The 55,706-nt window shown below is 63.4% G+C and carries 56 protein-coding genes, 1 tRNA gene and 2 pseudogenes (2 of these 59 cut by a window edge); 33 read left to right on the top strand and 26 right to left on the bottom strand.

The window, feature by feature from the left end; all coding sequences use genetic code 11:
* Both shn_RS20805 and efp read right to left on the bottom strand, forming a co-directional pair.
* A protein-coding gene (locus shn_RS20805; RefSeq protein ID WP_064332099.1) for an adenosine kinase crosses the window boundary here: on the bottom strand, positions 1–344 show its beginning. It extends 649 nt beyond the left edge of the window; 344 of the gene's 993 nt are visible here — the first part of the coding sequence; it begins with the start codon at positions 342–344; its stop codon lies off the left edge, out of view.
* Between the two features lie 175 nt (positions 345–519).
* A complete protein-coding gene (efp, locus tag shn_RS20810; RefSeq protein WP_064332100.1) occupies positions 520–1,089 on the bottom strand; it encodes an elongation factor P in 570 nt (189 codons plus the stop codon).
* A 161-nt stretch (positions 1,090–1,250) separates the two neighbouring features.
* Here efp and epmA point away from each other — a divergent pair, with 161 nt between their 5' ends.
* From epmA to shn_RS20830, 4 genes are all read left to right on the top strand, one after another.
* Positions 1,251–2,306, top strand: a complete 1,056-nt coding sequence (gene epmA / locus shn_RS20815) for an EF-P lysine aminoacylase EpmA (RefSeq protein ID WP_064332101.1) — start codon at positions 1,251–1,253, stop codon at positions 2,304–2,306.
* Positions 2,303–3,364: a lysine-2,3-aminomutase-like protein gene (locus tag shn_RS20820; RefSeq protein ID WP_064332102.1), complete on the top strand. Its 1,062-nt coding sequence runs from the start codon at positions 2,303–2,305 to the stop codon at positions 3,362–3,364. Before epmA ends, shn_RS20820 begins: the two co-directional genes overlap by 4 nt.
* A gap of 247 nt (positions 3,365–3,611) precedes the next feature.
* Entirely contained in the window at positions 3,612–4,316 is a 705-nt protein-coding gene (locus shn_RS20825; RefSeq protein WP_064332103.1) for a GntR family transcriptional regulator, read from the top strand.
* A 121-nt stretch (positions 4,317–4,437) separates the two neighbouring features.
* Positions 4,438–5,400 (top strand): dihydrodipicolinate synthase family protein, encoded by a 963-nt coding sequence (locus shn_RS20830; protein WP_064332104.1) that lies wholly within the window; start codon positions 4,438–4,440, stop codon positions 5,398–5,400.
* Positions 5,401–5,677: 277 nt separating this feature from the next.
* On the opposite strand, the gene shn_RS20835 is transcribed toward shn_RS20830, so the two are convergent.
* Positions 5,678–6,715, bottom strand: a complete 1,038-nt coding sequence (locus shn_RS20835; protein ID WP_064332105.1) for an Ldh family oxidoreductase — start codon at positions 6,713–6,715, stop codon at positions 5,678–5,680.
* Between the two features lie 149 nt (positions 6,716–6,864).
* Between shn_RS20835 and shn_RS20840 the strand changes: the two genes are divergently transcribed.
* From shn_RS20840 to shn_RS20880, 9 genes are all read left to right on the top strand, one after another.
* A complete protein-coding gene (locus tag shn_RS20840) occupies positions 6,865–8,382 on the top strand; it encodes an aldehyde dehydrogenase (NADP(+)) (protein ID WP_064332106.1) in 1,518 nt (505 codons plus the stop codon).
* Positions 8,383–8,560: 178 nt separating this feature from the next.
* The gene (locus shn_RS20845; protein ID WP_064332107.1) at positions 8,561–9,370 is read left to right on the top strand and encodes a transporter substrate-binding domain-containing protein; all 810 of its coding nucleotides are present in this window, start codon (positions 8,561–8,563) and stop codon (positions 9,368–9,370) included.
* A 65-nt stretch (positions 9,371–9,435) separates the two neighbouring features.
* Positions 9,436–10,101, top strand: a complete 666-nt coding sequence (locus tag shn_RS20850; RefSeq protein ID WP_064332108.1) for an amino acid ABC transporter permease — start codon at positions 9,436–9,438, stop codon at positions 10,099–10,101.
* A gap of 12 nt (positions 10,102–10,113) precedes the next feature.
* Positions 10,114–10,764 carry an amino acid ABC transporter permease gene (locus shn_RS20855; RefSeq protein WP_064332109.1) on the top strand — a complete coding sequence of 217 codons (651 nt, stop codon included), beginning with the start codon at positions 10,114–10,116 and terminating at the stop codon, positions 10,762–10,764.
* The gene (locus shn_RS20860) at positions 10,757–11,479 is read left to right on the top strand and encodes an amino acid ABC transporter ATP-binding protein (protein WP_064332110.1); all 723 of its coding nucleotides are present in this window, start codon (positions 10,757–10,759) and stop codon (positions 11,477–11,479) included. Before shn_RS20855 ends, shn_RS20860 begins: the two co-directional genes overlap by 8 nt.
* A 7-nt stretch (positions 11,480–11,486) precedes the next feature.
* Positions 11,487–12,737 carry an FAD-binding oxidoreductase gene (locus tag shn_RS20865; RefSeq protein ID WP_064332721.1) on the top strand — a complete coding sequence of 417 codons (1,251 nt, stop codon included), beginning with the start codon at positions 11,487–11,489 and terminating at the stop codon, positions 12,735–12,737.
* Positions 12,738–12,943: 206 nt separating this feature from the next.
* Complete coding sequence (locus shn_RS20870) at positions 12,944–14,626, top strand: aconitase X (protein WP_064332111.1); 1,683 nt, start codon at positions 12,944–12,946, stop codon at positions 14,624–14,626.
* A gap of 273 nt (positions 14,627–14,899) precedes the next feature.
* On the top strand, positions 14,900–16,108 hold the full coding sequence (locus shn_RS20875) for a site-specific integrase (protein ID WP_064332112.1): 1,209 nt from the start codon (positions 14,900–14,902) through the stop codon (positions 16,106–16,108).
* Between the two features lie 9 nt (positions 16,109–16,117).
* Positions 16,118–16,501, top strand: coding sequence for a hypothetical protein (locus shn_RS20880; RefSeq protein ID WP_064332113.1), 384 nt, complete (start codon positions 16,118–16,120; stop codon positions 16,499–16,501).
* A 153-nt stretch (positions 16,502–16,654) separates the two neighbouring features.
* Here shn_RS20880 and shn_RS37630 read toward each other — a convergent pair.
* Positions 16,655–17,142 (bottom strand): annotated as a pseudogene (locus shn_RS37630) (transposase); the annotation flags it as partial.
* Between the two features lie 311 nt (positions 17,143–17,453).
* Between shn_RS37630 and shn_RS20890 the strand changes: the two are divergent.
* From shn_RS20890 to shn_RS20900, 3 genes are all read left to right on the top strand, one after another.
* Entirely contained in the window at positions 17,454–17,714 is a 261-nt protein-coding gene (locus shn_RS20890) for a DUF6516 family protein (protein WP_064332114.1), read from the top strand.
* Positions 17,715–17,726: 12 nt separating this feature from the next.
* A complete protein-coding gene (locus shn_RS20895) occupies positions 17,727–18,629 on the top strand; it encodes a DUF4238 domain-containing protein (protein ID WP_084438210.1) in 903 nt (300 codons plus the stop codon).
* 528 nt (positions 18,630–19,157) lie between these two features.
* On the top strand, positions 19,158–20,528 hold the full coding sequence (locus shn_RS20900; RefSeq protein WP_064332116.1) for a P-loop NTPase fold protein: 1,371 nt from the start codon (positions 19,158–19,160) through the stop codon (positions 20,526–20,528).
* A gap of 122 nt (positions 20,529–20,650) precedes the next feature.
* Here the strand turns inward: shn_RS20900 and shn_RS20905 are convergent, their stop codons facing one another.
* The 3 genes from shn_RS20905 to shn_RS20915 are packed head-to-tail and all read right to left on the bottom strand — an operon-like array spanning position 20,651 to position 22,000.
* Positions 20,651–21,124, bottom strand: coding sequence for a hypothetical protein (locus tag shn_RS20905; protein ID WP_064332117.1), 474 nt, complete (start codon positions 21,122–21,124; stop codon positions 20,651–20,653).
* On the bottom strand, positions 21,121–21,597 hold the full coding sequence (locus shn_RS20910) for a helix-turn-helix domain-containing protein (RefSeq protein ID WP_064332118.1): 477 nt from the start codon (positions 21,595–21,597) through the stop codon (positions 21,121–21,123). Before shn_RS20910 ends, shn_RS20905 begins: the two co-directional genes overlap by 4 nt.
* Positions 21,598–21,625: 28 nt before the next feature.
* Complete coding sequence (locus tag shn_RS20915; protein ID WP_064332119.1) at positions 21,626–22,000, bottom strand: hypothetical protein; 375 nt, start codon at positions 21,998–22,000, stop codon at positions 21,626–21,628.
* A gap of 438 nt (positions 22,001–22,438) precedes the next feature.
* Between shn_RS20915 and shn_RS20920 the strand changes: the two genes are divergently transcribed.
* Complete coding sequence (locus tag shn_RS20920) at positions 22,439–23,437, top strand: calcium-binding protein (RefSeq protein WP_168168936.1); 999 nt, start codon at positions 22,439–22,441, stop codon at positions 23,435–23,437.
* A gap of 163 nt (positions 23,438–23,600) precedes the next feature.
* Here the strand turns inward: shn_RS20920 and shn_RS20925 are convergent, their stop codons facing one another.
* The 4 genes from shn_RS20925 to shn_RS20935 all read right to left on the bottom strand — a co-directional run bounded on the left by shn_RS20925 (position 23,601) and on the right by shn_RS20935 (position 30,499).
* A complete protein-coding gene (locus shn_RS20925; protein ID WP_145925971.1) occupies positions 23,601–26,054 on the bottom strand; it encodes a hypothetical protein in 2,454 nt (817 codons plus the stop codon).
* Positions 26,051–26,233 (bottom strand): hypothetical protein, encoded by a 183-nt coding sequence (locus shn_RS35940; RefSeq protein ID WP_145925972.1) that lies wholly within the window; start codon positions 26,231–26,233, stop codon positions 26,051–26,053. Before shn_RS35940 ends, shn_RS20925 begins: the two co-directional genes overlap by 4 nt.
* Positions 26,234–26,832: 599 nt before the next feature.
* A complete protein-coding gene (locus shn_RS20930; RefSeq protein WP_064332122.1) occupies positions 26,833–29,901 on the bottom strand; it encodes a hypothetical protein in 3,069 nt (1,022 codons plus the stop codon).
* Positions 29,902–29,974: 73 nt separating this feature from the next.
* Positions 29,975–30,499 (bottom strand): hypothetical protein, encoded by a 525-nt coding sequence (locus tag shn_RS20935; RefSeq protein ID WP_064332123.1) that lies wholly within the window; start codon positions 30,497–30,499, stop codon positions 29,975–29,977.
* Between the two features lie 362 nt (positions 30,500–30,861).
* Here shn_RS20935 and shn_RS20940 point away from each other — a divergent pair, with 362 nt between their 5' ends.
* Genes shn_RS20940 through shn_RS36485 form a run of 3 tightly spaced genes read left to right on the top strand, consistent with a single transcriptional unit; the run spans position 30,862 to position 31,903 of the window.
* Positions 30,862–31,056 (top strand): hypothetical protein, encoded by a 195-nt coding sequence (locus shn_RS20940; RefSeq protein ID WP_145925973.1) that lies wholly within the window; start codon positions 30,862–30,864, stop codon positions 31,054–31,056.
* Positions 31,057–31,065: 9 nt separating this feature from the next.
* Positions 31,066–31,707 (top strand): recombinase family protein, encoded by a 642-nt coding sequence (locus shn_RS20945; RefSeq protein WP_064332125.1) that lies wholly within the window; start codon positions 31,066–31,068, stop codon positions 31,705–31,707.
* Between the two features lie 28 nt (positions 31,708–31,735).
* Positions 31,736–31,903 carry a hypothetical protein gene (locus tag shn_RS36485; RefSeq protein WP_168168937.1) on the top strand — a complete coding sequence of 56 codons (168 nt, stop codon included), beginning with the start codon at positions 31,736–31,738 and terminating at the stop codon, positions 31,901–31,903.
* 553 nt (positions 31,904–32,456) lie between these two features.
* Here the strand turns inward: shn_RS36485 and shn_RS20955 are convergent.
* The 5 genes from shn_RS20955 to shn_RS20970 form a co-directional block, all read right to left on the bottom strand.
* Positions 32,457–32,702: a hypothetical protein gene (locus tag shn_RS20955; protein WP_206362191.1), complete on the bottom strand. Its 246-nt coding sequence runs from the start codon at positions 32,700–32,702 to the stop codon at positions 32,457–32,459.
* Between the two features lie 79 nt (positions 32,703–32,781).
* The gene (locus shn_RS35155) at positions 32,782–33,345 is read right to left on the bottom strand and encodes a hypothetical protein (RefSeq protein ID WP_084438212.1); all 564 of its coding nucleotides are present in this window, start codon (positions 33,343–33,345) and stop codon (positions 32,782–32,784) included.
* Positions 33,346–33,703: 358 nt separating this feature from the next.
* On the bottom strand, positions 33,704–36,463 hold the full coding sequence (locus shn_RS20960) for an AAA family ATPase (protein WP_168168938.1): 2,760 nt from the start codon (positions 36,461–36,463) through the stop codon (positions 33,704–33,706).
* Positions 36,464–36,509: 46 nt separating this feature from the next.
* Positions 36,510–36,743, bottom strand: a complete 234-nt coding sequence (locus shn_RS20965; protein ID WP_064332129.1) for a hypothetical protein — start codon at positions 36,741–36,743, stop codon at positions 36,510–36,512.
* Positions 36,744–36,773: 30 nt separating this feature from the next.
* The gene (locus shn_RS20970; protein WP_145925974.1) at positions 36,774–37,589 is read right to left on the bottom strand and encodes a hypothetical protein; all 816 of its coding nucleotides are present in this window, start codon (positions 37,587–37,589) and stop codon (positions 36,774–36,776) included.
* Between the two features lie 127 nt (positions 37,590–37,716).
* Here shn_RS20970 and shn_RS35945 point away from each other — a divergent pair.
* A pseudogene (locus tag shn_RS35945) lies at positions 37,717–38,474 on the top strand (IS5 family transposase).
* Here the strand turns inward: shn_RS35945 and shn_RS35160 are convergent.
* Together shn_RS35160 and shn_RS20985 are read right to left on the bottom strand one after the other, a co-directional pair.
* Complete coding sequence (locus shn_RS35160) at positions 38,461–38,682, bottom strand: helix-turn-helix domain-containing protein (RefSeq protein WP_084438216.1); 222 nt, start codon at positions 38,680–38,682, stop codon at positions 38,461–38,463. The pseudogene shn_RS35945 and the gene shn_RS35160 overlap by 14 nt on opposite strands.
* Before the next feature lie 348 nt (positions 38,683–39,030).
* Positions 39,031–39,120 (bottom strand) — tRNA-Ser (locus shn_RS20985).
* Positions 39,121–39,354: 234 nt separating this feature from the next.
* On the opposite strand from shn_RS20985, the gene shn_RS20990 reads away from it, so the two are divergent.
* The 3 genes from shn_RS20990 to shn_RS21000 all read left to right on the top strand — a co-directional run bounded on the left by shn_RS20990 (position 39,355) and on the right by shn_RS21000 (position 41,618).
* Entirely contained in the window at positions 39,355–39,675 is a 321-nt protein-coding gene (locus shn_RS20990; RefSeq protein ID WP_244770395.1) for a hypothetical protein, read from the top strand.
* A gap of 82 nt (positions 39,676–39,757) precedes the next feature.
* The gene (gene msrA / locus shn_RS20995) at positions 39,758–40,408 is read left to right on the top strand and encodes a peptide-methionine (S)-S-oxide reductase MsrA (protein ID WP_064332131.1); all 651 of its coding nucleotides are present in this window, start codon (positions 39,758–39,760) and stop codon (positions 40,406–40,408) included.
* A 217-nt stretch (positions 40,409–40,625) separates the two neighbouring features.
* Complete coding sequence (locus tag shn_RS21000; RefSeq protein ID WP_064332132.1) at positions 40,626–41,618, top strand: BMP family protein; 993 nt, start codon at positions 40,626–40,628, stop codon at positions 41,616–41,618.
* A gap of 98 nt (positions 41,619–41,716) precedes the next feature.
* On the opposite strand, the gene shn_RS21005 is transcribed toward shn_RS21000, so the two are convergent.
* Positions 41,717–41,941, bottom strand: a complete 225-nt coding sequence (locus shn_RS21005) for a SlyX family protein (RefSeq protein WP_064332723.1) — start codon at positions 41,939–41,941, stop codon at positions 41,717–41,719.
* A gap of 161 nt (positions 41,942–42,102) precedes the next feature.
* Here shn_RS21005 and shn_RS21010 point away from each other — a divergent pair, with 161 nt between their 5' ends.
* Genes shn_RS21010 through deoA form a run of 7 tightly spaced genes read left to right on the top strand, consistent with a single transcriptional unit; the run spans position 42,103 to position 49,030 of the window.
* Positions 42,103–43,638 carry an ABC transporter ATP-binding protein gene (locus tag shn_RS21010; protein ID WP_064332133.1) on the top strand — a complete coding sequence of 512 codons (1,536 nt, stop codon included), beginning with the start codon at positions 42,103–42,105 and terminating at the stop codon, positions 43,636–43,638.
* Positions 43,635–44,768, top strand: coding sequence for an ABC transporter permease (locus shn_RS21015; protein ID WP_064332134.1), 1,134 nt, complete (start codon positions 43,635–43,637; stop codon positions 44,766–44,768). The genes shn_RS21010 and shn_RS21015 overlap by 4 nt, the downstream gene beginning before the upstream one ends.
* 5 nt (positions 44,769–44,773) lie before the next feature.
* The gene (locus tag shn_RS21020; protein ID WP_064332135.1) at positions 44,774–45,745 is read left to right on the top strand and encodes an ABC transporter permease; all 972 of its coding nucleotides are present in this window, start codon (positions 44,774–44,776) and stop codon (positions 45,743–45,745) included.
* 2 nt (positions 45,746–45,747) lie between these two features.
* On the top strand, positions 45,748–46,140 hold the full coding sequence (locus shn_RS21025) for a cytidine deaminase (RefSeq protein ID WP_064332136.1): 393 nt from the start codon (positions 45,748–45,750) through the stop codon (positions 46,138–46,140).
* On the top strand, positions 46,137–46,949 hold the full coding sequence (locus tag shn_RS21030) for a purine-nucleoside phosphorylase (RefSeq protein WP_064332137.1): 813 nt from the start codon (positions 46,137–46,139) through the stop codon (positions 46,947–46,949). The genes shn_RS21025 and shn_RS21030 overlap by 4 nt, the downstream gene beginning before the upstream one ends.
* Complete coding sequence (gene deoC / locus shn_RS21035; protein ID WP_064332138.1) at positions 46,942–47,715, top strand: deoxyribose-phosphate aldolase; 774 nt, start codon at positions 46,942–46,944, stop codon at positions 47,713–47,715. Before shn_RS21030 ends, deoC begins: the two co-directional genes overlap by 8 nt.
* Before the next feature lies 1 nt (position 47,716).
* Positions 47,717–49,030 (top strand): thymidine phosphorylase, encoded by a 1,314-nt coding sequence (deoA, locus tag shn_RS21040; protein ID WP_064332139.1) that lies wholly within the window; start codon positions 47,717–47,719, stop codon positions 49,028–49,030.
* Here the strand turns inward: deoA and shn_RS21045 are convergent.
* The 7 genes from shn_RS21045 to shn_RS21075 form a co-directional block, all read right to left on the bottom strand.
* Complete coding sequence (locus shn_RS21045; RefSeq protein WP_064332140.1) at positions 49,020–49,556, bottom strand: TIGR02281 family clan AA aspartic protease; 537 nt, start codon at positions 49,554–49,556, stop codon at positions 49,020–49,022. The two genes, deoA and shn_RS21045, sit on opposite strands and share 11 nt — an antisense overlap.
* Positions 49,557–49,816: 260 nt before the next feature.
* On the bottom strand, positions 49,817–50,446 hold the full coding sequence (gene upp, locus shn_RS21050) for a uracil phosphoribosyltransferase (RefSeq protein ID WP_064332141.1): 630 nt from the start codon (positions 50,444–50,446) through the stop codon (positions 49,817–49,819).
* A 105-nt stretch (positions 50,447–50,551) separates the two neighbouring features.
* A complete protein-coding gene (locus shn_RS21055; RefSeq protein WP_371328611.1) occupies positions 50,552–51,508 on the bottom strand; it encodes an adenosine deaminase in 957 nt (318 codons plus the stop codon).
* Between the two features lie 8 nt (positions 51,509–51,516).
* The gene (locus shn_RS21060; protein WP_064332143.1) at positions 51,517–52,746 is read right to left on the bottom strand and encodes a phosphopentomutase; all 1,230 of its coding nucleotides are present in this window, start codon (positions 52,744–52,746) and stop codon (positions 51,517–51,519) included.
* A 112-nt stretch (positions 52,747–52,858) separates the two neighbouring features.
* Positions 52,859–53,470, bottom strand: coding sequence for a TadE/TadG family type IV pilus assembly protein (locus shn_RS21065; RefSeq protein WP_245337334.1), 612 nt, complete (start codon positions 53,468–53,470; stop codon positions 52,859–52,861).
* Positions 53,470–54,072, bottom strand: coding sequence for a TadE/TadG family type IV pilus assembly protein (locus shn_RS21070; protein WP_064332144.1), 603 nt, complete (start codon positions 54,070–54,072; stop codon positions 53,470–53,472). The genes shn_RS21065 and shn_RS21070 overlap by 1 nt, the downstream gene beginning before the upstream one ends.
* A gap of 124 nt (positions 54,073–54,196) precedes the next feature.
* A complete protein-coding gene (locus tag shn_RS21075) occupies positions 54,197–54,610 on the bottom strand; it encodes a pilus assembly protein N-terminal domain-containing protein (protein WP_064332145.1) in 414 nt (137 codons plus the stop codon).
* A 322-nt stretch (positions 54,611–54,932) separates the two neighbouring features.
* Between shn_RS21075 and shn_RS21080 the strand changes: the two genes are divergently transcribed.
* Together shn_RS21080 and shn_RS21085 are read left to right on the top strand one after the other, a co-directional pair.
* Positions 54,933–55,112, top strand: a complete 180-nt coding sequence (locus shn_RS21080) for a Flp family type IVb pilin (RefSeq protein WP_064332146.1) — start codon at positions 54,933–54,935, stop codon at positions 55,110–55,112.
* Between the two features lie 119 nt (positions 55,113–55,231).
* Positions 55,232–55,706: the 5' portion of a prepilin peptidase gene (locus shn_RS21085; protein ID WP_064332147.1), read on the top strand. It continues 29 nt past the right edge of the window; the window shows 475 of its 504 coding nt (coding positions 1–475); its start codon is at positions 55,232–55,234; its stop codon lies beyond the right edge, outside the window.

Genomic DNA, 55,706 nt, shown 5'->3' on the forward strand with positions numbered 1-55,706 from the left:
GAGCGGGCGGTCGGCGGCGGGCCGGCCAGCGGCGTCGTCTCGAAATGCACGCCCTGGGCGCGGATGTCGTGGATGAAGATCTCGCCGAGCTGGTCGTTCGCCACCTTGCCGAAATAGGCGGCCCTGCCGCCGAAGCTGGCGACGCCCGAGGCGGTGTTGCCGGCGCTGCCGCCGGAGGCTTCGAGCGCGGGGCCCATGCGGGAATAGAGCAGTTCCGCCCGCTCGGCATCGATGAGGTTCATCGCGCCCTTGATGATGCCGTTGTCCGTGATGAAGTTCTCGTCGCAGCGCGCGATGATGTCGACGATGGCGTTGCCGACCGTCAGCACGTCGAATTTGGTCATGCAGGGTTCCCGTCTCGGTTGGGTAAGAGCCGGAGGTTGGTCTTAACGGATTTTCCGCAAGTTGGAAGAAAAAAAGCCGCCCGGCCGTTTCCGGCGGGCGGCTTCCTATGATGCGGCGCATAACACTTTCGATCGGCATGATCGAGAGAAAGGGATTATGCGCCAATCAAAAGGATCAGTCCTTGGCGCGTTCCACGTAGGAACCGTCTTCCGTCGCGATGACGACGCGCGTGCCGGCGGTGATGTGCGGCGGCACCAGCGTGCGCACGCCGTTCGACAGGATCGCCGGCTTGTAGGAGGACGAGGCCGTCTGGCCCTTGACGACCGGTTCGGTCTCGACGATCTCCAGCGTGACGTGGCGCGGCAGGTCGATGGCGATGGCGACGCCTTCATGCACCGACAGGATGACCGTCATGCCTTCCTGGAGGTAGGCCTTCAGGTCGCCGATGTCCTCGTGGGACATGGTCAACTGGTCGTAGGTCTCCGGGTTCATGAAGTGGTAGCCGTCACCATCTTCGTAGAGGAAGTTGTGCTCGCGGTCCTCGACGAAGGCGCGCTCGACCTGTTCGGTCGTGCGGTAGCGTTCGGAAACCTTCACGCCGTCGGAGATGCGGCGCATGTCGATCTGGGTGACCGGCGTGCCCTTGCCCGGGTGGAAGTTCTGCGCCGTCAGCACGACATAGAGCTTGCCTTCGACCTCGAGGACATTGCCCTTGCGGACGGAAGAGGCGATGATCTTTACCATAAGTCTTCCTTGTAACTGGATGGATCACGGCGTAGAGGACCGCCTTGAGACGCCTTCCCCGGGTGCCGAAAATGTGTTTTCGGGGCCGCAACTACCCTATATTCCGGCAAAAGACCAGTCTGTCCGCCGGCAAGCGCGAAGAAACCTGTCACAGGAACGCCATGAGCCTGAAGCCCTCGCCCTGGTGGACGCCCGATGTCCATGCCGATCGCCGGCCGTTCCTTCTTGCGCGAAACCGCATCCAGGCGGCGCTGCGCGGCTGGTTCGCGGCGCGCGATTTCATCGAGGTCGACACCGCGACGCTGCAGGTCTCGCCCGGCAACGAGGCGCATCTGCACGCCTTCGAGACCGCCGCGATCGGCCATTCCGGCGCAAGGACGCCGCTCTACCTGCACACCTCGCCGGAATTCGCCTGCAAGAAGCTGCTGACGGCGGGGGAAAGGCGCATCGCCTGCTTCGCCCATGTCTACCGCAACCGCGAGCGCGGGCCGCTGCACCATCCGGAATTCACCATGCTGGAATGGTATCGCGCGGGCGAGGCCTATGACGTGCTGATGGAGGATTGCGCCGAAATCCTCGCGCTGGTCGCCGGGGTGGCGGGGGCCGTGATGCTCACCTATCGCGGCGCGACCTGCGATCCGGCCTTGCCGCCCGAGCGGCTGACGGTGGCGGAGGCCTTCCGGCGCCATGCCGGCATCGACCTCCTCGCCTCGATCGATCCCGACGGCGCGACGGACCGCGCGCGCCTGGCCGCTTTCCTGAAGGCAGCCGGCCTGCGCGTGGCGCAGGACGATACCTGGGCCGACCTCTTCAGTCGCGTGCTGGTGGAAAAGGTGGAGCCGCAGCTCGGTTTCGGCCGCGCCACCATCCTTTGCGAATACCCCACGGCGGAGGCAGCGCTCGCGCGGCCCGCCGCGCATGACGGGCGCGTCGCCGAGCGCTTCGAGCTCTATGCCTGCGGGGTGGAGCTGGCCAATGCCTTCGGCGAACTGACGGATGCGGGCGAGCAGCGCCGGCGCTTCGAGCTGGAAATGGCGGAAAAGGCCCGCGTCTACGACGAGACCTATCCGCTCGACGAGGATTTCCTCGCCGCGCTCGCCCATATGCCCGAGGCCAGCGGCATCGCGCTCGGCTTCGACCGGCTGGTCATGCTGGCGACGGGCGCCGCGCGCATCGACCAGGTGATCTGGGCGCCGGTGGCGGAGACCGCGCCATGACGGCGGCGCGCAGCCTGACGACGGTCGCGGAGCTGGTCGAGGCCGGCCTCGTTCCCGAGGCGCGGCGGGCGGGCGCGGCGGCGGTCGCCGCACGCTATGCCGTCGCCGTCACGCCGTCGCTCGTCGCGCTGATCGATCCGGCCGATCCGAACGATCCGGTCGCCCGCCAGTTCGTGCCCGATGCCGCAGAGCTCGTGACCCTGCCGGAGGAGCGCGCCGACCCGATCGGCGACCTCGCGCACAGCCCCGTCGAGGGCATCGTGCACCGGTATCCCGATCGCGTCCTCCTGAAGGCCGTGCATGTCTGCCCGGTCTATTGCCGCTTCTGCTTCCGCCGCGAGATGGTCGGGCCGGAAGGGCTCGGCACCCTCTCCGCCCAGGCGCTCGATGCGGCGATCGCCTATATCGCGGCCCGGCCGGCGATCTGGGAGGTGATCCTGACGGGCGGCGATCCGCTCGTGCTCTCGCCGCGCCGGCTGCAGGGCATCCTGGAACGGCTTGCCGCCATTCCTCACGTGAAGATCGTGCGGTTCCACAGCCGGGTGCCCGTCGTCGATCCGGCGCGGGTGGATGCCGCGCTGATCGCGGCGCTGAAGGCCTCCGGCAAGACGACCTATGTGGCGCTGCATGCCAACCATCCGCGCGAATTCACGGCCGAGGCCCGCGCCGCCATCGCCCGCATCGTCGATGCCGGCCTGGTGATGATCAGCCAGACGGTGCTCCTGAGGGGCGTCAACGACGATGCGGCGGTGCTGGCCGACCTGATGCGCACCTTCGTCGAGAACCGGGTCAAGCCCTATTACCTGCACCATCCCGACCTGGCGCCCGGCACCGCGCATTTCCGCCTGACGCTCGCCGAGGGCAGGGCGCTGGTCGAAAGCCTGCGCGGCCGCGTCTCCGGCCTCTGCCAGCCGGCCTATATCCTCGACATCCCCGGCGGGCACGGCAAGGTGCGGGCGGATTCGGCGGCGGTCGAAGAGGCGGACGACGGCTGTTTCCGCCTTCGCGATTTCCGCGGGGAAACGCATCTCTATCCGCCGCGGCAGGACGAGGCGTAGCGCCGGCGCGAACGACCTGCGCGGAACGGAACCGCCCTTCAGGACAAAAGAGCGGCCTGCCGGCGCCACGGCGTCTCGCCGGGCGGGGCTTTCACGCGTTTTTTTCATCTTTGTGCGCGGCAGGTGCCGGATTTCCCGAAATCCCGGCCCCCGGAGACTTGACGACAGTTTCGTCAAAATGCCCACTTTAAACGATTGATAGCGCTGCCGGACAATTGTATTTCTTTTGTCGACAAGAGGATTTTCGATGACCGATACCGATTCCAGTTCCCTGCCCGAACGCAAGCGCGGCTCCGGCGTGAAGATGGTCTATGACCTGCTGCGCGACGAGATCCTCGACCTGAAGCTCGCCCCCGGCAGCCCGATCGACGAGGTGCAGCTTGCCGAGCGGTTCAAGATGTCGCGCACGCCGATCCGCGAGGCCCTGGTGCGGCTGGCCGGCGAGGGGCTGATCGAGACCCTGCCGAACCGCTCGACCATGGTCTCGAACATCGACTTCCTCAACCTGCACACCTTCTTCGACGCGCTGGTGCTGATGTACCGGGTGACGACGCGGCTTGCGGCGCAGGCGCACCGCCCCGAGGACCTTATCGTCATCAGGGGCTTTCACGAGGACTATGCAGCGGCACTTGCGGCGCGCGACCCCCTGAAGATGATCGCCACCAATGCCGCCTTCCATGCCGCCATCGCCGAGGCCGGGCGCAATCCCTATTTCACCAGCCTGTTCCGCCGGCTGCTCGACGAGGGACGGCGCATCCTGCAGCTCTACTACCAGTCCTACGACGAACAGTTCCCCCAGCGCTTCGTGGACGAGCATGCCGCGATCATCGCCGCCATCGCAGCGCGCGACATCGAGGAGGCGGACCGGCTTGGCAAGGCCCATGCCGAGGCGATCGTCGCCCAGGTGCAGAAGCTGTTCAGCCGCAACGACAGGCTCGACATCACGCTCTGACGGAGTTTGTATTTTTATTGTCGACAAATAAAATACAAGGTGCTATACCCATCATCAGAGAGGGGGAGGCCTCGTGCATCGTGCCGGCCGCCCATCCGCCGAACCGCCAAAGGAGACCGACATGAAGGCCAAGATTTTTTCCGGTGTCATTCCCGCCCTGATGACCCCCTGCAAGGACGACCGCACGCCGGATTTCGACCAGCTGGTGCGCAAGGGCAGGGAACTCATCGAAAAGGGCATGTCGGCCGTCGTCTATTGCGGCTCGATGGGTGACTGGCCGCTCTTGACCGACGAACAGCGCATGGAAGGCGTCGAGCGCCTCGTCAAGGCGGGCATCCCGGTCATCGTCGGCACCGGCGCCGTCAACACCGCCTCGGCCGTCGCCCATGCCGCGCATGCCCAGAAGGTCGGCGCGCAGGGCCTCATGGTCATCCCGCGCGTGCTCTCCCGCGGCTCCGTCGTCGCCGCCCAGAAGAACCATTTCAAGGCGATCCTCTCGGCCGCTCCGGACCTGCCGGCCGTCATCTACAACAGCCCCTATTACGGCTTCGCCACCCGGGCCGACCTGTTCTTCGCGCTGCGCGAGGACCACAAGAACCTCGTCGGCTTCAAGGAGTTCGGCGGCGCGGCCGACATGCGCTATGCGGCCGAGAACATCACCAGCCGCGACGATGACGTCTCGCTGATGATCGGCGTCGATACCTGCGTCTTCACCGGTTTCGTCGATTGCGGCGCCGTCGGCGCGATCACCGGCATCGGCTGCGTCCTGCCCAAGGAAGTCCTCCACATGTGCAACCTCGCCCAGGCCGCCGCCAAGGGCGACCCGGACGCCCGCGCCCGCGCGCTGGAGCTGGAATCGGCGCTCGCCGTGCTCTCCTCCTTCGACGAAGGCCCGGACCTCGTCCTCTACTTCAAGCACATGATGGTGCTGAAGGGCGACAAGGAATACACGCTGCACTTCAACGAGACCGACGCGCTCTCCGACAGCCAGCGCGGCTATGTCGAGACCCAGCTGAAGCTGTTCGACACCTGGTATGCCGAATGGAGCAAGCTGCCGGGCGCCGTGCAGACCTACAAGGCATAAGGTTTGACGCCTTCTGGCAACAGGAAAGGCCCTCCGCAAGGAGGGCCTTTTGTTTTGGCGGCGATGATCGACCGCTCCTCCCGCACTCTACCCTCCGCACTCTGCCCTCTCCTTCGTCATCCTCGGGCTTGACCCGAGGATCCACCTTCCCGCTACGTCCTCGCTGTGAAATGGATCCCCGGGTCAAGCCCGAGGATGACGTCGGTGGGTGGGGCGGATATGCGCAATGCGTCAGAGTCGAGAGTCTATTCGCCGGCTAATAAAAACAACTGCGCGATCAGCCGATCGCATCCAGCCCCTTTTCCAGCAGGCGGTCGAGCTGCTCGATCTCGGCGGCGGTGAGCGTGACACCGTCCGCCTCGGATTTCCTGCGCGCCACGAAGCGGCGCTGCGAGGGCAGGCGCGCACCCTGGCCGACGATGGCCTCGAACAGCACTTCGGCGCGGGCGAAGGGATCGCCGGGCCGACCGGCGGAGAAGGCCTCCGGCGACATGGCGATGATCAGCTCGCCATGGAAGGGCGCAAGCGTCGTCGTGCCGAGATAGTCGAGCACTTCCGGGCTCGTCAGGTCGCCGATCATGATGCCGGCGAGCAGTTCGATCATCGTGCCGATGGCCGAGCCCTTGTGGCCGCCGAAGGGCAGCATGGCGCCGGCGAGCGCGGCTTCCGGATCGGTGGTCGGGTTGCCCTCGGCGTCGATCGCCCAGCCCTCGGGCAGTTGTTTGCCGGCGCGGCGGTGCAGTTCGATCTCGCCGCGGGCGGCGACCGAGGTGGCGAAGTCGAAGACATAGGGCGCATCGCCCTTGCGCGGCCAGCCGAAGGCGAAGGGATTGGTGCCGAGCAGCGGCCTGTTGCCGCCGGTGGGCGCGACGGTGGCGTAGCTCGGGCACATGACGAGGCCGGCAAGGCCTTCATTTGTCACGGCCTCCACCTCCGGCCAGAGGGCGGAGAAATGCGTGCAGTCGTTGATGACGAGCGCGGCAAGGCCGAGCGAGCGGGCGCGCGCGGCAAGAACCGGCACGCCGAGTTCGAAGGCCGGGTTGGCAAAGCCGCCGCCGGCATTGACCTTGACGATGGCCGAGCCCTCGTTGGCATCCAGCACCGGCACGGCGTCCGGCTTGACCTTTCCGGCCTTGACGGTGCGCAGCGCACCCTCGATCCGGTAGATGCCGTGCGACTTGCAGGCGTCGCGCTCCCCGGCGACGATGACGCGGGCAAGCGCGCCGGCCTGCACGGCATTGAGGCCGGCCTTGCGGAAGATCGCTTCCACCCGTTCATGAAGGGCGGCAATCGTCAGGGTGGAGGTCTGCGTCATCTTTGGTCTCTTCCGCTTTTGCCGACCGGGGCAGGTTGGCGATTGATCATTTGCATACATAGAGTATACAAGATTTCGACAAGTGCAATTCGCCCTGCAAGAGTCTATGTCAGGGGCGAATCCCTCTTCCCGTGAGAAAGGTACGTCTAATGGCTTTCACTCCCAACGGTAAACATCTCGTCGCAGGCGAATGGCTTGACGGAAACGGCACCTTCACCTCCTCGCCCGCCCACGGCCCGGCGCACGACTTTGCCGTCGGCACGGTAGAGCTGGTGAACAAGGCCGCGCAAGCCGCCGAAGACGCCTTCCTCAGCTACGGCTATTCCTCCCGCGCGACACGCGCCGCGTTCCTGCGCGCCATCGCCGACGAGATCGAGGCCCGGGCAGAAGCGATCACCGAGATCGGGACGCAGGAGACCGGCCTGCCGGTCGCGCGCCTTCAGGGCGAGCGCGGCCGCACCACCGGCCAGCTCCGCCTCTTCGCCGATCATATCGAGAAGGGCGACTATCTCGACCGCCGCTTCGACGCCGCCCTGCCGGAGCGCCAGCCGCTGCCGCGCCCGGAAATCCGCCTGATCCAGCGGCCGATCGGCCCGGTCGCCGTCTTCGGCGCCTCCAACTTCCCGCTCGCCTTCTCCACGGCCGGCGGCGACACGGCGGCCGCGCTTGCCGCCGGTTGCCCCGTCGTCGTCAAGGGGCATTCCGCCCATCCGGGCACCGGCGAGATCATCGCCGAGGCCATCGAGGCCGCCATCAGGAAGACCGGCGTCCATCCGGGCGCCTTCTCGCTCATCCAGGGCGGCAACCGCCAGGTCGGCGAGGCGCTGGTGCAGCATCCGCTGATCAAGGCCGTCGGCTTCACCGGCTCGCTCGCCGGCGGCCGCGCCCTCTTCAACCTGTGCGCCGCCCGTCCGGAGCCGATCCCGTTCTTCGGCGAGCTCGGCTCGGTCAACCCGATGTTCCTGCTGCCGCAGGCCATGAAGGCCCGCGCGGAAGGCCTCGGCCAGGGCTGGGCGGGCTCGCTCACCATGGGCGCCGGCCAGTTCTGCACCAATCCGGGCATCGCCATCGTTGAGGACGGCGCGGATGCCGACCGTTTCACCGCCGCCGCCGTGGAAGCGCTCGGCAAGGTCGGCCCGCAGACCATGCTGACCGACGGCATTGCCAAGGCCTACCAGGATGGCCAGGCGCGCTTTGAAAGCCGCAACACCGTCAAGCCGCTGCTGACGACGGAGTCCACCGGCCGCAACGCTCTGCCGAACCTCTTCGAGATCTCCGGCGAACAGTTCCTCGCCGACCACGCGCTTTCGGAAGAGGTCTTCGGCCCGCTCGGCCTTGTCGTGCGTGTCTCTTCGGTCGACGAGATGGAGAGGCTCGCCCGCAATTTCGAAGGCCAGTTGACGGCGACCATCCACATGGATGAAGGCGACCTTGCCGATGCCAGGCGCCTGCGCCCGGTCCTCGAGCGCAAGGCCGGCCGCGTGCTCGTCAATGGCTTCCCGACCGGCGTCGAGGTGGTGGATTCCATGGTGCATGGCGGCCCCTATCCGGCCTCCACGAACTTCGGCGCCACCAGTGTCGGCACCATGTCGATCCGCCGCTTCCTGCGCCCGGTCTCCTACCAGAACATGCCGGAAGGTCTGCTGCCGGAAGATTTCCTGAGCTGATTCAATGTTCTAGCGCTCCTGCCGGCCGGGCTTCCCGTGAGGAGGCCCGGCCTGCACATTTTCTCCTTCTGGGTATATACTTTTTGTATATTAGTTGTATTTTAGAGGCGGTTTACAGTTTCGGCGCAGGACGGACCTCCGCCGCGTGAATCGACAGACCAATCCAGGGAGAGAGTTTATGAAGAAGACCTCGGTCCTCGCCTTCGGCCTCGTGGCCGCCACCGCTCTGACCAGCCCGGCCAAGGCCGACAAGCTGGACGACATCATCTCGTCCGGCACGCTGCGCTGCGCCGTCGTTCTCGACTTCCCGCCGATGGGTGCGCGCGACGAGAACAACAACCCGATCGGTTTCGACGTCGACTACTGCAACGATCTGGCCAAGGCCCTCGGCGTCACCGCCGAGATCGTCGAAACGCCCTTCCCGGAGCGCATCCCGGCGCTGATGTCCGGCCGCGTCGATGTCGGCGTCGCCTCGACCTCCGACACGCTGGAGCGTGCCAAGACCGTTGGCATGTCGATCCCCTACTTCGCCTTCGAGATGGCCGTGACGGCCAACGACAAGTCGGGCATCAAGTCCTTCGAGGACATGAAGGGCAAGACGGTCGGCGCCACCGCCGGCACGTTCGAGGCCATCGCGCTCGAAAACTCGGTCAAGGAATGGGGCGCTGGCGAATTCCGTCCGTACCAGACCCAGGCCGACGTCTTCCTCGCGCTGAGCCAGGGCCAGATCGACGCGACGGTCTCCACCTCGACGGTTGCCCAGTCCAACGTCAAGAGCGGCAAGTTCGCCGGCATCTCCGTCGTCGGCAAGGCGCCCTATGACATCGACTATGTCGCGCTCTTCACCAACCGCGAAGAATACGGCCTGATCAACTACCTGAACCTCTTCGTCAACCAGCAGGTTCGCACCGGCCGCTACAAGGAACTCTACGAGAAGTGGGTCGGCGGCGACGTGCCGGACCTCTCGGTCGGCGGCGTCTACCGCTAAGAGCCGTTTCCAAGGCGGCGCGGGATGTCCCGCGCCGTCCATCGTTTCCGAAGGGTGAGACGGCAATGTTCAGTTACACTTTCCATTGGAACCAGGCGCTGAAGGCGTTGCCCCAGATGCTGGACGGCGCGCTGGTCACGCTGCAAATCGCGCTGCTCTCCATGGCCATCGGCCTTGCCGTCGCCCTGGCGCTGACGCTCTTCCGGCTGTCCGGCAACCGCATCCTCGGCGGCTTGGCCACCGCCTGGGTCGAGATCGCGCGCAACACGCCGGCCCTCTTCCAGATCTACATGGCCCATTTCGGCCTCGGCAGTTTCGGCATCCATCTCAGCCCCTATGCGGCGCTGCTGGCCGGCATCGCCTTCAACAATGCCGGCTATCTCGCGGAGAACTTCCGCGGCGCGCTGAAGGCGATCCCCGAGACGCAGACCCGCGCCGGCCGCTCGCTCGGCATGACCTCGCTGCAGGCCTTCCGCTACATCGTCATGCCGCAGATGCTACGCGTCGCCTTCCTGCCCGCCACCAACCAGATGGTCTGGGCAATCCTGATGACGTCGCTCGGCGTCACCGTCGGCATGAACACCGACCTTGCCGGCATCACCCAGGAGCTGAACGCCCGCTCGTTCCGCACCTTCGAATTCTTCGCGATCGCGGCGGTCATCTACTACCTGATCGCCAAGGCCGTGACGCTGGCGGCGCGCCTCGCCGCCGCGCGCATGTTCCGCTACTGAGAGGGGTAAGCCATGTTCGATACCGCTCTCACCCTTGCCGATCTCGGCTTCCTCGCCAAGGGCGCGGCCATGACGCTCGCCGTCACCGCCGTCTCCGTCCTCGCGGGCACCGTGCTCGGCGTCCTCTTCGGCGTCATCCGCAACCAGGCCGGCCCCTACTGGTCGATGCCGCTCACCTTCCTACTCGACATCTTCCGCTCCGTGCCGCTGCTCATCCAGCTCGTGCTCGGCAATGCGATGCAGTCGATCATGAAGCTCGGCTGGGCGCCGTTCACCACCTCCTGCGTGGTGCTGTCGCTCTATACGGCGGCCTATTGCACCGAGATCGTGCGCGGCGGCATCTCCTCCGTGCCGGCCACCACGCGCCGCGCGGCCCGCTCGCTGGGCATGACCTGGTGGCAGGACATGCGCTACATCGTGGCCCCGCTCGCCACCCGCGTCTCGCTGCCCGCCTGGATCGGCCTGACGCTCGGCGTCATGAAGGATTCGGCCCTCGTGCTCTGGCTCGGCCTCATCGAGCTCTTGCGCGCCTCGCAGATCCTCGTCACGCGCCTGCAGGAGCCGCTGTTCATCCTGCTCATCTGCGGCGCCATCTACTTCATCATCAGCTTCCCCATCGCCCGGCTCGGCGGTTATCTCGAAAGACGGTGGTCCAATGATTGAGATCGAAAACGTCCGCAAATCCTTCGGCCAGCTCGAAGTCCTGAAGGGAATCAACCTCACCGTGGAGAAGGGCGAGGTGCTGACCATCATCGGCGGCTCGGGCTCGGGCAAGTCGACGCTGCTCACCTGCATCAACGGGCTGGAGACCATCGACAGCGGCCGCATCGTCGTCGACGGCACCGACGTGCATGCCAGGGGCACGGACCTCAACAAGCTGCGCCGCAAGCTCGGCATCGTCTTCCAGCAGTTCAACGCCTTCCCGCACCTGACCGTGCTCGAAAACGTCATGCTGGCGCCCGTCAAGGTCCTGGGCCAGTCGAAGGCCGAGGCCGAGGCGATGGCCGTCAGGCAGCTCACCCATGTCGGCCTCGGCGACAAGTTGAAGGTCTATCCGAGCCGCATGTCCGGCGGCCAGCAGCAGCGCATGGCGATCGCCCGGGCGCTTGCCATGTCGCCGGCCTACATGCTGTTCGACGAGGTGACCTCGGCGCTCGATCCGCAGCTCGTCGGCGAAGTGCTCGACACGCTGCGCATGCTCGCCTCCGAGGGCATGACGATGATCTGCGTCACGCACGAAATGAAGTTCGCCCGTGAGGTCTCCGACCGCGTCGCCTTCTTCCACAAGGGCGTGATGGCCGAGATCGCCCCGCCGGAAGCGCTGTTCGGCGCGCCGAAGGATGCCGACCTGAAAACCTTCCTCGCTGCGACGCACTGAGGCGATGATGAAGACTGGAATCGAACCCGGCGTCGTCGTCATCGGCGCCGGCGTGGTCGGCCTTTCCGCGGCCATTGCCGCCCAGGCCCGCGGCCTCGCCGTCACGGTGCTCGAACGCGAAGCCCCCGCCGCCGGCGCTTCCGCCGGCAATGCCGGCGCCTTCGCCTTCACCGACATCCTGCCGCTCGCCTCGCCCGGCATCCTCAGGAAGGCGCCGAAATGGCTGCTCGACCCGCTCGGGCCGCTCAGCGTGCCGCCGTCCTACGCGCTGCAGATCGCGCCCTGGATGTTCCGCTTCTGGCGCGCCTGCTCGGCACGCCGCGTCGCCCATTCCACCGCCGCGCAGACCGCGCTGATGGACCTTTCCAGGGCCGAGCTGGAGCCCTTCCTCGGCGCGACCGGCACGCTTGCCATGCTGCGCAAGGAGGGCAATCTCCAGGTCTATGAAAGCCAGGCCGAGCTGACCGCCTCGCTGCCGGGCTGGAAGGCCCGCGAAGCGCACGGCATCGAATTCCGCCACATGGACGCCGCCGAAATGGCCGCGATCCAGCCCGGCCTCGCCCCGCGCTTCACGCACGGCACCTTCACGCCCGGCTGGTATTCCATCGCGGACCCGAAACTCTACACGCTGGCGCTCGCCGATCATTTTCGCGCGAAGGGCGGCAGGATCGAGCGTGCCGAGGTCTTGGGCCTCAGGCCCGTCGAAGGCGGCGTCGAGATCACGACGGCGGATGGCGGGACGCGGCGTGTGGAAAAGGTCGTGCTCGCGGCCGGCGCCTTCTCGCACCAGGTCGCCCGCACGCTCGGCGAGAGCATCCCGCTCGAGACCGAGCGCGGCTACAACACGACCCTGCCGCCCAGCGCCTTCGATCTCAGGACGCAGGTCACCTTCGGCGGTCATGGCTTCGTCGTGACCCGGCTGTCGACCGGCATCCGCGTCGGCGGCGCGGTGGAGCTCGGCGGGCTGAAGCTGCCGCCGAATTTCCGCAGGTCCGAGGCCATGCTGGAAAAGGCGAAAGCCTTCCTGCCCGGCCTGAAGCCGGCGGGCGGCGTGCAGTGGATGGGGTTCCGCCCCTCGCTGCCCGACAGCCTGCCCGCCATCGGTCGCGCCCGCGCGACGCCCGATGTCGTCTACGCCTTCGGCCACGGCCATCTCGGCCTCACCCAGTCCGCCGGCACGGCGCGGCTCGTCGCCGACCTCGTGACCGGCCGGCCGACGGCGATCGACATCGCGCCCTTCTCGCCGCAGCGTTTCTAGGCGACTGCGCCGGAGCGGTATCGCTTCGGCGTGGGAAAACACTATCCTGGAGCAATCCGGCGCGCCGGATTGCACCGGACCTGCGCCAGGCCGTGCCCGCGCCCCTCGGGATCGCGGATATGCCCATACCCTGGTTTCGCGTGTTTCCGGCAAGCGCGCGCCGCCTATCCTTGATGGAACCACCCCAGCAGCACAGGACCCGTCCCATGGCCGACCTCTCCGCCCGCAGCATCCTTTCCGGCACCGCCGCCGGCCCGGTCATTGCGACGGGCGAGGCGCTGAGCTTCTGGGGCGGCGTCGATCCCGCCACCGGCCGGGTCATCGACGTGCACCACCCGCTGCATGGCGTCACGATCACCGGCGGCATCCTGATGATGCCGTCGAGCCGCGGCTCCTGCACCGGCTCCGGCGTCCTGCTCGACCTCGCCCTCACTGGCCGCGCCCCCGCCGCCCTCGTCTTCAGCGAGGCGGAGGACGTCCTCACGCTTGGCGCCCTGATCGCCGCCGAGATGTTCGGAAAATCCCTGCCGGTCCTGCGCCTCTCGCAGGCGGCCTTCGATGCCCTCTGTCGCGCCGGGAGTGCACGGATCGGCGAAACCGCCATCGAGGCTGACGGCCTCACGATCCCCGTTGCCCCGCCCGCCACCGCCGCGCTCGATCTGACGGAAGACGACCGCGCCATGCTGGACGGCCGCGACGGCATCGCCGTTGCGCTCGCCATGCGCATCACCACGGCCATGGCGGCCCAGCAGGGTGCCCACGAACTGGTCGATGTCGTGCAGGGCCATATCGACGGCTGCATCTATGCCAGCCCCGCCAACCTCACCTTCGCGGAAACGATGGCGGAGATGGGCGCGAAGGTCCGCGTGCCGACCACGATGAACGCCATCTCCGTCGACCGTGCCCACTGGCAGGCGCAGGGCGTGCCGCCGTCCTTCGGCGATCCCGCCGCCCGCCTCGCCGATGCCTATGTCCGCATGGGCTGCCGTCCGACCTTCACCTGTTCGCCCTATCTGCTGGACAGCGCGCCGAAGACCGGCGAGGCCATCGCCTGGGCCGAATCCAATGCCGTGATCTTCGCCAACACCGTGCTCGGCGCCCGCACGGCGAAGCATCCCGATTTCCTCGACCTCTGCATCGCGCTCACCGGCCGCGCGCCGCTGTCCGGGGTCTATCTCGACGAGCACCGCAAGGCGCGCCGCATCATCGACGTCGATCTGCCTGACGGGATCGACGATGCCTTCTGGCCGCTCATCGGTTATCTCGCCGGCCGTGCCGCGCCCGACCGCATCCCGCTGCTGCGCGGCCTTACCGCGGCAAGGCCGACGCGGGACGACCTCAAGGCCCTCTGCGCCGCCTTCGGCACCACCTCCGCCGCGCCCATGTTGCACATCGAGGGTGTGACGCCCGAGGCGGACGGCGCGGCCTTGCCCGCGGCCGACCGCGTGACGATCACCCGCGCCGACATGGTCGAGGTCTGGACGATGTTCAACGAAGGCCCGGCCGAGGTCGAGCTCGTCGCCATCGGCAGCCCGCATGCCTCGCTCTCGGAATGCGAGGCCCTCGCCGATGCCCTCGCCGGCCGCAGGTGCCACGCGGACGTCGCCGTGATCGTCACCGCCGGCCGCGACGTGATGGCGGAAGCCGGGAATACCGTTGCCCGGCTGAGGGAGGGCGGCGTCCAGGTCCTGCCCGACCTCTGCTGGTGCTCGATCTCCGAACCGGTCTTCCCGCCGAAGACCCGCACGCTCCTCACCAATTCCGGCAAATACGCCCATTACGGCCCGGGCCTCTCCGGCCGCACCGTCCGCTTCGGCAACCTCTCCGACTGCATCGAAGCCGCCGTGACCGGCCGCGTCCCCCCACGCCTGCCCGCCTGGCTTTCCTGATCGCGGGACGACAATGCCCGCCGGGGCTTGCCGGGCGGGCGTTCAGGGAACGCAAAGGCATGCGCCTCGGCGCGGATTTCCTGCGGGGGAAGATCAGGGAAGAAACTTAAGGGAAAATGGCGGACAGAGAGTCCGCCATACTGTTGTACAATAGAGACTATTGCGATCATAGAAGGTTATATAAATCAATAATTTAGTGACGCGCCCGAATTTCCATGCGTAGATCAATCACTTACAATAGCTGAAAGCTGTTGGGGTAAGGATTGGGGTAGGATGGCGCTTTCACTCAACAAATTGACCGCTCGGGACGTGACGAAAATCACCTCGCCCGGCCGCTATAGCGACGGCGGAAACCTTTATCTGGTGGTGGACGCGTCCGGCGCGCGTCGGTGGGTCTTCCTCTATCGCCGTGAGAACCGTGCCAGGGAGATGGGCCTTGGAGGCGTGAACGCGGTGCCACTAGCCAAGGCGCGTGAGCTTGCCGCGGACGCTCGCGCGCAACTGGCCGCCGGCACAGATCCGATCGCCGCAAGGGCATCAGCAAAGCTGACCGTGCCCACGTTCGGAGACTGCGCCGACGATTTCATCGTCGCCATGGCCCCGCAATTCCGGAACGCGAAGCACCTCGATCAGTGGAAGATGACGCTGAAGGATTATGCCAAATCTCTCAGGGAAAAGGCGGTCGATCAGATCGAGACCGCCGATGTCCTAGCGGTTCTCAAGCCGATCTGGCTGTCGAAATCCGAAACAGCCTCCCGATTGCGCGGGCGGATTGAACGCGTGCTCGACGCCGCGAAAGCGAAGGGCCACCGATCGGGCGAGAACCCTGCCCGCTGGCGTGGACATCTCGACAAGCTTCTGCCGAAGCGTCGGAAACTGACGCGCGGTCACCATGCCGCCATGGATTACGCCGATGTGCCGGCGTTTATCGGGGAACTGCGCAAGCGTGAAGCGCTGGCAGCGCTCGCTCTCGAATTCACGATCCTGACGGCTGCCAGATCGGGCGAGACAATGGGCATGCGGTGGTCCGAGGTCGACACGGACAAGGCCGTCTGGACGATCCCCAAAGGGCGCATGAAGGCTGGCCGAGAGCATCGCGTTCCGCTGTCGCCTCGGGCATTAGCGATAATCGCCAAGGCAACGGAATTCGGGACCGAGCCCGACGCGTTCGTGTTTCCTGGCCGGCGTGAGGGGCGACCGCTTTCCGTCATGTCCTATGAAATGCTGCTCCGGCGAATGAAGGTGCAGGTCACCACGCACGGCTTCCGCTCTTCATTTCGGGACTGGTGCGGAGAGGAGACATCGTTCCCGCGGGAGGTTGCGGAAGCGGCCCTGGCTCATGCCGTCGGCGACGAGACCGAGCGTGCCTATCGCCGCGGCGACGCGCTGGCAAAACGCCGCCAGCTTATGGACGCTTGGGCCGACCATTGCGAGCCGCCTGCGGCGGCGGTCGCCGTTCCCGCAACCGACATGTTTTCATAGGAGAGCGCGATGCCGAAGCTGTGCCCATTGCTTGCCGCCGCGCTAATCACGATCCTGGCAGGCTGCCAGACTACCGCCGAATATGAAGCCGCGGCGAACCGCGACCTTGACGCCCGCCTGGCGGCCTTCCGAGGATCAACAATGGCCGAATTCAGCGCCCGAACAGGACTTCTCCCATCGGATGCCTATCCGATCGCCGCCGGCCGCGTGTTCGTCATCGAAGGCCCGCCGATCTTCACGACACTGCCAGCCACCAGCGTAACGCCCGCGATCACGCGCGGCACGGCATGCCGGCTGCTCGTTTCGACCGAGCAGATCGGGACGACCCGCACGGCGGACGACTGGAAGATCGTTGAGATCCGGCACTCAGGCCCGTGCAACAACACGCTCTAGCCCGGCTCTCCAGAAGCATGGCGCACATCTGCGTCATGATAGTCCGAGAACGTGGCGCAGCCGCTCAACCGCATCGCCAGAAGCTAGTTGAGCAAGCGGAAGGATCGTAGAGTGTTCACCGTTTACACCCGTTCGAACAGGAGATATCGACGAGCGGCCGCTGTAAATATGACCGCGACGCAGCGGGAAAGCCCGCAACTGCTGGCGAGATCTCTTCAGGGCGTCATTTGCAGCCCCACGAGGTCGGACCAAATCGCGGATCGCCTCATGGGTCTCGTCTGGAAACCGAACTCCCGTCAGTTCCCCCGCCTGGTGCAATCGCGCCAGGCTCACGGCGTCGTGCCGGTTGGTCTTGCCCCGATCGCCTAATCGCTTGGGGATGAACGGTGGCGCAACAACCTCGCAAAGCATGGCCAAGCTCAAAGATTAGCCGATAAAGCTCGTATCCGGTCGGCTCCGCTTCGTAGCAGGAATGCAATCGCGTAGCCCGCTTCGCCAGCTTCTTCACCATCGAGACGACCGATCCCGGATCCGACGAGATATCCGTAAAATCGCACCTCACCGTGTCGCCGGCCGTCGGCGACCGCCACTGAGATCTTCAATTTCGAAGTATCCATTCCGATGAAAAGTTCGCTATCCATGTCCACGGTCAGTCCTCGCTTAAGCATGGGGCTCGGCACCGGCTCGTCCGGTGCAACCGCCGTTCCCATGCTTTTTTACGAAGGCGGGCTGCCTTCACCGTGCGAACATACGGTCTAGGACGACATTGCCGATCATTGCTGCGGTGCCTAGCGCAAGTTCGAAGGCGGCCTTGGGGCATCATCTCAACCGGACACAGGGAATGGGCCAATGGGTTCTGATCAGTGAGAGGCCGCATTATCCGTAGTAGAACAGCGGTATCTCCCCATCCGGGTGGAATTTCTTGACACCCGGAGCCGTATCATGTGAGCATATGAGCAATGCGGGATCGGAATACACGCTTGAATATCTTCTGGCCTTCAATGGCCGCGAACATCATTTCCCCGAGGGGTATTTCGTGAAGTTCGAAATCAAGCAGGTCGATCCGACGCCCGAGCGCCCACACGGCCTGCGCTATTCGCTCACCCTGCACGGGCCGAAAGGGACACGCCTGATCGGTTTCGACAATGCCCATCCCGTCGCGCCGGTGAGCGGGGCGCTTCAAGAAAAAGCGGCTTTTCGTCAAAGATTCTAAGAGACCCGTAGCGTGTCAAGTATCCCGCGCGACCACCACTATGTGCCGCAATTCTATTTGCGGAATTTTGCAATCGATCCGGGCAAACAAAAGCTGACGACCGTCACCAAGCACGGCCATGTCGCCGTCTGGGCCAAGCGCTCGATCAAAAGCCTCGGCTTCGAACGCGATCTGTATGTTTCCATGCGCGGCGACGTTCCCGTTTCCGTCGAAAGCATCATCAACGAGCGCATCGAAACGCCGATCTCCAAAAGCGATACGTGGCAGAAGATCAGCAGCGGCAACACGGCTGCGCTCGACAAGAGCGACAAGCCGATCCTCTATGCGCTGATCCGGCATCTGAATGTTCGCACGCCCCACTACCTGTCGGTGACGATGGAACTGGCACGGATGGCCGGGGACGAAAACAGCGCCTTCCCGTTCACGGACGAGGAACGGGAGCATTACGCCCACCTGCGGAGCAACCCGAACGAGGCGAAAGCCATGTTCAACCTTATGTCCATGTCCACGACATGGGCGGAGGCCGATTACCGGAAGGCGGCCATATCAATATTCCGGTCGCCGATCCCCCTTCGAACCTTAAGTTCGCCGGTTATGTCGCTGCCCGCGCCTTATCATCCGGCGCTGTATCTGCCCAAGCCGGGTATGATCCCGTTTCAGTTCGTGCTGGCCCTCAATCCCACAACTATAGCGACACTCGTTCTGGGAAACTTTGGCGATGTATTCACCAACGACGAAATGCCTCTCGATTCAGCGATCGGATACAACCGCAGCTTCGTCGCGCAGTTTGCGCACTTCGACGGCATCCGGCATCTGGTGACGAGCCGGGACGATCTGTCCACCGACATGACATGGGCCCCGTATTCGCTGGTCAGCAATACGGAGCAGAAAATCACGTATCGCCGGAAAGCTTAATCACCGGCCCGCAAAGCGCCGGAAACCGCGGGGAGGGGGATTGTCCATGCTCAAAACCGTGCATCCCTGTTGGCAGCAAGCGTTGTCTGTCGCCGCTCATCCGTCAAACGCACTCGCGTGGGAACGCACCAAGCTCAGCTATCCCGCGGCCACTGAATGGCTCAGCGAGATCTTTATGTCTTCGACAGTGCCCGGCGCAGGGTCAGCCGAGCCTCGAAATGATGATTTACGAACATGGCTGGAAGACCGGCGAAAAAATCAGTCTCGTGATAGACGGAAGGCATTTCCTCTCATCCTGCCCCGCGCGGGTCGAGAACGATCTTTATCGCTGACCGCTCTCGGCCGAACTGACCGACGCCATTGCGAAGGGCAAGCGAGGCAAAGTGGGGATCGATCCGGTCGGAAAAGGACAGCCCCTGTCGCTGCGGCGATGGGCAAAGTGGTGGCGCAATGCGCGGGTGCTCGACAGCCCGGTCCAACTTTGAATGGGCGCAAGACGGCGCTGGTGGAAGCTCCTAGGAGGATAGCATGCGTTTCTCTCCCCCCGAAGAGGCAGTTGTCCTCTATGAAACAGCGTTTACCGATGACCTGCTTGACCGCAAAAAGGTTGGGCAGGCGCTCTCCGACTTGCTGGAGCGCATCGAAGATCCCCTTGTCGTTGTGCTCGACGGCGGCTGGGGAGCTGGAAAGTCGTACTTCCTGCAAAGGTGGGTGGGCGCACATACGTCACAATTCGGCGGTAGCGCGACAACCGTCTATTTCGACGCGTTCGCCCACGACTATCTTGAAGACCCATTGGTGGCCTTGATAGGGGCTCTGAGTGAGAGGCTGCCGCCAGAGAAGAAGCCCACCATGGACAGGGTGAAATCCCTGGCCTGGAGGCTGATGAGGCCCGCTGCGCGCGTCGGACTATCAATCGCCACCTTCGGCGCGACGGAAGCGCTCAACGACGCTGGCGACGTCCTCGCCGAGGCAGTTGGGGAGGAGACGAAGGGCGCGCTCGACAAATTCTGGCAGCGGGAAGAAGGCCGTCGCGTTGCCATGGCTCAATTCAGGGAGGCTGTTGCCGCTCTGATGACCCCAATCGGCTCGGAGCAGACAGACCCCTCGCCACTGGTTATCGTTGTGGATGAGTTGGATCGATGCCGGCCAGACTACGCACTGCAAATTCTTGAAATCATCAAACACTTCTTCTCGGTGCCTCGGCTGCACTTCGTCCTCGGCGTCAATTTGAAGGCTTTGGAAAATAGCGTGAGGGCCCGCTATGGCGCCGATATCGACGCGACGCTCTACCTTCAAAAGTTCATCAGCATCACGTTTACCTTGCCTGAGACGGTTGGCGGGCACGAGGGGAAATTGGCGATCTTGGCGTTCGCCGAACAATTGTGTAAGCGCACGGAGATACCCGCGCAGATCGCCACGCCATTTCGAGAGCACTTGGAAGTCGTTGCCAAGGTCAATCGGGTTTCCATGCGCGATGTGGTACGCATGGTGACATCGCTAACGCTACTGCCCCGGAAGGTGCTTACCGAGAACTTCTTGAGAGGCTGGATTGAGGTTTTGATCACACTGGTTGTTTCGCGTGAAATTCGACCCGACCTTTATCCTAAGTTTCGACGATCAGCGTTAACCGAGGAGGAAATTTCCTCGTACCTGGGTTCAGTTCCAGAAGTGATAATGGAGAAAAGCGATGGCGGCGCTCACAACGAGCGCTACGATCATGAGGCGTTTTGGCGCCATTACGCATGGCTTTACATTGTAAGCGGCGGCGCTCTGGAAAACAAAGATACAGAGAAAGGTGTGATGGGGATATTTTCAAGCGGCTTCTCACGGCGAGAGCCGCGGTCTATCCCTCAAAAGATAGGCCGCGAATGGCTCGATCTCTTTACCGCCCTTTGAGAAACTGGACTTTTCGAGAGCCTGTCGATCAGATTGAAACACTAACGTCGCCGCGGTTCTCGAACCGATCTAGCTCTCAAAAGTCCGAAAACAGTGCTCGGGCTCCATAAACAAGCTATATACTATTTCAGGATTGGCATAACCGGCAACTCGGCGGACGATTCCCACGACATTTGCGCAACCAACGACCGAAAATACGGATACGTAGCGAAACGGCCCACTCGCCGAAGGTATGCTTCGACGTGCTCGTGCCCCACATCAGGGACATCCTTATAGACGACGAAAAAAGACGCATCAACGTTAAGCAAACGGGTTTTACCTTGGGAGATTTTCAAACTCCAAACAAACCGTCCACCAAGAGCGCCAATTTCTGTGTCGTGGTTTATGTCAACGACGTCGTGATCAAAAGTGCGAGAAAGGTTAATGTTCCCCTCGCTCTCTTGCTCGATCGCCGGATAATACTTTGGCTTCACAGAATACTTGAAATCAGTCAGCCGAATGTCAAGCAGCTCGGCTTTTTCGACCACCCTATTGTAAGCCGCCAGAGCTGCTTCCTTGTCGCTGGGCTTCTTCGATTTTGCAACAGTTTGGCTCATACCGCTTCCGACATGTAGAATACGCGATCCGACAAGTTGTCATTACAAATTTGAGTCGCATGCACACGCGTCGTCCTGGCCGCAATGACTTGCATCAAAAGCTCGGTTGTGCCTGCGCGGCGCTCCGTGAATTCGGTTCTGAAAGCTTTCTCCATTTGAACTTGCCACAGTTCCGTAGGATTAGGTCGATGATCGGAAGCGATCCGGCGCACCTCGTCATTAGGTTCGGTCGCGAGGCTGCACTTACGACCCAGCGCAACATAAATCTTTGCGATGGTTTCAAGAGTCAGGTTTGCATCGTCAGACAGAACCTGAGAGACCCAGGCAGCAGACACTCCCATACGCTGCGCCAACTGAGCCTGCGACAATCCAGCGGCCTTGATTTGGCGAAGAATATCGTACTGCACCTGGGCCCGGAGTTCTTCAGTTGCGAAGACCACCGCTTCATCATGGTTTTTAGGGCCGAAATTCATAGGCTCTCTCCTTCACGCATTCACTTTATCACAGATAGGGAGCAAGTTTCTTGGCCGCAGCCTTCAAGAGGTCGCGATCTGCTGAATTTTGCTTTTTACTATCATCGATCTCGGTGCATACGAAAATGTTTCCGGGGACAACTCCCCCGTAAACGCGCAACTGCCACGCCTTGAATGCCCACACCGCCACCTTAGTTCCTGCTTTGTCACCAGTTGAAAAATGCCCTTCATTCTTCAACTTAGTGTCGTCAAGAAGTTCATGCCCATCTTCTGCAAAGCGCATCATCCATGCACGACAACGCGCTCGCTCTTTTGCATCCGTCTTGTCGAAACGCTTGGCCACCCCCTTCGTCATAAAGACGCGGAAGGTTTTCCCGACGCACACTTCGACCAAATCGCTCATGCTCACCGGTCCACCGTTAAGTTAAAACTTAATCCTTGACAACAGGTGAATCAACCGCGACGTGAAGACGCAGATCATGAGGCCAAACTGCAACAGACGCGAATCGGGGTAGAGCAAGGACATTCAAGATCACTATAAAGTTGCGCACGGTTACGCAAGCGCGCAGAACAGGTCGGGTATCCCTACCGATCGATGAGAAGTCGGCAGCCATGTGAGCAAGGCGAACTATCAGTCGACGCGGAAGTTTGCTCGTATGTCGTGCCTCATTTCGTCTCTAGCACCCGGTGTGTAGGCCGAGCTGGAGCATATGCTCTCCAAGCACTACGGAACATTCCGCGTACCTTGCTTGACCCGCTCATTGAAGATTGACTCGCCAACTAGATGCTGTTTTCTCTCCCGGCAGTAGCGCTTGAGTTGCGCCATCTCTGGGAGGGGCATATGACGACAATCACGGCTGACACCGATCTACTGCAGTTCTTTCTTCCGAACTACACCCAAGTGAGATCCGGCGACACCTATGTTGAATTCCGCCTTCCGAACGGCTCAGATCCGGAATTTTCCGACGCGCTCTTCGTTTCGTTTACCGGTGAGTTCACCAATGTCGACGGGGTCATTTCGGGGACCATTACCCGGGTGTACCGCGGCGAGTACATGGCCCACGGTGGAAACTTTGACGAGGGGACCCTGACCTTCAAAGAAGGCATCTATATCGAAGACCTGGCAGCGTTCCAGAAATCCGGCATCATCGGCGTCCAGCTTCTTATGGCAGGCAGCGACGAGCTACATGGGATTAAGAAGGGCTACGGCGGGAATGACAAAATCTTCGCCTATGCCCTCGGCGATTTCGATGGCGGGACCGGATACGACACCCTCATCTTCAGGCAAGCGGGAGCGGGCGTAACTCTGGACCTGCACATCGATGGCGCTCGACTGAAATCGATTGAGGCTTACGAAGGCTCAAACCTGGCCGACATCATGAGAGGCGACGAGGGCGCGAACGTCTTCAACGGCAGCGCGGGGAACGACACCCTTGAGGGACGCGGCGGAAACGATAGGCTCTCTGGCGGCAATGGGAATGACGTGCTGTACGGCGGCGAAGGTGCCGACGTGCTATACGGCGGCCGGGGTCAAGATACGTTCATGTTCAAAAGCTTCCTCGACAGCACCAAGTCGGCGGCCGATCACATCACCTCTTTCAGCCGAGCCGACGACATTATCAATCTGAAGACCATTGATGCCAATTCCGAGAAGGCCGGTAATCAGACCTTCAAATGGATCGGGAGCGACAAATTTCACGGCAAGGCCGGTGAATTGCGCGCCTACAAATCCGGTGACAAGACGGTGATAGCCGGCGATGTCGATGGAGATAAGCAAACCGATCTGATGATCTACATCGATAAGGCAGTGAAGCTGACCTCCCTCGATTTCATCCTCTGACCCACGGTCGACATTCAAGGATGGCCCCGGCGCGCCATGTAGCCGAGGCCAGGACGCGATCAAATCGACTTGACCTCGACAGATGCTCTCCCGTCGGGATCGACACCGATGACGCACCCAATTGCGCGGACGTAGTCCGTGCCGGCGAGGTCGTCGATCGCTTTCAGGACGACCGTCGCAGAACCATCAGCCGCGCGCGCCGGCACGAGATATTTGCCGATATCCGCGAGCGTCGCCGGCACGTTGACCGGCACGAAGCCCGCCTTGGCGATGCGGTCGTAGCGCACGCGCTCCGTCTCAGCGGCCGCAAGCAGGGCTTTGCGTCGGGCCTCATAGGCCGCCGACGCTGCGTCGTATTCGGCCTGCGCCGCCGCGACATTCGCGTGGTAGGCGCTATAGCCTCCTCGGCGACAAGCTTGTCCGCGTAGAACTTCGCCAGCCTCGCTTGTGCCGTAGCTTCATCGATAGAGTTCTCAATTTCGACCGGCGGCCGGACCATATCCCCCGGCGGCGTCATTTTGGGCGCTTCGACGACGCGCATTTCGGGCGGCTCGCCGACCGGCTCGACGCCGTACTTGGCAACCAGGGCCTCTTCGACACCCCAACGATCAGCGCCGACGAGGTTCGGATCGGTCGACTTGATCACGAAGCGGCCGACCACGTCGTCGAAGCGATCCGTCAGCAGACCGTCCGCGTTATAGCCGAGGATCGCACCCTTCGGTACGTTGCCCCAAAGCTCCTCGATGACCTCGTGGTACTCCGCATAGTCGGCCCCGCTCGCGTTGATCGTTCCGCCAGCATTGATCGAACGGGACAGGCTGCCGCGGCCGACTTTCATGCCGGCCGATGCCGCGTTGACATTGGTGAGGCCGTAGAACTGTGCTGAACCATCGGCCTTGATGCGGCTGACGCCCCAATTCCCTTGCACGCCGAAGACGATCTCACCAGTCCCGGTGTGCTTGTTTTCGAGGATCAGGTTGCCAGAAGCGGTTACATATACAGCGCTGTCAGTTCCCGGTTCAGCACCGCTCTGCCATTGCAAGTAGACACCAGCCGAACCGCCGCTGAAGCGTCCCTTACCCGCCGTGATGAAGCTGCTGGCGACCTGCATGCGCCCATCGCCATCGGCCGTCTGCCGGAAATAGGTGTGGCCTTCGGCGGCGTCGACCGTGATGTATTTCCCGGCCTTGAAGAACGCTTCCGGCGTCGAATTCTGCGCGAACTGGCAGCCGACAAGCTGGTATTCGCGATCGCGGACGCCGCGCCAGAAGCCGGTGCCGCTGGCCGTGCATTCGATATCGATGTCGTTGCTGTCGCCCTTGAAACGGCAACCGTCAAGAATGAGACCGTAGCCGGTAGTGTCCTCGACCTCGGTGCGAAGTTCCAGGCCGCGATCGGACGTACCGATAATCCAATGGCAGCCAACGAAGTAGTGGTTCCAGTTGTTGATCGCGCCGCCGTCGACGATGACCCGCGTATAATCGAAATAGCAGTTCGAGAACATCAGGTTGTTGGCGGTCGGGCCGATGTAGAGTTCGCGCGACCAGGGATGGATGTCGGAGAACTGGATCGCGCCGCAGTATTCGATCTGCATGGCGCGCGTGACGCGCGAGCAGATAATCTGATGATAGCGCGCATCGTTCGTCTGGATCTTGAACGCGACCGTGTTCATGGAAATCTGGTCTTCGCCCGTCGGGTAGACCTGACCGCCGCTGAACTTCGGAGCTTCTTCGACATAGCCCTGAATGTTGACGTTCTCGACCAGCATCGCGCCGTTGATCGTGCGGTATCCGCGCGGGTTATAGGTCGGCAAGCCGATCGACGTCTCGAAGCCACAGCGGTTCTTGCCGATGAAGTCGATACCGATATCGCGGAACGACATCTGCGTCGTGTTCTGAAGGTAGATGCCGCCCGTCAGGAAGTTGCAGTCGATCGTGACGCGCTCGAAGGCGACCTTGTATATGCCGGTGTTGCTATCGTCGGCATTGAAATTGAACTGGTAGGCCAGCACCAAGACGTTCGACGAGACCTCGCCGCCGAGGCCGATCGCCGTCGACCAGTTATAGGCGCCCTGAATGGCCTTCAGGTGCAGGTCTTCGACATGGCCGTAGTAGAGCATGCCGGCGCCCGTGCCGACATTACCGATGCAGATGGGCTTCGACACCGCATATTTCTTGCCCGCGCCCGAGATCGTCCATGTGCGCCCGGCGGCATAGCTGTCGGGCATGTTGGAGCCGGTCGCCAGGAAATTGAACATGGCCTGAACGGCCGCGTGATCGTCTGCCGTAAAGTTGCCGACCGCGCCCCAATGCAGCGGGGTTATCTGCCGATCCGCCGGCCCCCACTTCTGCCCGTCCGCGGTCACGAGGGCCGGATAGGCATTGCCGGCGTCGACCTTCTCGTAGAACAGGACACGCTCGGAATGAAGCACCATCAACAGGGCGGCAGAGCCGGGCGACGCAGCCGCCGCATCTTCGCGCGACGGGTAGTAGAAGGTCGTTCCGCCCCCGCCGCCACCAGCTTCGAGCGACGTCAGCCGTGTGGCAACGCTGTTCAGCGTCGCGGTCAGCATTGTGCCGGATAGATTGCTGCGGTTCTCGACGCTGTCGGTGCTCACGGTGCCCGGCCCGGGGCGGGCCCGCCTCCCCCGCCAGTGCCGGCGTCGATAATCGCGTTGATCGACTGCGAGATGTTCGCCAGATCGTTGTCGATCTGCGGAGCCGGCAGGGGGCGGGCCGGGTTGCTGGCCTGCCAGCCGCTATAGGAATAGCCAGGATAGTATTTTGGAGGGGCCATCGTTCGCGCGCAACTACGTCGATATCAAGCGCCATTAACCGGCGAACTTGGTATTCGATTGACGTTGACCTGGCCGGGTGCCTAGTCGGTTTGCGCGGCGCTACGAGTTCCGCAAGCATTCGTGAGCAGCTTTAAATCTAACATCTTACGGCTGCTAAGAACAGCCGAAAAGTACCGAAAAACAGACGATTGCCTGCGCTATAACGAAATTATACGCTCCTCCCGACTAGCAGCTTCGTTCGGGACGCGGGATAATATGGTTGATTTGCACGAACAGGTTTTACTCGATCATTCAAGCGCCACAACTCACCCCGGAAAGGATGGACCGCTGCATCGAAAACGTGGCTTAATTACCGAGGCTCGATGGGAGTCGTGTTACGATCCCAAAAAGCTTAAGCTACATGGTTCTATCCTTATAAGCGGCAACACTTCACCGAACACAGACCGCCAGGCAATCGCGCTTCTTCACGTTGATGTCCGCGACTTCCGTGGCCTTATCTCCTCAATGCTTGCTGCGAACCGCGCAGCAACTGTTAAGGCCTTTTGTGATGCGATCATCGCGGAGGATGACTAACGGGCTTTTCTCCAAAAACTCTCGATCAGCGATCCGCCATGATCGCGCGGTTCGTCTCGTCGTCATCCTGGTTCATGAGGTTGACAAAGGTCGAGGCCTCGTTACCGAGCCAGCCTTTGGCCTTTCGCGCGAGCGCCGCGCGGTTCGCCGGGTTGTTGTCCTTCAGCAAATCCATCGCGAAATCTGGATTGAGCAGCGCCTTGTCCGTCATCCGCTCGATCGCGTCGCCGCGGGCGTTGCGGATCGCCCGCCGGGCAATGACGGCCGCGATCGATGTTGCGAGATAGGTGCCGCTGACCTGGCCGCGCATCCATGCGTAGGTACGGCTCTGGAGTGTTTCCGGCGTCAGGATGTTGTTGACGCCTTGCCCCGTACCGGACGTGCCGGCCGCCTTGCCCCGCGTCCGCAGATCGGCGTTGTCGAGCACATCGGCAAGCGCCCGGAGCTTTTCGAGATCTGCCGGCTTGTCACGGTAAAGCCGTTCGGCGACGGCGGACGTCGACGGATTGTCGAGCCAGGATTTCAGCCAGTCACCGCGCCACTGGCGCTTGCCGCTCATCGCGCGCTGCGCATTGTCGGTGCTCTGGCTTTCCGCCTTCAGCTTCTGCCAGAAAGCAGCCCGTGCGCCTTCGACTGCCTTCGGATTATCGCCAACGAAAGTGACGAGCTCGTCGGCGGCACGCGCCGGATCTTTGGAGGCAAGCACTTCGGCGATTGCCCGCTCTGAGGTCGCATCGCTGAACTGGAGATAGCGCCCGACAGTCCCGGCTCCTCGTTCGCGGCCAGGTGTGCCGTAGATGCGCTCGAAATCGAGACGGTGCGCGCCGGCAGCTGCCTCCGCAGTGCGGGCTTGCGCGGCGCGGCCGATCTCGTCGGAGAGACCGGGGAAGCGGTTCAGCTGTTCGGCATATTGCCGCTGAAACTGGTTGATGCGTCCGGCATCTCGCATGTCGGCCCTCGAAAGCACCTCGTCGCGGATCGCGGCGCGAACCTCCGGCGTGTCGGCCTGCGCGAAAAGCCGGTCCATGGCGCGCGGCTCGACGAACAGCCCGGCGACGCGCTCGTCGGCAACCTGCGGCTGGCCTCCTTCATATCGCCCAAGCGCGCGGGCGACGGGATCGCCCTGGCGGGTGAAGGCTTCGGCCTCGTCGAACTTTGCGCCGCGCGCCGTGTCGAGCGCGGCTTGCTGCTCCGGTGTCAGGTTCGAGCCGATGTAGTCGTCGACCGTCTTGATCATGTCGCCAAGCACGCGAGCGGCGTTACGCCCGCCCTTCTCGGCGCGCGGATCGGCCATCGCCGCGCGCTGGAGGCGCTGAAGCTCCGATTTGAGCGTCGTGGCCTCGTCGAGCGGGATCGGATCGGGGCCGCGGGGATCGCGTGTGATGGGATTGCCGGTGGCGTCGAGGATACCCGTAGGCTGAGCGCCCGTCTCGGCGGGCATGCCCAGGCGCTGCACCCTGGCGATCAGCCCTTCCGGAATGAGGTTGCGTTCGGCTTCCGTCAGTCCAGAGACGGCGCGTTCGAGCGCCTGCGTCAGCGGCGCGGGATCGGCGCGGACACCGCCGACGCCGGCAGCACGATAAGCCTCTTCCGTCCGCTGGCGTGCCGTGTCGCGTGCGACCTCCAGCCCTTCGCGCACGGTGTTGCCGCGCTCGGTCCGCGTCATTGTCGGCGTGACATTGCGGACGGCTTCCTCGGCTGCGCGCTGCGCAGTTTCCTGGCCGGTGATAGCCTCGATCAGACGGCGGTTTCGTTCCGCCTCGACCGCGGCGCGCATGGAACCTGGCGTTTCTTTCGGCTCGATTGAGCCCATGATGACATCGACGGCGTCGTTGTTGCGCATCCGGAGCGCATTGTAAGCTCCTGCCGACGGGCCTGCGGCGCGGCCATATTCAAGCGAGGCGATCCCGGCGTTACCAGTCGCGTCGGAAAGCGTTTCCTTGTAGCCGGGGATGAGATCCGACGGACGATCGCGCTGCGCCATAATCGCATCCACCAAGGCCCGCGTATCCATGACACCGTCTGCGGTTTCCGAGCCGGGCAGGCCGGCAGCGCGGCCGATGCGGTCGGTCACCGCATCGCTGACAACCTGATCGACATAGTTCGGGTTCTGGCGAACGGCGTTGAGGACGTTTCCTGTACCGCGAGCGACCATATGCGCCAAACCTATGCCCGACGCGCCCATGATAGCGCCGACGAGGTCCGTCAGATGCCCGCCCGTTGTCGAAGGATCCACTGCTTCGTTCGCAAGACCGGCACCCGTCCCGGCTCCACCCGCGACGGCCGCCTCTTTGCCCGCAAATATGCCGCGGTTCACGGCAGCGCTTTCGATGAAATTGCCGATGGGGCCGCCCATGGCCCGTGCGCCGTCGACGCCCATACGTCCGGCGGCGAACAGCGCGCCGCCGACGGGCACGGCCGCCGCACCGACCTCCTGCCCGGTACGCCGGACAATGCGCTGGAACGCATCGCGGGCGACGGGGCCTTCCGAGCCGGCGACGCGGCTGTCCGAACCGACGGCCTCTGCCGCCGCGTTGTAGCCGGAAGCGGCCAGGTCCGTCGGCGCGCCCATGATGGCGTCGATATATTCCGAGCCGAGGAACGGCTTTTCGCTGATCGGCCCGACGCCGTCGACGCCGGGGATCAGGTTCGCGATGCGCGGCAGGTTGTTCACGGCGTCGACCGGCAGGCCGAGCACCGTGGATGCACCCTGGCGCGCACCGGTCAGGCCGATCGCCGCGGTGTCGTCGGCGTAGTCCAAACCGGACATGATGGCCGACAGCCAGCCGTCATCTTCGACGGGCTGGACAGCCGTCGGCGTCGTGGCGGCCTCGCCGCCCGGAACGCCGGACTGGTCGCGCCGGTCTTCCGGCTGCGTGCCATCCGGCATCAGGATCGATCGAATGTCGTCGTCCGTCGCATTGCCGGGAACGTCGATGCGGCGACCTCCGAATTCAATGATGCGCCGCTTTTTCGGCTTTCGCTGATCATGAATACGCTGGGTTTCGCGCTTCGCGACACGATCAATTACCTCATCGGGCGTGTCGTCTGGAAACTCCAAGATTGTGCCGTCGAAAAGCTCGGCTTCGATCATTTGCGGCCCCCGGTCGTCACAGAGGGCGTGCGTTCAGCAGCCTCGAATTTGACGGTGTGAGATTGGCAGACGCTCATGCGATCGCCCTTTCGAGGATTTCGCGCACCTTGCCGGCTCGCCGATCTTGAGCGCGCATCTCGATTTCTTCGATGAGGCAAAGATTGTGGCACGCGTTGCGAAGCCACCGCGCATATGCTTGGCAATCAGCGCGATTGAGGAGGCGTCTGCCGTCCTGGCCGGCGTTGCCGGCCCATCGGGACACGACGCCGAGGACCCCATCGACCGCCTTGCAAGCGAGTTTCTGGTCCGCCTCGGTCTCGAAAAGCTCGATGATCTGGTCTCGCGCCATGGTGATTGCGGATGCCAGCATGTCATGCTGTTCCCCCGAGATGGGGCGGCGGGCAGATGCAGCATCAAGGCTGCTGAGCGCCGTGGAAACATTGAAGGCCGCGTCGCAGCCGCGTTCGACCCTGGCGAAGTAATCCACAATCGACAAGACGTCATAGTCGAATTCGGTCAGCGGCTCGGCATAGCGCGCGCCGAGCGGCGGCAGTCCGTCGTATGTGAGCGCATCATGATCGAGAGCAACCTGGTTCATGAGGCGGAGATTGTCGGGGAATGCACCGCGAAACTAGCCGGTCAAAACGGGTCGGTTTCGCGGTCCAACGCGGCTCTCCGCTTCGGACAGAAAGTCCGAAAGTTCCAGCGCGGCGCATTTTTGTTTGCGAGGTCGATGCAGCTTCCGGCGCGGCGTTTGGAGTGCCCCGGGGGGCGGGTGCCGGCTCCTGGCCGCCGGCACAACCAAGTCAATGATCGCCGCTCCGCCGATGGAGTGTCCGCATGGGCATGCCGATACGGACACCTCAAGCAGAGTGAAAAAATATGTACGTACGGGCTTGACGACAATCAACGTACAGGCAATAGTTCGTACATAACCCATACGGACAAGTGGAGCCGATCATGCAGAGCATTCAGACGAACGAGTTTCGCATCTTCACCAGCGTTTCCGCCGAGCTTCACGACGCAATGCGCCGCCACGATCGCAAAACGGCATACCTCGCCTTAGAAGAAATTCGCGCCATGCGGGACTATTCCGATTGGCCGGCGCTGCGCGCCCGCTGCAACGCGGCCCTGGCCGAATATTCTGTGCACTAAGGTGGCGGCATGACGAAAACCATCCTCTACGCGCGGGTCTCGACACACGAGCAAACCGCCGAGCATCAGCTAACTCAAGCCCGCGAAGCAGGCTTTTCCATCGACGACGTCATCAGCGACGAGGGCCTATCAGGCGTCACTACGCGCCTCTTAGAACGTCCCCAAGGCAAACGGCTTTTCGATATCCTACGCAAGGGTGACACACTCGTTGTCCGTTGGATTGATCGGCTTGGCAGGAACTATGAGGACGTCACCGAAAACATTCGGCAATTCATTCAACGCGGCGTGACCGTGAAAACGGTCATCAACAATATGACGTTCGACGGCGCGCCCAAAGACCCCATGCAAATGGCCGTCCGCGATGCGCTAATCGGGTTTATGGCCGCGATGGCGCAAGCCCAAGCCGAGGCGACCAAAGAGGCACAGCGCGTCGGTATAGCCCACAAGCGGCAGAAAGACGCGCCTGGCGTCTATAAAGGCCGGAAACCGTCATATAGCCGGAAGGATTTCGACGCCGTCGTTTTAATGCTCGGCAATGGTACCGGCGTTTCGGAAATCGCGAAATCGACGGGCCTCACCCGGCAGACTGTGCTTCGCATCCGGGCAAATCAGCCCCAAGCAAACGAAGTTTTGAAAGCGTGGGGTCTGTAAAACTCTGGAAATGTGCCCGGACATAACCTTGCTTCTCAAGCGCCGCGGACGCCTCGTTGACGGCGTCACCGATCGCGATCAACAAGACCCAATCGGAACCCCGACTATCGAACACGACATCACTTACAGCAAAACCGTATTGAAGCACTGCTTTCGCAGCCGCAGCGCCTGCGCGCTGCGGGGTGAGGATTACTAGGCCCGCCCCACTGTCGTCATGGCGCAAATCAAACGTTCTCCGCATTTTGCCGTCGGCAACGAGATTGGATAGCGGAATTTCCTCTGGGCCAATCATCGGCGCTGTGCCCTCCACTAGACCCTAAATCGGCCTCAACGCGCACGCGTCTGTCAATCGTAATCTTCACGTAAGACATTGGCCGACAACAGCAAACTTGAACGACAAACCCCTTGAAACCCTCACCCCGCGCAACCCGCAGGGCGAAAAAGATGCTTGTCCGAAGGACTGTCGCCCGACGAGCGTGATGCAAGACCACAGAATAAGGTGCTTGCCCCTACCAGTCGTGTTGGCATATCTTCTTGGAAACGCCCGTTGTGCCGCGGCGTTGTCTGCGATCTGGGTCGCTGCGGGCGCTCTCAAACCCTGCATTGCTGTGGCCGCGCGCAGTAGAAGGTCATTCGGTCATCGGGCGTTCGACCCATTTCCGGACCGGCAGAATTTCTGGGGTAAATTAGATCAATTCGCCAGCTGCCGGGGGCGTTTAGATAACTGGCGCATGGTGCGCGTACCATCCTCAGTCGAACATACCGCCATCGTCGTCATCGCTGCGCACGGCCTTCCCGGCGATGCGCTCTGATAGATCCGCGATTGCCCGCTGAATCTCCTCGGCGGTCATCTCGTGAGGCTCCTTCGTCTGTTGTTTTTCCTGCTGGCCGAAATAGCCGGCGGCGCGAAACAGCGTCGCGGCCGCAGCCTGGCGCGCATTTGCCGGGGCCTTTGGATCCCGGCACACGTCAATGCACGCATCGTAGGCGATCATGACCCCCTCGGTGTGAATTCGCCGAAGAAGATCGCGTTGGGTCTGGACTACGCTCGTTTCCGAATTCATGGCTCGATCCTCAATCAAAAATGCTCGCCGCTCGCGAGGCGAGTTGCCGTTCAAGTTCATCGATCTGGCGCTGGATGCGCTCGGCCTCTGGTTCTGGGGTCCGCGGCACTCCCTGAGAGAATGAAGCCGCAGCTTCCCGTGCCCGCTCCCTTCGGTCACGCGCTGCGGCGCGGGCGGAGGATGGGCCAGGGCGATGCGTCCTGTGCCATTCGTCGTGGCGCTGACGCTCGTCGGGCGTCATCTCCGCCAGCCGGCGCGCCCGCTTCTTCGCCGCCCTCTCCGCCGCCTTCAGTTTGCGGCCGAGCTTCTGTTCCGCGTCGGGTGCGCTGCGCTTCGGCCATTGGGTTCTATGCCACTCGTTTTCGGAGGGCGTTTTCCCGCCATGGCAGTAGCAACGCCCATTCGCCATGGCGATCTGCCGGCACGGCTCGCCGGTCGTTTTGGCGCGCGCCCCACACTTGGGAAGGGAGGCCGAAATCGCGTTGTATCTCGCAAGCGCCCGCGTGCCGCTCGCTATGACCGCGGCCGACGGCCGAGGTCCCCGTTTTGGTTTTCTGTCTGTGGGTTTCTTCATACGGCCATGTCTCCGAGGTCGTTTCGGCCCCTGCGCCCCTGAGGTATCCAAACCCGGCGATAGCTTTCAAAAACTACGGACATTTTGTCCTTGTCTCTGGAGACTGGTTTTATCGTTCCGGTGCAACTCCCTGTCGGGGTGTACCGACGGGAGGCGGCAGCTTGCGGGTGCCGAAACCTCCCCGTAGGGGCCGCAAGAACCCGCAACCCGCAACGATTGATTTCATTGAGCTTTTTGGAACGTTGCGGGGTGCGGGTGACCCGCAAGAACCCGCATCCAACTTCAAAACCACCTACAGCGTTGTTTTTGCTCAGGAAAAAGTATGCGGGTTGCAAGTGACCCGCAAGAGCCGCAAGCCTCATTTTCCGCCCTCCAGAGTAAGAGCTTCCCGCAAGATCATCCACGGCGCTTTCAGTCCATCCTTCAGTTTCCTCGCCATAATCCGGACATCCTGTCCGGCATGGGAAACCGCAACGCCCTCGCCGCTTAGCGCCAAGATGATCTTTCCGTCGATTTCCTGTCGCGAGGATGCCCGCGATAGCCCCTCGGATCTAAGCTTTTCTCCGATCGCGCCGGAGACGTCTCGAAGAGACACTTGCGATTGATCGGCCATGATCGTGTCGGCCGCTCGCGCAATGAAAAGCGCTTCTCCGCTACCCGCCTGTTTCGACTTCTCGCGATCGGCAAGCTGCCGCAGGTCAACCATCTCAAGAACGGGGGCGTGGTCGCCTTGCTGCCGGAGCGCTGCGCGAGGGTCATCATCGAAGAGGATGGCCGTGCCACCGTCGCCGATCCCTGTACCGTTTCCAACTTGCGCGCTCGTTCGCCGGAAAACCTGCGGGGTCTGTGGTTTGCGATCATGGCTGATCTTCGAATAGTCGAGGCGGATAAGACCGTCGTCGCGCGAAACGCCCCAAGCTTTCTCGTCTTCTGCATCGCCCGTTACGTTGACGAGCGTATAAGCTGATCGAACCTTGCCAACAGCCGCGAAGCCGCCGCGGCCCGCGCCCATGTCGCCGGCAGCCTGGCGGTTCTGTTTTGACGTGTGATGGATGACCGTAATCGCACACCGGAGGTCCGACGCCATCCGCGCCAGTTCCTGCAAGAGGGCGTCCTGATCGTCGTTCGAATTTTCGACGCTGCCGGCGGCGAGACTGATCTGCGGATCGAGGACGACCAGGGCGGCGCGATAATGCCTGATGGCGGCCATCAGCATGTCCGCGCCGGACGCGCGCTTCAGAGGGCTCCGGTTGTCTATCCGGTGCACCACCTTAAGGGTGGCCTGATCCACGCCGGACCAGAGAATGATTGGATGCTTCATCTCCGCGGCGGCAACGCCATAGTGGCGTTGCGCGGCGGCCAAGCGGCGTTCCATCTCGCTCAACCGGTCTTCGGCGTTGTAGACGATCACCGCACCGGTCGAATGCAGGCGCTCATGCCCAATCGGCGCTCCGGCCGCGTTGCGCCCCCGCAGAATGTCTTCGCGACCTGTGGCGACGACGAGCGCATCGCGAAGGGCGAAGGTTGACTTGGAGATGCCGGGCTCGCCGACGCATTGCGCGACGTCACCGACGGGAAGCCGCGGAGCGATCAGCCATTCACGAACCGGAAGGGCCGCCGCATCGACAAGGCCGGTTACGACCTTCAACCCGTGGAAGCCTTCCTGTGCGGAACTCGCCGCCGGGGCGTCACGAACTTGCTCGTCTGGATCTTCCGGATAGTCGTCGAAATGCTGGTGAGCGGCGGCGAGAGTGTATTTGATGCCGCCATGTGCAAAGCTCTTGATCTCGTAGGTCCGATGGGAAGAGAGAACCATGGCAAGCCCGCGGCCGCCGTTGTAATCTGGTTCGAGCGGGTCGGCACACGTTTTCCTGTCGAATGCAGACGGGTTTTCGAGGATCTCACCGACCGTTGCGCTCGTATCGTCGTCGAAGTAGATTTCCCAATCAATCGGAAGATCGTGCCTCTCAAGGGCCCCGCGGACACTTCGACGGGCGCTCTCGGGGTCTCGTCCACGGGCTATCAGCTCGGCGATGCGCTCATTCTCATAGGCTTCGCGAATTGCTTCGGCTCGCGGTGCCAAGCGGGCTTTTAGATCGCGGATCATTACCGCAAGGCGCTGCCGCTCCTCCTCTGTCAACGGGGGCAAGAGGCGGGTGTCGAGCATACCGCCGCTGACGATGTTCGAACGGCGGGGAACAGAAACCAAGCGATCGTCGGCGATGATCGGGTCGGCCTCGAAGAAGAGCCGGCTGACGTCGGCCGACGCGTGAACGTCGAAAAGCGTGCGCGCCAGCACCGCGCCGGTTGCAGTGATTTTGCCCCACAAAAAGCCCGCCAGCATCAGCCTGTCTGCCAGGCGCTGCGCGAAGTCCTCTATGTCCGTCCCGTCTTTCACGATGAAATAGCGATGCTGACCGCTCTGCTTCGGGCTTTGATCCCGAAAGGCGACGCCAGCCGAGGCAGAATTCCGGCCGAGCATCGCCGCGCCCGCAAAACCCTTGAAGACGGATGCCAGTGCCCCGGAAAGGGATCCTGCTTCCCCGATCCTTGCGAGAAGGTCAGACGGGAATTCCGCTGTGTCGAAATCCATCCCAAAGAGCGCCGGCCCCTCGACGACGGGAAAATTCTCCTGCGTCCTGGCGATGTTCCCCTTTGATGGTGACTGCCCGGTGTGCAGCGCGATATTCCATTCGTCCCGGCCCGCGCGCGGCGGCGCGCAGATGATGGCCTGCTGCGAGGTGAGCCGTTTCAACGCGTCGGCGAGGTGGGTCAGCGCCTCGGTAGGGTCAGCGGGAAAGGTGAGCCGCGTGAAAGTGCCGGCGTATAGCGCCTTCGCCATCTTCTTCGTCAGGTGACCTGCCGCATCTACGCCGCAAGTTTTGGTGAGGGCGTCGATACTGGTGACCAGCGTGCATTCGATCGCCTTCGGTGCGCCTACCGCTTCCGGCCCGGCATCAGGCGTCACTTTCACGGCCGCGCGCGACGGTGATGCTTGAGCTTCCCGCTCCTTACGTCTCGCATGCCACTCCTCGTTGCTTCTAATCCGAAGCTCTTGAGGTGCGGAGGGGTTCACGCCTTGCGATCCGGGCGTCGTTTCGCTAATATTGGGCTGCATCAAACACCTATTGAGCCGGCCGCGCATGCCAGTGCGCGCCGGCTTTTCATTTGGACGTGTTGTCGACGACGAGCCTCAGTACTGGACCTGGCTGAGAGCGCTGTTTCAGCGCCAGTAAGCTGCGCGTGGTCACAGCTTGCCTGCCATTTACCTCTACGGGCTCCAGCATCCCGAATTCACGCTGCTGGCGCACCCATGTTTGCGACCGGCCGACAAATCCGGCCGCTTCAGCGATCGTCAGTGCCATCGGAGTGGCCGGCCGTTGATCGATGATTTTCATGCGATCCTCCTGAGAGTGGGCTTGAGCAACCTAGTTTGCGGTCTCGCGCGCGGCGAAAACAGCATCCTCAGAATTGAGCGTTTCGCGGAGATGCTTCGCGTGTTGCAGCTTGCGGAGCTCTCCTATGTAGATCTCGATCAGCCTGCTAGGGGCACGCGCTCGACTGGGTTCAAATGGAGGATTTTCCTCAAACTCGCACTGCCAATCGAATAATGCACCATTGTCGGCAAGCCTATCGACAGCCTCGACATCGAGAACCTGATCCGCGGACTTGGCCCAGGCTTTAGCTCTCTGCCAAAGTGCGTCCATGGATTTCACTTCGTTCGCGAGGACAGCACACCGTACATCGAGGACTGAAACACCGCTGTCGGCATAGAAATCCAAAGGCTGGCCCAAAGACTGCGTGACAAACGCATGGATGGCTCGCCGAACATGGTCATATTTGAAACTTGAACTGCCCTGCTGGTGGCGCTGAACTCCTCTGCTTAAAAAATGCGCCGTGCTGGTGACCGGTCGAACATGGTCGGAGAAAACGAGATATGCGCCAACAACGAGATCGACCACCGTGCTCCGGGTCGGCCTCCATTCTCCAGCGGTCTTCTCTGGCAGCGGCTCCAGCCTCCCTCCGGCCCGGCCGTAAACGATCATTCCCGCCGCATACGTGCTTGCTTGTTCGAAACCGTACGTCTTCGCAATCATCTGAATAGCGTCTTTCTGGACACGAAACTCAGCATCTGCGCGCTGCATCGCCAGCTTCACGGTAGGTACTGCGAAAGCCTCCTTGGCTCGGCAGGCGAAGGCAAGAAAGCTGCGAGGATCCGGGGTTGTAAGGCGCGTTTGCAGCATCAGCCGAAAATCCCCAAATCTACTGGTGCGCTAGGTCCTGTTGACAAAGTGGATTCCCAAATCAGCAGAAGCGTGATTCAAGACTGCTTTTTAGGAGGCAGTTTTGGCTCGCGGCGACCTGACAGATATGGAATGGCGGATCATCGAGGGGTTGTTGCCCACCGAACGCGGCAGGAAGTCCCGACCGTCGCACGATAATCGGCAATATCTGAACGGTATGCTGCATGTCCTTCGGGTCGGATGCCCGTGGCGCGACATGCATGAGCGATACGGAAAGTGGAATTCGGTCTATGTGCGCTTCCGCCGTTGGGCCGAACAAGGCGTTTGGGACGCCCTGCTTGAGACCCTCGTCGAACTGGGGCTGACGGATGACTGGCAGCACATGATCGACAGCACCACTGTTCGCGGCCATTCGCAGGCGGCGGGCGCAAAAGGGGGACTTATCAGGAGGCTTTTGGTCGATCACGCGGCGGCTTTACGACGAAAATCCACGCCCGAGCAGACGGTCAGGGCCGCCCTCTTGGCTTCGTCCTGACAGGCGGCGAGGCTTCGGACTACAACGCCGTTCCTGACTTGCTGGCGATACCGGTCGGCAAGCCGAGGTTGTTCCTCGCCGACAAAGGCTACGACGGTGACTTCCTGCGTGAAGAACTCCTGATCCACGGTATCAGGCCGGTCATTCCGCCAAAAACCAACCGAAAGAACCCGCCTGCCTGCGACTTTCGGGTTTACAAAGATCGAAACCGCATCGAGCGGATGTTCAACCGTCTCAAGCAGTTCCGGCGCGTCGCGACCCGATACGACAAGACACGAAAATCCTTCTCGGCATTCCTCGCCCTGGCAGCCGCAAAGATATGGCTGCCATACTTTGTCAACAGGACCTAGGACGCTTTGCTTTCCTTGCTTTGGAGCTATCACCTCGGAAAGGGGCAGCCGAGCGTTCGATCAAAGCGTCGACGTCGGCACGGCGAATAAGAGTGCGGCCGCCGACTTTAACGGAAAGCAATTCTCCTCGACGGAGCAAATTGTATACGTGCCCGCGAGAGGATCTGAAATAATCCGCTGTTTCGGATATTGAAAGAACTGGTGACATTGGTGCGTCGTCCTTTTGATCTTTGTAAAAGGTTGATCAAAGCCGCGTCACAAGTCAATAACAAATTACCGTTCTCAATCAAGAACTTGACGACATACACGGGACATACATCACTTGTATGCGCGAATGACATACAACACTAGGGGAGCGATAAATGCCGGATAGTATTTGCATTTTGAGAACGCGCTTTACGCGCGACGGGGCGTTTACTGCGCAAAAACTCGCGGGGCTTTTCTGTGAAGCGAGATCAACAGCAACGCCGAGCCCAATCGAGGGCTAGCAGGAGTTGGGGTAGCCGGAGGGGTAGAAGCCAAATATCCCAAATTTCTCAATGAAATCAATGGGACATGGCGGACAGAGAGGGATTCGAACCCTCGATAGAGTTTCCCCTATACACGCGTTCCAGGCGTGCGCCTTCAACCACTCGGCCACCTGTCCGTCCGCTCGCTGCCGGCGGTCAATCCGGCGCGGACCGCTTTCCTGTTTCCATTTCGGCGGGACGGCGCGATATATACCGAGGTTTGCGGCGGGATCAACCGCTTTCTGACAGATTTTTGAAGGATGTTCGGGTTCGAGCGAAGGATTGCGGAAAGCCGGCCGTCTCCCTATCTATAGGCAGGAATGAAGCGGAGCGGATTTGGGCTTGCGCGGGCGGTATCTGGAAGGTGCGCGATGATACGGTTCATCCTGAAGGCCATCAGCCTCGTCGCGCTGGTCGTCGCCGTCATGGCGGGCACGATCGATGCGATCCAGTCGGTTTCGGCCTCCGAGCCGGTGCTGACGCCGCTCGCGGTCGCCTGGAGCACGGCAAGCCCGGACACGATCGCGCTCGTCGCCGACGGCATCATGCGCAACCTCCATCCCTATGCCTGGGATCCGGCGGCCATGTGGGTGCTCTCGCAGCCGGCCTTTGTCGTCCTGCTCGCCGTCTCGCTGTTCTTCTGGGTGATCGCCTACCGTCGCCCGCCCGTCGCGGGCCGCTTCACCGCCTGAAACACGCCTTTTCGCGCAGGTGCCGCCAAGCCAGGCGCTTTGCACCTTCGCTGGAATTGCCCAACCGGCCAGGAGGCCAGAAATGTTCCTGATCGACATGTTCAACAAGAAGACCGTCATGCCCGCGCCCGGCGCAGCCCTGCCCGGCCGTGCCGAACCCATCCCCACATCCAAGACCCACTTCGTCAACGGCCGGCCGCTGGAAGGCCCCTATCCGGACGGTTTCAAGATCGTGCTGCTCGGCATGGGCTGCTTCTGGGGCGCCGAGCGGCTGCTCTGGAAGATTCCGGGCGTCCATGTGACGGCGGCTGGCTATTCCGGCGGCTTCACGCCCAACCCGACCTATCACGAGACGACGACGGGCCTGACCGGCCATGCCGAGGTCGTGCGCGTCGTCTACGATCCCGCCGAGGTGAGCCTGGAGACGCTGCTGAAGGCGTTCTTCGAGGCGCATGACCCGACCCAGGGCATGCGCCAGGGCAACGATATCGGCACGACCTACCGCTCGGCGATCTATCTCGACGACGCGGCGGACCTTGCGACCGCGCGCCGCGTGCGCGACGCCTACCAGGCCGCGCTGACGGCGGCGGGACGCACCGACAGGATCACCACCGAGATCGCCGAGGCCGGGCCGTTCTACTTCGCCGAGGATGTGCACCAGCAATATCTCGCCAAGAACCCGGGCGGCTATTGCGGCCTGCGGGGCACGGGCGTTTCCTGCGCCATCGGCTGATTTCGCAGAATTTTCAGAAGGATGCGCGCCGCCGCGAAAAGGCTTTCGCGGCGGCTTCTATTTTTTACCAGTTGAAAAATTTCTGGTGAATTTTTCCTTGAGCCATGCAAGGATGCCGCCAGCCTGACCCAAGGGAACGGGTCGGTGGCTCCGTTGCGCGCCTTTCGGCGCCCACGCGGAAGGTCCCTATAAGATCAATAGCGAACAGGGCTGCACAATGAAAAAAACCCTTCTCACCCTTCTTGCCACGGCCGCCATGTCGGCAAGCGCGTTTGCCGCGGACATCAAGCCGGCGATCATCTATGACCTCGGCGGCAAGTTCGACAAGTCGTTCAACGAGGCAGCCTATAACGGCGCGGAGAAGTTCAAGGCCGAGACCGGCATCGACTATCGCGACTTCGAAATCGCCAATGACGCCCAGCGCGAACAGGCGCTCCGGCGCTTCGCCAGCGACGGCAACAACCCGATCGTGATGGCCGGCTTCTCCTGGGCGGCCCAGCTCGAGAAGGTCGCGGCCGAATATCCGGACACCAAGTTCGCCATCATCGACATGGTCGTCGACAAGCCGAACGTCCGTTCGGTCGTCTTCAAGGAAGAGGAGGGCGGCTGGCTCGCCGGCATCCTCGCCGGCATGGCGTCCAAGACGAAGACCGTCTCGTTCGTCGGCGGCATGGATATCCCGCTGATCCACAAGTTCGCCTGCGGCTATATCGGCGGCGTCAAGTCGCTCGGGTCCGACATGAACGTGCTCGAAGCCTATACGGGCACGACGCCGGATGCCTGGAACGACCCGGTCAAGGGCGGCGAGATCGCCAAGTCGCAGTTCGACCAGGGCTCCGACGTGGTCTATCACGCGGCCGGCGGCACGGGCGTGGGCGTCCTCCAGGCGGCGGTCGATGCGGGCAAGCTCGGCATCGGCGTCGATTCCAACCAGAACGGCCTGCATCCGGGCAAGGTGCTGACCTCGATGGTCAAGCGCGTCGACGTCGCCGTCTATGACGCCTTCATCACCGCCAAGGACGACACGTTCCAGCCCGGCGTCAACGTGCTCGGCCTCAAGGAGAACGGCGTCGACGTCGCCATGGACGAGAACAACGCGCCGCTCATCACCCCGGAAATGAAGGCCGCGGTCGACAAGGCCCGCGCCGACATCATCGCCGGCACGGTGAAGGTGCACGACTACATGTCGGACGAGACCTGCCCCTACTAAGCGGCAGCGACGGCCCGTTTGCATCGCGCAGACGGGCCGATTCCGTCTTCCGGGATTGCTTTGCGCACGCAAACCGATGCGCGCCTGCTGGACGTGCTTCAGTAGTGCGGCGGGCGGGTGATGGCCGGGGCGTCGAGGGAGCCCTCTTCCAGCGCGAGGAACCGTTCCGTCAGCCGGTCGAGCTTCGACCGTAGCTGCTCGACCACGCGCCATTGCTCGGCGAGCTGGTCGGAGAGTTCCTCGATCGTGTTGGCCTGGTGGGCGACGTGTTCCTCCAGCCGGGCGAGGCGGTCGGCCTCGGTCTCGTCGGGGCGGTCGGGCATGGTCATGGCTTTCCTCCTCGGTCGAATGCCGGGCGGCAGGAGCTATAGCGGCTGGGGCCGGCGTCCGCAATCGGACTGGACAAGGGCGGCGGAAGCAACAAGACTAAGACCGGTCGGCCGAAAGGCCCGTCGGCCTCAAATCCCCGTAAGAGTGGATCGTCATGAGCGAATTGGCAATCGAACTGCAGGGCATCGACAAGAGCTTCGGCCTCGTCCACGCCAACCGGAACATCAACCTGAAAGTCCGCAAGGGCACCATTCACGGCATCATCGGCGAAAACGGCGCCGGTAAATCCACCCTCATGTCGATCCTCTACGGCTTCTACCAGGCCGACCATGGCGATATCCTCGTCGACGGCCGGAAGGCCGATATCCGCGATCCGAACGCGGCGATCGCCGCCGGCATCGGCATGGTGCACCAGCACTTCATGCTGGTGGAGAATTTCACCGTGCTGGAAAACATCATGCTCGGGGCGGAAGAGAGCCAGATCCTCAACGCCGGCATCACCAAGGCGCGCGCCGAGCTGAAACGGCTGGAAAAGGAATATGCGCTGGAGGTCGATCCGGACGCCGTCATCGAGGAGCTGCCGGTCGGCATCCAGCAGCGCGTGGAGATCCTGAAGGCGCTCTACCGCAGGGCCGATATCCTCATCCTCGACGAGCCGACGGGCGTCCTCACCCCGGCGGAAGCCGATCACCTCTTCCGCATCCTCGAGCAGTTGAAGGCCGAGGGCAAGACGGTGCTGCTCATCACCCACAAGCTGCGCGAGATCATGGCGATCACCGACGAGGTCTCCGTCATGCGCCGCGGCGAGATGGTGGCCACGCGCACGACGAAGGAAACCTCGGTGGAGGAGCTGGCCGAGCTGATGGTCGGCCGCCGCGTTCTGCTGCGCGTCGAAAAGGGCGAGGCGAAGCCTGCCGACGTCAAGCTCTCGGTGAAGAACCTCACCGTGCGCGACAGCCGCGGCGTGACCATGGTCGACGACGTCTCCTTCGACATCCGCGCCGGCGAGATCGTCGGCATTGCCGGCGTTGCCGGCAACGGCCAGTCGGAGCTGCTGGAGGCGATCTCCGGCATCCGCCGCGCGAAATCCGGCACCGTGCTGCTGAACGGCAGTCCCATCGACGTCACCGGCCATGCGGACCCTGCCGAGCTGCGCAAGCGCGGCCTCGCCCATGTGCCGGAGGACCGGCACCATGTCGGCCTCGTGCTGAAATTCGAGGAAAGCGAAAACGCCATCCTCGGCTACCACGACGATCCGAAATACCGCAAGGGCATGCTGCTCGACATCGACGCCATCCGCGCCGATGCGGAGGAGAAGATCGCCGCCTACGACATCCGCCCGCCGAACCCGCGGCTGAAGACCGCCAATTTCTCCGGCGGCAACCAGCAGAAGATCGTGCTGGCGCGCGAGATGGAGCGCGATCCGGACGTGCTGGTCATCGGCCAGCCGACGCGCGGCGTCGATGTCGGCGCCATCGAGTTCATTCACAGGCGCATCATCGAGATGCGCGACCAGGGCAAGGCGGTGCTGCTCGTCTCGGTCGAGCTCGACGAGATCCGCGCGCTGTCCGACCGCATCCTGGTCATGTTCGCCGGCCGCGTCGTCGGCGAGCGCACGCCCGATACCACCGAAGGAGAACTCGGCCTGTTGATGGCCGGGGTGGAAGGCCGGAAGGAGGCCGCGGAATGAGTGTCCCGCACGCGAAACTGCCCGGCTGGGCCGAATACGGCCTGATCCCGCTCGTCAACCTCGCCGTCGCCTTCCTGATTTCCGGCCTCGTCGTGCTCATCGTCGGCGAAAGCCCGCTGGAGGCCGCCTACCACATGATCAACGGGGCCTTCGGCCGCGGCGAATATATCGGCTTCACGCTCTACTATACGACGACCTTCATCTTCACCGGCCTTGCCGTGGCCGTCGCCTTCCATTGCGGCCTGTTCAACATCGGCGGCGAAGGGCAGGCCTATATCGGCGGCATCGGCGTGGCGCTCGCCTGCCTGTCCTTCGACCATACGCTGCCCTGGTATCTCGTCTTCCCGATCGCGATCCTCGGCGCCGCCTTCTTCGGCGCCCTCTGGGCGCTGATCCCCGGCTGGCTGCTGGCCAGGCGCGGCAGCCACATCGTCATCACGACGATCATGTTCAACTTCATCGCCGCCAGCCTGATGAACTACCTGCTCAACAAGGTGTTCAAGCCGCTCGGCTCCATGTCGCTGGAAACCCGTACCTTCGATGCCGGCGGCCAGCTGCCCAAGCTCGACTGGCTGATGTCGATCTTCGGCCTTTCCGTCGGCACGGCGCCGTTCAACATCTCCTTCCTGCTGGCGCTTCTTGCCGCCTTCGGCGTCTGGGTGCTGATCTGGCGCACGCGGCTCGGCTACGAGATGCGCACCATGGGCCACAGCCCCGCCGCGGCGCGCTATGCCGGCATCAAGGAGGCGAAGATCATCGTCATCACCATGATGATCTCGGGCGGGCTGGCCGGCATGATGGCGCTGAACCCGATCATGGGCGAGCAGTTCCGCATGCAGCTCGACTTCGTGCAGGGCGCGGGCTTCGTCGGCATCGCCGTGGCGCTGATGGGCCGCTCGCATCCGGCGGGCATCATTCCCGCGGCGCTGCTCTTCGGCATGCTCTACCAGGGCGGGGCGGAAATCTCCTTCGAGATGCCCTCCATCTCGCGTGACATGATCGTCATCATCCAGGGCCTCGTCATTCTCTTCGCCGGCGCGCTCGAGCACATGTTCCGCCCGGCCATCACGCGCCTCGTCCTCGGCCTGTCGCCGAAGACCCGCGACGTCGCCGCCACCAAGGGAGCCTGATATCAATGGATTTCTTTCAGGTCTTCATCGAGCTGGCCCAGTCGACCGTCCGCCTCTCGACGCCGCTGATCCTTGCCGCGCTTGCCGGCCTCTTCACCGAACGGGCCGGCGTCTTCGACATCGGCCTCGAAGGCAAGATGCTGGGCGCGGCCTTCGCGGCCGGCTGCGTCGCCTATATCAGCCAATCCGTGATGATGGGGCTTTTCGCCGCCGTGCTCGTCTCGGTGCTGCTCTCGCTGGTGCACGGCTATGCCTCGATCACCCAGCGCGGCAGCCAGATCGTCTCCGGCGTCGCCATCAACTTCGTCGTCGCCGGCTCCACGGTCATCCTCGGCGAGGCCTGGTTCCGCCAGGGCGGGCGCACGCCGGCGCTGACGGAGGATGGCCGCTTCGGGCGGATCACGCTGCCGTTTGCCGATGCGGTGCGCGAGGTGCCGATCCTCGGTCCGCTCTATTCGGGCCTGCTCTCCGGCCATTCGCCGCTGACCTATCTCGCCTTCCTGATGGTGCCAGCAAGCTGGTGGATTCTCTACCGCACGCGCTTCGGTCTTCGCCTTCGCGCCGTCGGCGAGAACCCCGGCGCGGTCGATACCGCCGGCATTTCCGTGATCTGGCTGCGCTACCGCGCCGTCATCTGCTGCGGCATCCTGTGCGGCATTGCCGGCGCCTACCTTTCGCTTTCGGCCAATGCCGGCTTCACCAAGGGCATGACGGCGGGCAAGGGCTATATCGCGCTCGCGGCCCTCATCTTCGCCAAGTGGCGGCCGAAGAACATCCTCTTCGCCTGCCTGCTCTTCGGCTTCCTCGATGCCTTCGCCATCCGCTACCAGGGCTACGCCTTCCCGCTGATCGGCAGGGTGCCGGTACAGTTCATGCAGGCGCTGCCCTATATCCTGACGGTGATCCTGCTTGCAGGCTTCATCGGCAAGGCCATTCCGCCGAAGGCCGGCGGCGTGCCCTACGTCAAGGAGCGCTGAAAATGTCCCACGACCTCTTCGAGGCGGCGCGCGCCGCGATGGCCTTCGCGCATGCGCCCTATTCGAAATTCCCCGTCGGCGCGGCGATCCGCGCCGAGGACGGCAAGATCTATGCCGGCGCCAATATCGAGAACCTGTCCTTCCCGCAGGGCTGGTGCGCCGAGCCGACCGCGATCAGCCACATGATCATGGCCGGCAACAGGAAGATCGTCGAAATGGCCGTCATCGCCGAGAAGCTGCCGCTCTGCCCGCCCTGCGGCGGCTGCCGGCAGAAGATCGCGGAATTCGCCACTGCCGGGACGCCGATCTACCTGTGCGACGAGACCGGGGTGAAGAAGACCATGACCATGGAAGAATTGCTGCCGCACGGTTTTGCGACGGATGTGATCGGATGAGCGCGGAAACGACAGAGCTCCTTCGCGCTCGCCTCGGCGGCGTGCTGCCGCGCTACGGCATCGTGCTCGGCTCCGGCCTCGGCGCGCTTGTCGAGGCCGTCGAGAACCCGCTGCGCATACCCTATTCGGACCTGCCGAGCTTTCCCGTCAGTTCCGTCTCCGGCCATGCCGGCGAAATGGTCATCGGCACGCTCGGCACCGTGCCGGTCATCATGCTGTCCGGCCGCGTGCACTATTACGAGCGCGGCGACGCCAATGCCATGCGCCCGCCCATCGAGGTGCTGAAGGGGCTCGGCGTCACGTCGCTGATCCTCACCAATTCGGCAGGCTCGCTGCGCGAGGACATGCCGCCCGGCTCGGTGATGCGCATTTCCGACCATATCAATTTTTCCGGCGCCAATCCGCTGATCGGCATCGACAGCGACGACCGCTTCGTCGGCATGACCAATGCCTATGACGCGGACCTTGCCGCGCGCATGGACAGGGCGGCCGGGAAACTGGACATCCCGCTGTCGTCGGGCGTCTATATGTGGTTCTCGGGCCCGAATTTCGAAACGCCGGCGGAGATCCGCATGGCGCGCGTCCTCGGCGCCGATGCCGTCGGCATGTCGACCGTGCCGGAAGTGCTGATCGCCCGCCATCTCGGCCTGAAGGTCGCCGCCGCCTCGGTCATCACCAATTTCGGTGCCGGCATGACGGGCGGCGAACTCAGCCATCACGAAACCAAGGACATGGCCCCGATCGGCGGGAAGCGGCTTGCCGCGATCCTTGCCGAAATGATCGCGGGCGGAGACGAAGACCATGCATGAGGACAGCATCAAGGCCACCGCGCAAAAGGCGCTCTCGCTGCTCGACCTGACCGACCTCACCGACACCTGCGATGCTGCCGCCATCGACACGCTCTGCGCCCAGGCGCAGACGCGTTTCGGAAACACGGCCGCCATCTGCATCTGGCCGCGCTTCGTGGCGCAGGCGCGGGATATCCTCGGCGCGGGCCACGCGGTGAAGATCGCGACCGTCGTCAACTTCCCTTCAGGCGACCTTACGGTCGAGGACGTGCTGGCGGAGACGCAGCAGGCGATCGCCGATGGCGCTGACGAGATCGACCTCGTCATCCCCTACCGCGCCTTCCTCGCCGGCAACGCGGCGGCGGTGAGCGAGATGGTGGCGGCGGTCAAGGCCGCCTGCACGCCGCCGGTGCGTCTCAAGACCATCCTGGAAACCGGCGAGATCAAGGATGCGGCGCTCATCCGCAAGGCGTCGGATCTCGCCATTGCCGCCGGCAGCGACTTCATCAAGACCTCGACCGGAAAAGTGTCCGTCAATGCGACCCTGCCGGCCGCCGAGATCATGCTGACGGCGATCAGGGACAGCGGCAAGCCGGTCGGCTTCAAGCCGGCCGGCGGCGTGCGCACGGTCGCCGATGCCGGCGAGTATCTGGCGCTCGCCGCCTCGATCCTCGGCGAAGGCTGGGCGACGCCGCAAACCTTCCGCTTCGGCGCCTCCGGCCTTCTCGGCGACATCCTCTCCGTGCTCGGCGGCCAGTCCGCGCCGCCACCGCCCGCGAGCTACTAGCATGCTCCCGCAGGAGACGATCCGCCGCAAGCGGAACGGCGAGCCCCTCACCGCCGAGGAGATCGCCCGCTTCATCGCCGGCCTCACGGATGGCAGCGTCTCGGAAGGGCAGGTGGCGGCCTTCGCCATGGCGGTCTGGTTCAACGGCATGGCACGCGAGGAGACCGTCGCGCTGACGCTCGCCATGCGCGATTCGGGCGATGTGCTCGACTGGTCGGACATCGACCGGCCGATTGCCGACAAGCATTCGACCGGCGGGGTGGGCGACAATGTCTCCCTCATGCTGGCGCCGATCGCGGCGGCCTGCGGGCTTGCCGTGCCGATGATCTCCGGCCGCGGGCTCGGCCATACCGGTGGCACGCTCGACAAGCTGGAATCGATCCCCGGCTACACGATCATGCCCTCTGCCGAGCGCTTCCGCCGCACGGTCCGGGAGGTCGGCTGCGCCATCATCGGCCAGACGGCGGACCTCGCGCCGGCCGACAAGCGCCTCTATGCCATCCGCGACGTCACGGCGACGGTCGACTCGGTGCCGCTGATCACCGCCTCCATCCTCTCCAAGAAGCTTGCCGCCGGCCTCCGGTCGCTGGTGCTCGACGTGAAGGTCGGCAACGGCGCCTTCATGGCGGAGACGGGCGAGGCGGAGACGCTGGCCCGCTCGCTGGTCGCGGTCGCGAACGGGGCCGGGGTCACGACCGCCGCCCTCATCACCGACATGAACCAGCCGCTCGCCGATGCCGCCGGCAATACCGTCGAGATTGCCAACTGCATCGCCTTCCTGAAGGGCGGGAAAACCGGGACGCGCCTGGAGCGGATCGTGCTCGCCTTCGCGGCGGAAATGCTGGTTCTGTCGGGACTGGACAAGGATATCGCCGCCGCCGAAGGCCGTGCCGCCACGGCCCTTTCCAGCGGCGCGGCGGCCGAGACGTTCGGGCGCATGGTGCAGGCGCTCGGCGGCCCGGCCGACCTCATGGAGCGGCCGGACGCCTATCTTGCGCCGGCCCCTGTCATCCGGCCGGTCATCGCGCCGCATTCCGGCTATCTTGCCGCCTGCGACACGCGTGGGCTCGGCCTTGCCGTCATCGCGCTCGGTGGCGGGCGCAGCCGCCCGGACGACGGGATCGACCATCGCGTCGGTTTCGACCGGCTGCTGCCGCTCGGCGCGACGGTGGAGAAGGGCGAGGAGATCGGCCGCGTGCATGCGGCGGATGCGGAGAGCGCGGCGCATGGCGCGGCGCGGCTTGCCGGGCTCTACCGGATCGCGCCGGAGGCCCCCTTGCCCTCGCCGGACATCCTGTCGCGCATCAGCGGGTGAGGTGCAGCTTGCCGCCCTCGACGCGGTAGGACGACAGCCCCTTCAGGAAGCTCATGCCGATCAGCGTGCTCGACAGCGCCTTGTCGTCGAGCACCATGGCACCGACATTCTCCATGCGCACCGGGCCGATCTCGACGCGGTTAAGGCGGATATAGGCGGCGCGCGCCTTGCCGTTCGCCGTGTCGACGGCATAGCGGAAATCGAGGTCCGCCTTGGCGATGCCGAGGCGCTGCGCCGTCGAGATGTTGATGGCGACCATGCTGGCGCCGGTATCGACCAGGCCCTCCTCCTTGCGGCCGTTGATGGCGAAGAGGCCGGTGAAATGGCCGTTCGGATCGGCGCTGATGACGGCGCTGCGGTTGCCGGTATAGCGTGCCGCGGCCTTGCCGGTCTCCACGGCTGCCTTCTCCACTTTCGTCTCGGGTGCCTTGGCGGTCGCGTCGAGATAACGGGTCGCAACGCCGGGCACGAAGGCCGCGGCCGCGACAACGGAACCGACGAGAAAGACAAGGCTGCGAACGAACATGGGACAGTCTCCGGGAGGATCTGTCCCGAAATAGCACGCATCCGGCTAACGGACGGCAAAAGGGGCGCTCGACGGCGCCCCTCTCCACGATCTTCGATTGGTTTGGTAAATGGCGCGTTAAATGCTTTTGCGAGCACCCTCGCCCCCTCAAGTCATCCTCGGGCTTGACCCGAGGATCCATGCGGCGGGTGTGGCGTGGATGGTCGGGTCAAGCCCGACCATGACGGAGGAGAGGGCAGAGGCCCTGTCCGGTCAGCCGCTCACTTCGTGCCGTACATGCGGTCGCCGGCATCGCCGAGGCCGGGCACGATATAGCCCTTCTCGTTGAGCTGGCGGTCGATGGAGGCGGTGTAGACCGGCACGTCCGGATGGTGCGCGCGGAAACTCCGGATGCCCTCCGGCGCGGCGAGCAGGCAGAGGAAGCGGATGTTCGTCGCCCCGCGGCTCTTCAGCGTGTCGATGGCGGCAATCGCCGAATTTCCCGTCGCCAGCATCGGGTCGACGACGATGACGAGGCGCTCGTCGATGCTGTCGGGCGCCTTGAAGAAATACTCGACCGCCTCCAGCGTCTCGTGGTCGCGGTAGACGCCGATATGGGAGACGCGGGCGGACGGCACCAGTTCCAGCATGCCTTCGAGCAGTCCGTTGCCGGCGCGCAGGATCGAGGCGAAGACAAGCTTCTTGCCTTCGAGCACCGGTGCGTCGATCTCCTCCAGCGGCGTCTCGATGCGCGCGGTGGTCAGCTCCAGGTCGCGCGTGACCTCGTAGCAGAGCAGGGTGGAAATCTCGCGCAGGAGGCGGCGGAAACTCCCCGTCGAGGTCTCCTTCTTGCGCATGATGGTCAGCTTGTGCTGCACGAGCGGGTGATCGATGACTGTGACGCCGTCCATGGCCAACCTTCCGAAAATGAGTAAACGCCTCTTTTTCCACGGAACGGCGCAAGGCCGCAAGAGTGGAGCGCGCCCGGCCGGCAACATCCCCAGCCGGCTTGCCCGTCAAAGCCGCGAAAGCAGCCCCTGGCGCGTCGGTTCGTCGACGAAGGCAGCCTCGATCGCGGTCCGCGTCATGCCGAGCAGCGCCGCGTCGCTGAAGCCCATGACGGAGGAGGCGATTTCGTATTCCCGGGCGAGCGAGGTGTGGAAGAACGGCGGGTCGTCGGAATTGAGCGTCACGCGCACGCCGGCCTCGTGAAGGGCGCGCAGCGGGTGATGCTCGAAGTCCGGGAAGACCTTCAGCGCGATATTCGAGCCGGGGCAGACCTCCAGCACCACGCCCTCGTCCGCCAGCCGCTTCACAAGGTCGCCGTCCTCGATGGCGCGCACGCCGTGGCTGATGCGCGAGGGGCGGACATGGTCGAGCGCATCGCGCACGCTGAAGGCGCCCGAAAGCTCGCCGGCATGGATGGTGATGCCGAGGCCGGCATCGCGGGCGATGTCGAAGGCGCGGGTGAAATCGGCGACGCGGTGCATGCGCTCCTCGCCGGCAAGGTTGAAGCCCGAAATCAGCGGATGCGGCCGGCGGGCGGCATATTCCGCCGCCTTCACCACCCGTTCCGGGCCGAAATGGCGGATGCCGACGATGAGGAAGCGCGTCTCGATGCCGGTCCTCGCCCGGGCCCGCCCGGCGCCCTCGGCAAGGCCGCTTATATAGGCATCGGCGCCGATGCCGACGGCGTCCCCCTGGTCGGGCGAGACGATCAGCTCGCTGTAGACGGCACCGGCTTCGGCGATCCCGGTGAGATAGGTCTCGGCGAGCAGGGCATAGTCCTCCTCCGTGCGGAAGAGGTTCGCTGTCGCATCGTAGCTTGCGACGAAGCTGGTGAAATCCTGCCAGGCATATGCGCCGTCGCGGATGAAGGCGGAGGTGTCGATGCCGTAGCGCTTCGCCTGGGAAAGGGCGAGGGCCGGCGGGGTCGCGCCTTCGATATGGCAGTGCAGCTCCGCCTTGGGCATGGGTTTCGTCACAGAAAGCTCCTTCCATGCGGGCCCGGCGCAATGCCGAGATGGCGTGCGACGCTTTCGCCGATGTCGGCGAAGGTGCTGCGGGTTTGAAGCAGGCGCGAGCGCAGGCCCGGGCCGAAGCTCATGATCGGCACGCGCTCGCGCGTATGGTCCGTGCCGCGCCAGGTCGGGTCGCAGCCATGGTCGGCGGTGAGGATGACGATGTCGCCTTGCTTCAGCTTGCGGTCCACCTCCGGCAGGCGGCGGTCGAAGGCTTCCAGCGCGGCGGCGTAGCCCGCGACATCGCGGCGGTGGCCGTAGAGCATGTCGAAATCGACGAAGTTGGTGAAGACGAGATCGCCGTCCGCTGCTTCGTCCATGACGCGGAGCGTCGCGTCGAACAGTGCCATGTTGCCGTTCGCCTTGGTGAGCCGGCCGATGCCCTGGTGGGCGAAGATGTCGCCGATCTTGCCGACGGCATGCACGGTTCGTCCGGCCTCCGTCAGCCGGTCGAGCAGGGTCGGTTCCGGCGGCAGCACGGAATAGTCGCGGCGGTTGCCGGTGCGCTCGAAGGTCTCCGGCGTCTCGCCGACGAAGGGCCGGGCGATGACCCGGCCGATGCGCCCGCCCGGCCGCTCGTCGAGGATCTGTCGCACCGTTTCGCAGAAGGCGAGCAGCCGGTCGAGGCCGAAGGCGCGCTCGTGCGCGGCGACCTGGAAGACGGAATCGGAGGAGGTGTAGCAGATCGGCTTTCCGCTGCGCATATGGTCGAGGCCGTGGCGGGCGATGATGTCGGTGCCGGAGGCATGGCAGTTGCCGAGGATGCCCGGCACCTTGCCAGCCATCGTGATGGCCTTCACCAGCTCCGGCTCGAAGGCGTCGCCTTCCGCCGGAAAGTAGCCCCAGTCGAAGCTGACGGGCGTGCCGGCGATCTCCCAGTGGCCGGAGGGCGTGTCCTTGCCGTTGGAGACCTCGCTGGCGGCGCCGTGATAGCCGAAGACGCGCTGCGGCACGTCCATGCCCTGCGGGAAGCGGCCGGTCGCGGCGCGGGCGGCATGCAGCAGGCCGAGCGCCGACATGTTGGGAAGCTTCAGCGGTCCCTGGCGAAGACCCGGCCGGTCGGCGACGCCCGACGCGCAGAACTCGGCGATGTGGCCGAGCGTGTCGGCGCCGAGATCGCCGAAGGCGGCGGCATCCGGACCGCCGCCGATGCCGAAGGAATCGAGAACGAAGAGAAAGGCTCGCGCCATGGATCACCTGCCGTCTGTCCGCATCCGGCCTGCCGGGCGGACGGATGAACTGCCAGACATGACACGGGGCTCGTGCGCGGTTCAAGCGAAATCGGCAGGCCTTGCGGTGCGCTCAGCAGTCGGAGCAGTCGATCTTCTTGCCGACGCGCAGGCGGAAATAGCTCGTCCTTCCGAGCTTGATCTTGTTGAGATTCGAATCAAGGTTCGGGGCGAGCAGCAGGATCGAATAGGGCACGGACAGTTCCGTGCGCACGATGAAGGTCTCCATGTTGCCCATGTCGCTCGGCAGCGTGACCACGCTGTTCTTGGCATAGGGGGCGTTTCCGGCCTGGTCGCGCGACCAGGCGACCGTCGCCTTGCCGTCGGCGGCAACGGCGACACCGGTGATCTTCAGCGTATAGGCGCTGTTGACGGGGAACGGCGCCACGATCTTGGCGACGACGTTCTTCATCGTGTCGAGCGTCGCCTTGTTGGTCGTATTGCTTTGCGTCAGGAGGTCGGAAATGGTGGCCGAAGCGCGGCTGACCTTGCGCGAGGCGGTGATGGCGACGGTGACCTCGAAGGCACTCACATAGGCCATCATCAGCAGCGGCGCGACGATGGCGAATTCGATGGCGCCGACGCCGCGGCGATCCTCGACGAAACGGCGCAGCCGCAGCAGCATGCCGCGCCCGGTGGCCTGCCAGCCCTTGAGGACGTCCGGAGGGGAAAGGACCTTGCGCATCACGGATAGTCCTCGTTCTGGACGACGGCCGTCGCGATCATCAGGTAGTTCTGCCGGGAACCGTCGGCCGCGCGGATGTTGGAGACATAGGGGCGGACGAGGTCCGTCACGATGTCCCAGCGATAGTAGGCCCGCACGATGTTGATGGTCCGCTTGCCGCCGGGGGCGATCTTGAAGGAAGACGGGTCGAGATCGCTGCCGGTAAGCGGGGTGGTCTTCGGGATGTCGGAGAACTTCGCGAAGCTCCTGACGTCGAGGAACAGCTTGTCCGCCTTTTTGATCTCCTTGGGCGAGCAGGGCATCAGGATGGCGATCTCGTCGCAGAAAGCCTTGCGGAACGTCTCCTCGTCTTGGGTAGAGTTGCCCGAGGAGCGGATTTCGCCCGTCCTGATCTTGCGCGCCATGGTTTCTGTGGCGTTGGCGAGAAGCTGCTCGGCGGAAAAGGCGATGAAGGTCTCAAGGGAAGCGAAGACGATCATGAAGAAGGGCAGGCTGAGAAGCGCGATCTCGATGGCCGTCGCGCCGTCACGCCGGGCAAGGAAGCGGCCGAACAGGCCCTTCTTCGGCCTTCGGCGGACAGGTGCATCATGATCGAGCGACATCGCGATCCGTTCCCAAATGCTGGACACGGGCGAGAATAGGCCGCAGACCGTTTATATTTCGTATGCGTAATGCGGAGGAGTTGAACGGTTTCCCGCATTCGGACGCCCGAAGCGGGACGAGGCGTCAGCCTCCGTTCCTGTTGCGGGCGGCGTGCTCTTCGCAATTGGGCGTGCAGGAGAGGACCGAGCGGTCCGTCTGCCGGAAGACACGCACCGTGTTGCCCTCGTCGATCGACACGAGGATGCGTTCGTCGACGATGGCGTTGCCGTCCGCATCGAGCAGGACCAGGTTGGTGGTTCCGAAGTTGCGGCCGGTCAGCACGATCGTCTGGGCATCGGCCACGGTCGCATCGGCGACATCGGCATTGCCGATGATCACCTTGCTGACGGGGCGATCGAGCTTGAGCACGCGGGCGTGGTCCATGTAGACGCGCATCAGTGGCTCGTCGGCAAGGGCGGAAGACGCCGTCGCCGCCACGACAAAAGCGGCTATTGCAAGCTTTGCGGCTTCCGCAGCGAAGATCCAGTCGCGTCCCATAAACAGTCATCCCTGCGATAAAACACCAACAGCATCGCTGCGAATGGTGAACGAAGCCTTAAGCCACTCGCTAGCCTTGTAGATTTATCCGCCGCCGATTTGGCGTGCATCACCCTTCAAGCGGGCCAAACAAAGGGAAAATACGCGCGCGTAGGGGGATTAACCGAATGCTCACCATAAATCCGGCAGGCGATTGGCAAGGTTCCGTTAACCGATTTCCTTAAGTCGATGGAAATGGCTTGCCTGTAGGTTGCAACCATCCGAACAACGGAAACAGTTGGCGGACGTGCTGAACCAACAATCGTGGAGCTAGGAGAATACCATGACCAAGATTTTCGCTCGCCTTATGAAGGACGAATCGGGCGCCACCGCCATCGAATACGGCCTGATCGCCGCCCTGATTTCCGTTGCCCTCATCACCGGCGCAACCGCCCTCGGCAACTCGCTGAACGAGACGTTTACCACGCTGGGCACCAAGCTGACCACCGAAGTGAACAAGTAATCACCGGCGGAAAACCAATCTCCGTATTTGGAAAGCCGCCTCTTAGGCGGCTTTCTGTTTTCCGGCATTATCCTTTTCCAAACGGATCGCGGGCATTCTTCGCCGAAATGGAGAGCATCATGACCCAGGCCATCATCTTCGTGGTTTTCCCGCTCTGCCTTGCGGTCGCGGCCTGCTCCGATTTCCTGACGATGCTCATCCCCAACCGGGTCTCGGCGATCCTTCTTGCCGCCTTCGTCGTCGTGGCGCCGCTGGCGGGCCTCGGCCTGACGGAGATCGCCATGCATCTTGCCGCCGGCCTTCTCGTCTTCTCCGTCTGTTTCGCGCTCTTCGCCCTCAATGTCATGGGCGGGGGCGACGCCAAGCTCCTGACCGCCAGCGCGGTCTGGTTCGGCATGAGCTTTTCCCTCATCGAATACCTGGTCTACGTGTCCTTCTTCGGCGGACTGCTGACCATCGCGATCCTTGCCCTGCGCGCCAACACGAACCTGATCCTCGCCTCGGGCCTGCCCGTTCCCGATCACCTGCTCAAGGCCAGGAAGGTGCCCTATGGCATCGCGATCGGCATCGGCGCCTTCCTCGCCTATCCGTCCT

Origin of the sequence: Shinella sp. HZN7 (genome assembly GCF_001652565.1) — a bacterium.
GTDB lineage: Bacteria > Pseudomonadota > Alphaproteobacteria > Rhizobiales > Rhizobiaceae > Shinella > Shinella granuli.

Bases quoted from the DNA above. Each gene is read 5' to 3' on its own strand.
- shn_RS20890 (WP_064332114.1), top strand. From the start codon at position 17,454: ATGAGCAATGCGGGATCGGAATACACGCTTGAATATCTTCTGGCCTTC.
- shn_RS20955 (WP_206362191.1), bottom strand. From the start codon at position 32,702: ATGATCGCCTACGATGCGTGCATTGACGTGTGCCGGGATCCAAAGGCC.
- shn_RS21070 (WP_064332144.1), bottom strand. From the start codon at position 54,072: ATGTCGCTCGATCATGATGCACCTGTCCGCCGAAGGCCGAAGAAGGGC.
- shn_RS20860 (WP_064332110.1), top strand. From the start codon at position 10,757: ATGATTGAGATCGAAAACGTCCGCAAATCCTTCGGCCAGCTCGAAGTC.
- shn_RS20900 (WP_064332116.1), top strand. From the start codon at position 19,158: ATGCGTTTCTCTCCCCCCGAAGAGGCAGTTGTCCTCTATGAAACAGCG.
- shn_RS21020 (WP_064332135.1), top strand. From the start codon at position 44,774: ATGGATTTCTTTCAGGTCTTCATCGAGCTGGCCCAGTCGACCGTCCGC.
- shn_RS20945 (WP_064332125.1), top strand. From the start codon at position 31,066: ATGACGAAAACCATCCTCTACGCGCGGGTCTCGACACACGAGCAAACC.
- shn_RS21030 (WP_064332137.1), top strand. From the start codon at position 46,137: ATGAGCGCGGAAACGACAGAGCTCCTTCGCGCTCGCCTCGGCGGCGTG.
- shn_RS20825 (WP_064332103.1), top strand. From the start codon at position 3,612: ATGACCGATACCGATTCCAGTTCCCTGCCCGAACGCAAGCGCGGCTCC.
- shn_RS35155 (WP_084438212.1), bottom strand. From the start codon at position 33,345: ATGAAGAAACCCACAGACAGAAAACCAAAACGGGGACCTCGGCCGTCG.
- shn_RS21065 (WP_245337334.1), bottom strand. From the start codon at position 53,470: ATGCGCAAGGTCCTTTCCCCTCCGGACGTCCTCAAGGGCTGGCAGGCC.
- epmA (WP_064332101.1), top strand. From the start codon at position 1,251: ATGAGCCTGAAGCCCTCGCCCTGGTGGACGCCCGATGTCCATGCCGAT.
- shn_RS21005 (WP_064332723.1), bottom strand. From the start codon at position 41,941: ATGCCCGACCGCCCCGACGAGACCGAGGCCGACCGCCTCGCCCGGCTG.
- upp (WP_064332141.1), bottom strand. From the start codon at position 50,446: ATGGACGGCGTCACAGTCATCGATCACCCGCTCGTGCAGCACAAGCTG.
- shn_RS20905 (WP_064332117.1), bottom strand. From the start codon at position 21,124: ATGAGCCAAACTGTTGCAAAATCGAAGAAGCCCAGCGACAAGGAAGCA.
- shn_RS20870 (WP_064332111.1), top strand. From the start codon at position 12,944: ATGGCCGACCTCTCCGCCCGCAGCATCCTTTCCGGCACCGCCGCCGGC.
- shn_RS20910 (WP_064332118.1), bottom strand. From the start codon at position 21,597: ATGAATTTCGGCCCTAAAAACCATGATGAAGCGGTGGTCTTCGCAACT.
- shn_RS21060 (WP_064332143.1), bottom strand. From the start codon at position 52,746: ATGGCGCGAGCCTTTCTCTTCGTTCTCGATTCCTTCGGCATCGGCGGC.
- deoC (WP_064332138.1), top strand. From the start codon at position 46,942: ATGCATGAGGACAGCATCAAGGCCACCGCGCAAAAGGCGCTCTCGCTG.
- shn_RS20865 (WP_064332721.1), top strand. From the start codon at position 11,487: ATGAAGACTGGAATCGAACCCGGCGTCGTCGTCATCGGCGCCGGCGTG.
- shn_RS20840 (WP_064332106.1), top strand. From the start codon at position 6,865: ATGGCTTTCACTCCCAACGGTAAACATCTCGTCGCAGGCGAATGGCTT.
- shn_RS20915 (WP_064332119.1), bottom strand. From the start codon at position 22,000: ATGAGCGATTTGGTCGAAGTGTGCGTCGGGAAAACCTTCCGCGTCTTT.
- shn_RS20960 (WP_168168938.1), bottom strand. From the start codon at position 36,463: ATGCAGCCCAATATTAGCGAAACGACGCCCGGATCGCAAGGCGTGAAC.
- shn_RS21010 (WP_064332133.1), top strand. From the start codon at position 42,103: ATGAGCGAATTGGCAATCGAACTGCAGGGCATCGACAAGAGCTTCGGC.
- shn_RS35160 (WP_084438216.1), bottom strand. From the start codon at position 38,682: ATGTCACCAGTTCTTTCAATATCCGAAACAGCGGATTATTTCAGATCC.
- shn_RS20875 (WP_064332112.1), top strand. From the start codon at position 14,900: ATGGCGCTTTCACTCAACAAATTGACCGCTCGGGACGTGACGAAAATC.
- shn_RS20965 (WP_064332129.1), bottom strand. From the start codon at position 36,743: ATGAAAATCATCGATCAACGGCCGGCCACTCCGATGGCACTGACGATC.
- shn_RS20990 (WP_244770395.1), top strand. From the start codon at position 39,355: ATGATACGGTTCATCCTGAAGGCCATCAGCCTCGTCGCGCTGGTCGTC.
- shn_RS20880 (WP_064332113.1), top strand. From the start codon at position 16,118: ATGCCGAAGCTGTGCCCATTGCTTGCCGCCGCGCTAATCACGATCCTG.
- shn_RS21000 (WP_064332132.1), top strand. From the start codon at position 40,626: ATGAAAAAAACCCTTCTCACCCTTCTTGCCACGGCCGCCATGTCGGCA.
- shn_RS20920 (WP_168168936.1), top strand. From the start codon at position 22,439: ATGACGACAATCACGGCTGACACCGATCTACTGCAGTTCTTTCTTCCG.
- shn_RS21045 (WP_064332140.1), bottom strand. From the start codon at position 49,556: ATGTTCGTTCGCAGCCTTGTCTTTCTCGTCGGTTCCGTTGTCGCGGCC.
- shn_RS20835 (WP_064332105.1), bottom strand. From the start codon at position 6,715: ATGACGCAGACCTCCACCCTGACGATTGCCGCCCTTCATGAACGGGTG.
- shn_RS20935 (WP_064332123.1), bottom strand. From the start codon at position 30,499: ATGAACCAGGTTGCTCTCGATCATGATGCGCTCACATACGACGGACTG.
- shn_RS20855 (WP_064332109.1), top strand. From the start codon at position 10,114: ATGTTCGATACCGCTCTCACCCTTGCCGATCTCGGCTTCCTCGCCAAG.
- msrA (WP_064332131.1), top strand. From the start codon at position 39,758: ATGTTCCTGATCGACATGTTCAACAAGAAGACCGTCATGCCCGCGCCC.
- shn_RS20820 (WP_064332102.1), top strand. From the start codon at position 2,303: ATGACGGCGGCGCGCAGCCTGACGACGGTCGCGGAGCTGGTCGAGGCC.
- shn_RS20850 (WP_064332108.1), top strand. From the start codon at position 9,436: ATGTTCAGTTACACTTTCCATTGGAACCAGGCGCTGAAGGCGTTGCCC.
- shn_RS20930 (WP_064332122.1), bottom strand. From the start codon at position 29,901: ATGATCGAAGCCGAGCTTTTCGACGGCACAATCTTGGAGTTTCCAGAC.
- shn_RS21025 (WP_064332136.1), top strand. From the start codon at position 45,748: ATGTCCCACGACCTCTTCGAGGCGGCGCGCGCCGCGATGGCCTTCGCG.
- shn_RS35940 (WP_145925972.1), bottom strand. From the start codon at position 26,233: ATGGCCCCTCCAAAATACTATCCTGGCTATTCCTATAGCGGCTGGCAG.
- shn_RS20940 (WP_145925973.1), top strand. From the start codon at position 30,862: ATGCAGAGCATTCAGACGAACGAGTTTCGCATCTTCACCAGCGTTTCC.
- shn_RS21055 (WP_371328611.1), bottom strand. From the start codon at position 51,508: ATGCCCAAGGCGGAGCTGCACTGCCATATCGAAGGCGCGACCCCGCCG.
- shn_RS21015 (WP_064332134.1), top strand. From the start codon at position 43,635: ATGAGTGTCCCGCACGCGAAACTGCCCGGCTGGGCCGAATACGGCCTG.
- shn_RS20845 (WP_064332107.1), top strand. From the start codon at position 8,561: ATGAAGAAGACCTCGGTCCTCGCCTTCGGCCTCGTGGCCGCCACCGCT.
- deoA (WP_064332139.1), top strand. From the start codon at position 47,717: ATGCTCCCGCAGGAGACGATCCGCCGCAAGCGGAACGGCGAGCCCCTC.
- efp (WP_064332100.1), bottom strand. From the start codon at position 1,089: ATGGTAAAGATCATCGCCTCTTCCGTCCGCAAGGGCAATGTCCTCGAG.
- shn_RS21080 (WP_064332146.1), top strand. From the start codon at position 54,933: ATGACCAAGATTTTCGCTCGCCTTATGAAGGACGAATCGGGCGCCACC.
- shn_RS20830 (WP_064332104.1), top strand. From the start codon at position 4,438: ATGAAGGCCAAGATTTTTTCCGGTGTCATTCCCGCCCTGATGACCCCC.
- shn_RS20970 (WP_145925974.1), bottom strand. From the start codon at position 37,589: ATGCTGCAAACGCGCCTTACAACCCCGGATCCTCGCAGCTTTCTTGCC.
- shn_RS21075 (WP_064332145.1), bottom strand. From the start codon at position 54,610: ATGGGACGCGACTGGATCTTCGCTGCGGAAGCCGCAAAGCTTGCAATA.